The organism is Microbacterium profundi, assembly GCF_000763375.1.
In the GTDB taxonomy this organism is placed as follows: Bacteria; Actinomycetota; Actinomycetes; order Actinomycetales; family Microbacteriaceae; genus Microbacterium; species Microbacterium profundi.
Genome location: NZ_JPSY01000004.1, coordinates 1 through 57,052, shown reverse-complemented (window position 1 = coordinate 57,052; position 57,052 = coordinate 1). Strand labels below are relative to the sequence as shown.

General features: G+C 65.7%; 53 protein-coding genes, 1 tRNA gene and 4 pseudogenes. 24 read left to right on the top strand and 34 right to left on the bottom strand.

Going from position 1 to position 57,052, the window contains the following annotated elements; all coding sequences use genetic code 11:
* Positions 1–76 precede the first annotated feature (76 nt).
* Genes JF52_RS0115035 through JF52_RS0115000 form a run of 8 tightly spaced genes read left to right on the top strand, consistent with a single transcriptional unit; the run spans position 77 to position 8,098 of the window.
* On the top strand, positions 77–427 hold the full coding sequence (locus JF52_RS0115035; RefSeq protein ID WP_033107593.1) for an NADH-quinone oxidoreductase subunit A: 351 nt from the start codon (positions 77–79) through the stop codon (positions 425–427).
* Between the two features lie 8 nt (positions 428–435).
* A complete protein-coding gene (locus JF52_RS0115030; protein WP_152594916.1) occupies positions 436–1,548 on the top strand; it encodes a hypothetical protein in 1,113 nt (370 codons plus the stop codon).
* Between the two features lies 1 nt (position 1,549).
* Positions 1,550–2,482, top strand: a complete 933-nt coding sequence (locus JF52_RS0115025; protein WP_235272482.1) for a complex I subunit 1 family protein — start codon at positions 1,550–1,552, stop codon at positions 2,480–2,482.
* Positions 2,479–3,063, top strand: coding sequence for an NADH-quinone oxidoreductase subunit J (locus tag JF52_RS0115020; RefSeq protein ID WP_052167098.1), 585 nt, complete (start codon positions 2,479–2,481; stop codon positions 3,061–3,063). Before JF52_RS0115025 ends, JF52_RS0115020 begins: the two co-directional genes overlap by 4 nt.
* A gap of 11 nt (positions 3,064–3,074) precedes the next feature.
* Positions 3,075–3,362 carry an NADH-quinone oxidoreductase subunit NuoK gene (locus JF52_RS0115015; RefSeq protein WP_235272480.1) on the top strand — a complete coding sequence of 96 codons (288 nt, stop codon included), beginning with the start codon at positions 3,075–3,077 and terminating at the stop codon, positions 3,360–3,362.
* The gene (locus tag JF52_RS0115010; protein WP_033107421.1) at positions 3,359–5,200 is read left to right on the top strand and encodes an NADH-quinone oxidoreductase subunit 5 family protein; all 1,842 of its coding nucleotides are present in this window, start codon (positions 3,359–3,361) and stop codon (positions 5,198–5,200) included. Before JF52_RS0115015 ends, JF52_RS0115010 begins: the two co-directional genes overlap by 4 nt.
* A 4-nt stretch (positions 5,201–5,204) precedes the next feature.
* Positions 5,205–6,692: a complex I subunit 4 family protein gene (locus JF52_RS0115005; protein WP_033107420.1), complete on the top strand. Its 1,488-nt coding sequence runs from the start codon at positions 5,205–5,207 to the stop codon at positions 6,690–6,692.
* 11 nt (positions 6,693–6,703) lie between these two features.
* Positions 6,704–8,098, top strand: a complete 1,395-nt coding sequence (locus JF52_RS0115000; RefSeq protein WP_033107419.1) for an NADH-quinone oxidoreductase subunit N — start codon at positions 6,704–6,706, stop codon at positions 8,096–8,098.
* 535 nt (positions 8,099–8,633) lie between these two features.
* Here JF52_RS0115000 and JF52_RS0114995 read toward each other — a convergent pair.
* Together JF52_RS0114995 and JF52_RS0114990 are read right to left on the bottom strand one after the other, a co-directional pair.
* Positions 8,634–9,857: an IS256 family transposase gene (locus JF52_RS0114995; protein WP_033107418.1), complete on the bottom strand. Its 1,224-nt coding sequence runs from the start codon at positions 9,855–9,857 to the stop codon at positions 8,634–8,636.
* A gap of 249 nt (positions 9,858–10,106) precedes the next feature.
* On the bottom strand, positions 10,107–10,397 hold the full coding sequence (locus JF52_RS0114990) for a sulfate permease (RefSeq protein WP_327036970.1): 291 nt from the start codon (positions 10,395–10,397) through the stop codon (positions 10,107–10,109).
* A 306-nt stretch (positions 10,398–10,703) separates the two neighbouring features.
* Between JF52_RS0114990 and JF52_RS0114985 the strand changes: the two genes are divergently transcribed.
* Together JF52_RS0114985 and JF52_RS0114980 are read left to right on the top strand one after the other, a co-directional pair.
* Complete coding sequence (locus JF52_RS0114985; RefSeq protein WP_235272478.1) at positions 10,704–11,948, top strand: integrase catalytic domain-containing protein; 1,245 nt, start codon at positions 10,704–10,706, stop codon at positions 11,946–11,948.
* Between the two features lie 130 nt (positions 11,949–12,078).
* Entirely contained in the window at positions 12,079–13,083 is a 1,005-nt protein-coding gene (locus JF52_RS0114980; protein WP_052167097.1) for a DNA-processing protein DprA, read from the top strand.
* Positions 13,084–13,148: 65 nt separating this feature from the next.
* Here JF52_RS0114980 and mobF read toward each other — a convergent pair whose 3' ends face one another.
* Positions 13,149–16,706: a MobF family relaxase gene (gene mobF, locus JF52_RS0114975; protein WP_084595898.1), complete on the bottom strand. Its 3,558-nt coding sequence runs from the start codon at positions 16,704–16,706 to the stop codon at positions 13,149–13,151.
* Positions 16,707–16,896: 190 nt separating this feature from the next.
* On the opposite strand from mobF, the gene JF52_RS0114970 reads away from it, so the two are divergent.
* Both JF52_RS0114970 and JF52_RS0114960 read left to right on the top strand, forming a co-directional pair.
* On the top strand, positions 16,897–17,769 hold the full coding sequence (locus JF52_RS0114970; protein WP_033107416.1) for a DEAD/DEAH box helicase family protein: 873 nt from the start codon (positions 16,897–16,899) through the stop codon (positions 17,767–17,769).
* Positions 17,770–17,830: 61 nt separating this feature from the next.
* Positions 17,831–19,281, top strand: a protein-coding gene (locus JF52_RS0114960; protein ID WP_407661514.1) for an IS3 family transposase whose coding sequence is annotated in 2 segments (ribosomal slippage) — positions 17,831–18,236 and positions 18,236–19,281 — 1,452 coding nt in all. Because the reading frame shifts where the segments join, the coding sequence is not laid out codon by codon here.
* Between the two features lie 12 nt (positions 19,282–19,293).
* Here JF52_RS0114960 and JF52_RS0114955 read toward each other — a convergent pair.
* Genes JF52_RS0114955 through istA form a run of 4 tightly spaced genes read right to left on the bottom strand, consistent with a single transcriptional unit; the run spans position 19,294 to position 21,992 of the window.
* Positions 19,294–19,632: an IS3 family transposase gene (locus JF52_RS0114955; RefSeq protein WP_052167096.1), complete on the bottom strand. Its 339-nt coding sequence runs from the start codon at positions 19,630–19,632 to the stop codon at positions 19,294–19,296.
* The gene (locus JF52_RS0114950; RefSeq protein WP_033107415.1) at positions 19,629–19,940 is read right to left on the bottom strand and encodes a transposase; all 312 of its coding nucleotides are present in this window, start codon (positions 19,938–19,940) and stop codon (positions 19,629–19,631) included. The genes JF52_RS0114955 and JF52_RS0114950 overlap by 4 nt, the downstream gene beginning before the upstream one ends.
* A 49-nt stretch (positions 19,941–19,989) precedes the next feature.
* Complete coding sequence (gene istB / locus JF52_RS0114945; protein ID WP_033107414.1) at positions 19,990–20,781, bottom strand: IS21-like element helper ATPase IstB; 792 nt, start codon at positions 20,779–20,781, stop codon at positions 19,990–19,992.
* Positions 20,781–21,992 (bottom strand): IS21 family transposase, encoded by a 1,212-nt coding sequence (gene istA / locus JF52_RS0114940; RefSeq protein ID WP_033107586.1) that lies wholly within the window; start codon positions 21,990–21,992, stop codon positions 20,781–20,783. Before istA ends, istB begins: the two co-directional genes overlap by 1 nt.
* Positions 21,993–22,703: 711 nt before the next feature.
* Here istA and JF52_RS0114935 point away from each other — a divergent pair.
* Positions 22,704–23,915 (top strand): annotated as a pseudogene (locus JF52_RS0114935) (ISAzo13 family transposase); the annotation flags it as partial.
* A gap of 32 nt (positions 23,916–23,947) precedes the next feature.
* Here JF52_RS0114935 and JF52_RS0114930 read toward each other — a convergent pair.
* The 4 genes and pseudogenes from JF52_RS0114930 to JF52_RS17885 all read right to left on the bottom strand — a co-directional run.
* On the bottom strand, positions 23,948–25,246 hold the full coding sequence (locus JF52_RS0114930; RefSeq protein WP_033107584.1) for an APC family permease: 1,299 nt from the start codon (positions 25,244–25,246) through the stop codon (positions 23,948–23,950).
* 271 nt (positions 25,247–25,517) lie between these two features.
* Positions 25,518–25,841 (bottom strand): multicopper oxidase domain-containing protein, encoded by a 324-nt coding sequence (locus tag JF52_RS17890; protein WP_235272471.1) that lies wholly within the window; start codon positions 25,839–25,841, stop codon positions 25,518–25,520.
* Positions 25,842–26,271: 430 nt separating this feature from the next.
* Positions 26,272–27,495 carry an IS256 family transposase gene (locus JF52_RS0114920; protein WP_033107413.1) on the bottom strand — a complete coding sequence of 408 codons (1,224 nt, stop codon included), beginning with the start codon at positions 27,493–27,495 and terminating at the stop codon, positions 26,272–26,274.
* Between the two features lie 567 nt (positions 27,496–28,062).
* Positions 28,063–28,217 (bottom strand): annotated as a pseudogene (locus JF52_RS17885) (ATP-binding protein); the annotation flags it as partial.
* Here JF52_RS17885 and JF52_RS17680 point away from each other — a divergent pair.
* The 7 genes from JF52_RS17680 to JF52_RS0114885 all read left to right on the top strand — a co-directional run bounded on the left by JF52_RS17680 (position 28,189) and on the right by JF52_RS0114885 (position 33,355).
* Positions 28,189–28,341, top strand: coding sequence for a hypothetical protein (locus tag JF52_RS17680; protein WP_200881037.1), 153 nt, complete (start codon positions 28,189–28,191; stop codon positions 28,339–28,341). The pseudogene JF52_RS17885 and the gene JF52_RS17680 sit on opposite strands and share 29 nt — an antisense overlap.
* 148 nt (positions 28,342–28,489) lie before the next feature.
* Positions 28,490–29,020 carry a hypothetical protein gene (locus JF52_RS17360; protein WP_033107411.1) on the top strand — a complete coding sequence of 177 codons (531 nt, stop codon included), beginning with the start codon at positions 28,490–28,492 and terminating at the stop codon, positions 29,018–29,020.
* A gap of 53 nt (positions 29,021–29,073) precedes the next feature.
* Positions 29,074–30,798: a type IV secretory system conjugative DNA transfer family protein gene (locus tag JF52_RS0114905; protein ID WP_200881036.1), complete on the top strand. Its 1,725-nt coding sequence runs from the start codon at positions 29,074–29,076 to the stop codon at positions 30,796–30,798.
* A gap of 82 nt (positions 30,799–30,880) precedes the next feature.
* A complete protein-coding gene (locus JF52_RS0114900; protein ID WP_033107409.1) occupies positions 30,881–31,345 on the top strand; it encodes a single-stranded DNA-binding protein in 465 nt (154 codons plus the stop codon).
* 15 nt (positions 31,346–31,360) lie between these two features.
* Positions 31,361–31,924 (top strand): hypothetical protein, encoded by a 564-nt coding sequence (locus JF52_RS0114895; RefSeq protein ID WP_033107408.1) that lies wholly within the window; start codon positions 31,361–31,363, stop codon positions 31,922–31,924.
* Complete coding sequence (locus JF52_RS0114890) at positions 31,921–32,139, top strand: helix-turn-helix transcriptional regulator (RefSeq protein WP_033107407.1); 219 nt, start codon at positions 31,921–31,923, stop codon at positions 32,137–32,139. Before JF52_RS0114895 ends, JF52_RS0114890 begins: the two co-directional genes overlap by 4 nt.
* A gap of 61 nt (positions 32,140–32,200) precedes the next feature.
* Entirely contained in the window at positions 32,201–33,355 is a 1,155-nt protein-coding gene (locus tag JF52_RS0114885) for a tyrosine-type recombinase/integrase (RefSeq protein WP_235272470.1), read from the top strand.
* A gap of 196 nt (positions 33,356–33,551) precedes the next feature.
* Here JF52_RS0114885 and JF52_RS0114880 read toward each other — a convergent pair.
* Positions 33,552–33,625 (bottom strand) — tRNA-Pro (locus JF52_RS0114880).
* Between the two features lie 199 nt (positions 33,626–33,824).
* On the opposite strand from JF52_RS0114880, the gene JF52_RS17520 reads away from it, so the two are divergent.
* On the top strand, positions 33,825–34,406 hold the full coding sequence (locus tag JF52_RS17520) for a GNAT family N-acetyltransferase (RefSeq protein WP_160175078.1): 582 nt from the start codon (positions 33,825–33,827) through the stop codon (positions 34,404–34,406).
* Positions 34,407–34,478: 72 nt separating this feature from the next.
* Here JF52_RS17520 and JF52_RS17880 read toward each other — a convergent pair.
* Positions 34,479–34,883 (bottom strand): annotated as a pseudogene (locus JF52_RS17880) (FUSC family protein); the annotation flags it as partial.
* 626 nt (positions 34,884–35,509) lie between these two features.
* The gene (locus JF52_RS0114870; protein ID WP_033107404.1) at positions 35,510–36,532 is read right to left on the bottom strand and encodes a linear amide C-N hydrolase; all 1,023 of its coding nucleotides are present in this window, start codon (positions 36,530–36,532) and stop codon (positions 35,510–35,512) included.
* Positions 36,533–36,902: 370 nt separating this feature from the next.
* On the opposite strand from JF52_RS0114870, the gene JF52_RS0114865 reads away from it, so the two are divergent.
* Both JF52_RS0114865 and JF52_RS0114860 read left to right on the top strand, forming a co-directional pair.
* Positions 36,903–37,574 carry a lysoplasmalogenase family protein gene (locus JF52_RS0114865; RefSeq protein ID WP_033107403.1) on the top strand — a complete coding sequence of 224 codons (672 nt, stop codon included), beginning with the start codon at positions 36,903–36,905 and terminating at the stop codon, positions 37,572–37,574.
* Positions 37,575–37,585: 11 nt separating this feature from the next.
* The gene (locus tag JF52_RS0114860; RefSeq protein ID WP_033107583.1) at positions 37,586–37,945 is read left to right on the top strand and encodes an RNA-binding S4 domain-containing protein; all 360 of its coding nucleotides are present in this window, start codon (positions 37,586–37,588) and stop codon (positions 37,943–37,945) included.
* 14 nt (positions 37,946–37,959) lie between these two features.
* On the opposite strand, the pseudogene JF52_RS0114855 reads toward JF52_RS0114860, so the two are convergent.
* Positions 37,960–38,445: pseudogene (locus tag JF52_RS0114855) on the bottom strand (NUDIX domain-containing protein); the annotation flags it as partial.
* Between the two features lie 80 nt (positions 38,446–38,525).
* Between JF52_RS0114855 and JF52_RS0114850 the strand changes: the two are divergent.
* The gene (locus JF52_RS0114850; protein WP_033107401.1) at positions 38,526–39,083 is read left to right on the top strand and encodes a phosphorylase family protein; all 558 of its coding nucleotides are present in this window, start codon (positions 38,526–38,528) and stop codon (positions 39,081–39,083) included.
* Here the strand turns inward: JF52_RS0114850 and JF52_RS0114845 are convergent.
* From JF52_RS0114845 to JF52_RS17875, 19 genes are all read right to left on the bottom strand, one after another.
* Positions 39,080–40,150: a Glu/Leu/Phe/Val dehydrogenase family protein gene (locus tag JF52_RS0114845; RefSeq protein ID WP_033107400.1), complete on the bottom strand. Its 1,071-nt coding sequence runs from the start codon at positions 40,148–40,150 to the stop codon at positions 39,080–39,082. The two genes, JF52_RS0114850 and JF52_RS0114845, sit on opposite strands and share 4 nt — an antisense overlap.
* A 100-nt stretch (positions 40,151–40,250) precedes the next feature.
* The gene (locus tag JF52_RS0114840) at positions 40,251–40,751 is read right to left on the bottom strand and encodes an SRPBCC family protein (RefSeq protein ID WP_033107399.1); all 501 of its coding nucleotides are present in this window, start codon (positions 40,749–40,751) and stop codon (positions 40,251–40,253) included.
* Positions 40,748–41,122: an ArsR/SmtB family transcription factor gene (locus tag JF52_RS0114835; RefSeq protein ID WP_033107398.1), complete on the bottom strand. Its 375-nt coding sequence runs from the start codon at positions 41,120–41,122 to the stop codon at positions 40,748–40,750. The genes JF52_RS0114840 and JF52_RS0114835 overlap by 4 nt, the downstream gene beginning before the upstream one ends.
* Before the next feature lie 53 nt (positions 41,123–41,175).
* Positions 41,176–42,699 carry a ribosome biogenesis GTPase Der gene (der, locus tag JF52_RS0114830; RefSeq protein WP_033107397.1) on the bottom strand — a complete coding sequence of 508 codons (1,524 nt, stop codon included), beginning with the start codon at positions 42,697–42,699 and terminating at the stop codon, positions 41,176–41,178.
* The gene (gene cmk, locus JF52_RS0114825) at positions 42,689–43,423 is read right to left on the bottom strand and encodes a (d)CMP kinase (protein ID WP_084595893.1); all 735 of its coding nucleotides are present in this window, start codon (positions 43,421–43,423) and stop codon (positions 42,689–42,691) included. Before cmk ends, der begins: the two co-directional genes overlap by 11 nt.
* Complete coding sequence (locus JF52_RS0114820) at positions 43,416–44,540, bottom strand: prephenate dehydrogenase (RefSeq protein ID WP_052167093.1); 1,125 nt, start codon at positions 44,538–44,540, stop codon at positions 43,416–43,418. The genes cmk and JF52_RS0114820 overlap by 8 nt, the downstream gene beginning before the upstream one ends.
* Complete coding sequence (locus JF52_RS0114815; protein WP_052167092.1) at positions 44,537–45,373, bottom strand: pseudouridine synthase; 837 nt, start codon at positions 45,371–45,373, stop codon at positions 44,537–44,539. The genes JF52_RS0114820 and JF52_RS0114815 overlap by 4 nt, the downstream gene beginning before the upstream one ends.
* Complete coding sequence (gene scpB / locus JF52_RS0114810; RefSeq protein WP_033107396.1) at positions 45,370–45,996, bottom strand: SMC-Scp complex subunit ScpB; 627 nt, start codon at positions 45,994–45,996, stop codon at positions 45,370–45,372. The genes JF52_RS0114815 and scpB overlap by 4 nt, the downstream gene beginning before the upstream one ends.
* Positions 45,986–46,912, bottom strand: coding sequence for a segregation and condensation protein A (locus JF52_RS0114805; protein ID WP_033107395.1), 927 nt, complete (start codon positions 46,910–46,912; stop codon positions 45,986–45,988). The genes scpB and JF52_RS0114805 overlap by 11 nt, the downstream gene beginning before the upstream one ends.
* On the bottom strand, positions 46,896–47,729 hold the full coding sequence (locus JF52_RS0114800; protein ID WP_052167131.1) for a ParA family protein: 834 nt from the start codon (positions 47,727–47,729) through the stop codon (positions 46,896–46,898). Before JF52_RS0114800 ends, JF52_RS0114805 begins: the two co-directional genes overlap by 17 nt.
* A gap of 152 nt (positions 47,730–47,881) precedes the next feature.
* Positions 47,882–48,784: a site-specific tyrosine recombinase XerD gene (gene xerD, locus JF52_RS0114795; RefSeq protein ID WP_033107394.1), complete on the bottom strand. Its 903-nt coding sequence runs from the start codon at positions 48,782–48,784 to the stop codon at positions 47,882–47,884.
* Positions 48,785–48,786: 2 nt separating this feature from the next.
* The gene (locus JF52_RS0114790) at positions 48,787–49,389 is read right to left on the bottom strand and encodes an NUDIX domain-containing protein (protein WP_033107393.1); all 603 of its coding nucleotides are present in this window, start codon (positions 49,387–49,389) and stop codon (positions 48,787–48,789) included.
* Positions 49,382–51,079 carry a CTP synthase gene (locus tag JF52_RS0114785; protein ID WP_033107392.1) on the bottom strand — a complete coding sequence of 566 codons (1,698 nt, stop codon included), beginning with the start codon at positions 51,077–51,079 and terminating at the stop codon, positions 49,382–49,384. Before JF52_RS0114785 ends, JF52_RS0114790 begins: the two co-directional genes overlap by 8 nt.
* Before the next feature lie 26 nt (positions 51,080–51,105).
* A complete protein-coding gene (gene recN / locus JF52_RS0114780; protein WP_033107578.1) occupies positions 51,106–52,788 on the bottom strand; it encodes a DNA repair protein RecN in 1,683 nt (560 codons plus the stop codon).
* Positions 52,785–53,708 (bottom strand): NAD kinase, encoded by a 924-nt coding sequence (locus tag JF52_RS0114775; protein WP_033107391.1) that lies wholly within the window; start codon positions 53,706–53,708, stop codon positions 52,785–52,787. Before JF52_RS0114775 ends, recN begins: the two co-directional genes overlap by 4 nt.
* Positions 53,705–54,502: a TlyA family RNA methyltransferase gene (locus JF52_RS0114770; protein ID WP_033107390.1), complete on the bottom strand. Its 798-nt coding sequence runs from the start codon at positions 54,500–54,502 to the stop codon at positions 53,705–53,707. The genes JF52_RS0114775 and JF52_RS0114770 overlap by 4 nt, the downstream gene beginning before the upstream one ends.
* Positions 54,499–54,705: a hypothetical protein gene (locus JF52_RS0114765; protein ID WP_033107389.1), complete on the bottom strand. Its 207-nt coding sequence runs from the start codon at positions 54,703–54,705 to the stop codon at positions 54,499–54,501. Before JF52_RS0114765 ends, JF52_RS0114770 begins: the two co-directional genes overlap by 4 nt.
* Positions 54,706–54,762: 57 nt before the next feature.
* Complete coding sequence (locus JF52_RS0114760) at positions 54,763–55,809, bottom strand: HAD-IIA family hydrolase (protein ID WP_033107388.1); 1,047 nt, start codon at positions 55,807–55,809, stop codon at positions 54,763–54,765.
* The gene (locus JF52_RS17875; protein ID WP_235272468.1) at positions 55,810–56,961 is read right to left on the bottom strand and encodes a hypothetical protein; all 1,152 of its coding nucleotides are present in this window, start codon (positions 56,959–56,961) and stop codon (positions 55,810–55,812) included.
* Positions 56,962–57,052 lie beyond the last annotated feature (91 nt).

Genomic DNA, 57,052 nt, shown 5'->3' with positions numbered 1-57,052 from the left:
GGCGATTCCTTTGACTACAGCCTAGGCTCGGGTATAGCCGAACTATCGTCGCCGATCTGGAAGTGAGATGCGTAGCATGTCCCCCTACATCAGCGTTTTCATTGTGATCGGCCTCGGTCTGGCCGCGGTGGGATTGCTGTACGTGGTGGGTCGGTTCGTGGCGGTTTCCCGGGATGTAGTGGAGGTCCTCCCGTTCCAGTCCGGCTGGGAACCACGCGAACATGCGCTGTCCCGGTATCACGCACGCTGGTACCCGATTGCGCTGGTGTTCCTCGCCTTTGATGTCGAGATGCTGTTCATGTATCCGTGGGCGGTCATCGTGGCCGAACGCGGTGCCGAAGCCATCATCGAGATGTTCGTGTTTCTCGCGCTATTGGTCGCGGGCGTTGTCTGGGCGTGGCGTGAAGGGGCCTTCCGATGGGTCTGACCGGGTGGGTGGCCAATGCCGCGGTGAAGCGCGTTCACGTCATGATCGTCGAGGCCCCCGGCTCGGGTCTTTTGCGGATGAGGGTTGAGGCTGCGGTCACGGCTCGCGGCTGGGCACTGGCGTGTGCGCCCGCAGACAGTGACGCGCTGCTGGTCTGCGGACGACCGGAGGCGGCGCTGAGCGGCCTGATTGATTCGGTGTGGCAGCAGGTTCCCGCCCCTCGTGCGCGCGCCATTGTGACCAATGTTGCAGACCTGTCGTCGACGTTGGATGCCGTTGTTGAGGACCTCCGCGACACCACAACCCAGCGCATGCGGTCTCGAAGTGAGCAGGCGAGCAAGCCGCCCGTCGTCGCCGAGATGTCAATGGACCACTCCGGACACGACATGGACATGCCCCACGACACGGGCCACTCCGGACACGAAATGGGCCAGTCCGGACACGACATGGACCACTCGGGTCACGGAATGGATATGTCTGGCCCCGGCGGTATCCCGCTTGCCGAAGGATCGGAGGACCGTGATGGCTTGGAGATGGATGCCACCCACCTCACCCTGGGTCCGATTCTGTCGGATTGGCCCGCGGCGCTCGTTGTGCACTGCACGTTGCATGGTGATCTGGTCACCGATGTGGAGATCGAGTGGGGTGAGGCCGACGAATTGCCTGCGGGATCTGTTCGGGAAGATGCCGCCCGCCTGTGCGATGCAGCATCGCGAGTTCTCGCCGTCGTCGGCTGGGATCCGATGGCCGCACGGGCACGGCGCGTCCGCAACGACCTCCTCGACGATGCACCGCTCGAGAAGATTCGCTCCGGATTGACCCGTCTTACCCGCCGCGCAGAGCGGTCACGGACGCTGGCGTGGAGTGCGAAGGGTATCGCGGCGGACGAATCCATCGATCCGCGTGGCACACTCGTTGGTTGGCTGCGCACCTGCTCCGCGTTGCTTGACCCTGAAGCGGCTCCCCCAAGCCGTCCGGTGCTCGGGTCCGCCGCGGACAGTGCGACCAGCGAGGTGATCCGTAGCGCAGTCGTGGGTCAAGAACTCTCGACCGTTCGCCTGATCGTGGCATCCCTCGGGCTGGAACATGCGATCTCACGGGAGCGGGTGCCGCGTGGGTGAGGTGGCCACGGTCTTTGTCGCCGTGTTGCTGGTGGGCGGCGGTCTCGTCGTGGTCGCCTGGGCTGCGGCGGCCGCGAACGCGATGCTTGATGCTCGATCTGGCGGTGCACCGGTCTTAACCGCCGCCGCCGCGCCCCTTCGGGAGGTGAGCCGCCTGCTTCGCCAGCAACGCCGCACTCTTGCGGGGGCAGATTCGTTGCTGTGGCGTATCGCCGGCGCGGGCCTGGTCATCGCGGCCATGCTAAAGATGCTGGTGATCCCTTTCGGATCCTTCGTTCTGGCCGACCTGCCCGTGGGTCTGGTGTGGTTCAATGCGGTCGACGTGTTGTTGTGGGCGCTGTGGTGGTTGCTCGGGTGGGGAGCCAACAGTTCCTGGTCGCTCGTCGGCGGATACCGTTTCCTCGCACTCGCTCTCTCGTACGAGCTTCCGCTGATGTTCGCGCTGACCGCGCCGGCCATCGCGGCTGGGAGCCTTCGCATGCTCGATGTGCAGGACGCGCAGGGCAACCTGTGGTTTGTCGTCTGGATGCCGGTGGCATTCCTGATTTTCGTTGCATCCGTGGTGGCGTTTTCGTCGTGGGGTCCTTTCCATACCGCGATGAGCGGCGATATCGCCTCTGGCGTGCTTGTCGAGCTGAGCGGCGTCGACCGGCTGCTCGTTCTCGTGGGCCGGTACGCCGTCCTCGTCGCCGGTGCCGCGTTCGCGGTGCCGCTGTTCCTCGGTGGCGGAAACGGTCCGTGGCTGCCACCGTCGATGTGGGTGCTCATCAAGACCCTGGTCGTGCTGGCGGGGATGTTGACGGTGCGACGACTCTTCCCGATGATTCGCCCTGACCGTCTCGCGGGGCTCGCGTGGGTCATCGTTTTGCCGTTGACGATCGTTCAGGTCGCCGTCGTCGCCGTGATCGTGGGCGTCAACGGGGGTGCACTGTGATCGCGGCTCTGCTGTTCTGGTTGTTCGCTGTCGTTGCTGTCGCAAGCGGCATCGCCGTCTTCGTAGTCAACTCGATGGCGCGGGCTACCTACGCCCTTGCGATGTCGTTCGTGTGTGTCGGCGCGATCCTCGTTGTCCTGAACTTGGACTACATCGGGGTCATCACCATCCTCATGATGTTGATGGAGATGGCGATCATGGCCGTTTTCATGGTCATGTTCATGGGGATGAACCCGGCGTTGATGCCCATGGATATGACCCACAGCAAACGCCGTTCGATGATCATCGCCGCCACCGTCTTCGTGCTCCTGGCCGTGGCAGCGTTTGTCATCCCCTGGCCCGCACGTGCCGGCGAACCTGCCGCGGACCTCGTCAGGTCTCTGGGCGACGCGATCATGGGCTCGAAAATGCTAGTGATGCTCGTCATCAGCCCCGTTTTGTTCGCGACGATTGTCGCGGCACTGGTGCTGGCCAATCCGCACGGCCGTTCCGACCCACCTGGTGAGGATCGTGACGGCGAAGAAGGCGACGGTACGCCGATGCCGCCTGACTCGTCGATGGCAGGGGAGCACCACCAATGACCCTCTCGCTCGTGCTCGTCGTGGCGGCGGCGCTTTTTGCTGTCGGGCTCTATGGCGCCCTCTCGCAGCAGGTTGTCGTCATGGTGATGATGGGCATCGAACTGATGATCAACGGTGTACTCCTCGCGGCCGGCGCGCTGTGGTGGTTCCTCGCGCCCACGCCCGATGGCCAGACCCTAATGATCGTCATCCTCGCGGCGATGACGGTGGAGATGGCGATGGGATTCGCGGCGGCCACGATCGTGCACCGCTCCCGCGGGTCCGACATGATCGATTCGGCAACGGACCTGAACGGATGAGCCTCCTACTGATCACACTGATCGCGTTACCCGCGGTTGCCGGCACCGCCCTCCTTCTCGGCGGCCGCCGCTTCGACAGAATGGCACCGGTCACATCGATAACGGTCGCCGCTGTGACAATGGCGGCCGCGATCACTGCGGCCATTACCCGGCCGAGGTGGGAGGCGGCCTTTATCGGGCCGAGCGGTGCCACCCTGGTTGTCGATGGGCTTTCCGCCGTCCTGCTGCCGATGATCACCGCCGTCGCGCTCCTCGTCTTGGTCTTCGCTGCTGCTGAGCGGACACAGACCGAGGCCCGCTTCCATGGCCTGATGCTGGTGTTCATCGCTGCCGTGCTCATCACGGTGACCTCGACGTCGCTAGTGTCGTTGCTGGCCGCGTGGGAGATTATGGGCGCCACCTCGTACGCTCTCATCGGCTTCCACTGGCAGAACGCCCGCACCATTCCCGCGGGTTTCGTCGCATTCACCGTGACGCGGACGGCCGACCTCGGACTGTATCTGGCTGCGGGTGTGGCCATCGTCGCGGGCGTGGGCTGGCAACTCGACGATCTGAGTAGCGCCTCGGCGCCCTGGCTGTCGCTCATCGCCGCGGGCGTCCTGATCGCCGGCCTGGGAAAGGCCGCGCAACTCCCCTTCAGCTTCTGGTTGTCCCGCGCCATGGAAGGGCCCAGCCCCGTGAGCGCCTTGCTGCACTCCGCCGCGATGGTCGCCATGGGCGGATATCTGCTCCTTCGCCTGAGTCCACTCTTGCTCGCGTCCGGCTGGGCGGGATGGGCGGCCGCATGGATCGGTGCGGCCACGACCATCGTTTTGGGTGTGATCGCCATCGGCCAGTCCGACCTCAAACAGCTCCTCGCCGCCTCCACCGCCGCGCAACTGGGATTTGTGACTCTCGCCGCCGGCATCGGGGCGACAGCGGGGGGAACTGCGCAGCTGATCGCACACGCGGCCACCAAAGCGCTGCTGTTCCTCATCGCGGGCGCGTGGCTGGCAGCAACGGGCACCAAACAGTTGCACGCGTTGCGTGGCGTCGGCCGGCGGTGGCCTCTCGTCGGAGTGACGTTCATGATCGGAGCACTCTCGCTCGCCGGCATCCCCCCGCTCTCGCTCTGGCTGACCAAAGACTCTGTCCTCGCGGCCGCGCTCGAAGCGAGCCCCGCTCTGTACGCGGCTGGCCTGGTGGGGGCGGTACTGGCGGCGGCGTACTCGGCGAAAATCATCGGAGTGGCGTGGGCGGCTCCTGTTCAGGACGCGGCGCGTGAGGCGGGGTGGGATGCCGAGCAGCCGGGAACGCGGCACATTCCTGCCGGCGCGACCGGCCCGCTCGTTGTCCTGGCAGTCGGGGCGGCTGTTCTGGGAATCCTCGCTGCTCCCGGCGTGGATGCTCCGTTCCGCGAAACCCTCGGCGCAGCAGGGCAGCCTCAGAGCAGCGTCGCTGAGCTGGCGGCATCAGCGCTCCTTGCCCTCATCGTCGTACTTGTCGTGCTGCGGTATCGGCTTCCGCCTGTTCCTGGGGCAGCGACCTGGTTTGGTCTGGAGCGTGCCGCGGTCACCATCGTCGGCCGCCCGCTGGACGCATTCGCTGCGGTTCTGGCTCGTTTCGATGTCCGCCTCGACGCGGCGATCGATGCCGTGCCGCGTGCCCTCGATCGGGCGGGTGCCGCCACGCGGTCTCTCGACGGCGAGGTCGACGGTGCGGTGGGTCGCGTCGTGACGTTCACCCGCGCGGCGGGAAGGCTTGCCCAACGTTCCCAATCTGGTCGTATCGCCGACTACTACGCCGCTGGCGCCGTCATCACCGTCGCCCTCGTCGTGCTCTTGATTGTTGTGAGGTAGCCCCGTGCTCAGCATTGTCATCTTCTTGCCGGTCGCGGCCGGCATCCTTCTCGCGGTGTTCAAAAAGATCACGCCGGCCGCAGCACGCTGGGTGTGGCTGACCACGACCCTCGTCGATCTGGCCCTGATCGCCGGCATCACGGTGGCCGGGCCAACGAGCGGCGATGGCCTCGTCGCGGAGGAGCAGCTGGCATGGATGCCGGGCGTCGGCACGAGCTATCACATCGGCGTCGACGGATTCTCACTCCCGCTGCTCCTGCTGACCGGGGTGATTTTCGTCGCGAGCGCCGTGTGGTCCCTCCGGACTGAGGATCGACCGCGCGCGCAGGCCGCGCTGTTTTTGTTCCTGCAGACCACGTGCCTCGGGCTCTTCGCCGCCCAAGACCTCATCTTGTTCTTCCTCTGGTTCGATCTGTCGATCGTGGGGATGTACTTCGTCATCGCCGGATGGGGTCACGGCAACGCCCGCCGATCCGCACTTAAGTTCTTCCTGTACACGTTCCTGGGATCGCTGGCCCTGCTGCTGGGATTCATCGGGCTCTACCTGAACTCCTCCCCTCACACGTTCGACATGATCGAGCTGTCCCAGGCGGGAGCTTTCACGGGCAACGCGGTGACCGGTGGCCTCATTCTCACCGCGATCGTGGTCGGCTTGGCGATCAAGACCCCGACGTTCCCGTTCCACTCCTGGCTACCCCCTGCCCACACCGATGCCCCGAGCATCGGGTCCGTCGTGCTCGCCGCCGTGATGTTGAAGATGGGCACGTACGGTTTCGTGCGCATCGCGATGCCGATGCTTTCGGATGCCTGGAGGGCCGGCGCGTGGGTGATCGTCGCGGTGGGAATCGTGTCGGTGCTCTACGGCGCGCTCGTCGCACTGGCGCAGACGGACGTGAAACGGATGATCGCGTTCACCTCGATCAACCACATGGGCTACGTGATCCTCGCCGTCGGTGCCGCCGGAATCGTGTCCCAGGACAGCGAACAGGCGCAGCACCTTGCAATCACCGGCGCCGTGATCCAGATGGTGTCGCACGGTCTAATCACCGGCGCACTGTTTCTGCTCGCGGGAGTGTTCTGGGATCGCACCGGCAGCTACGATCTCCGCCGCTACGGAGGACTCGCCTCGCCCGCCCCGCGGTTCGCGGGCTTCTTCGCCATCGCCGCGTTCGCCTCCCTCGGCCTTCCCGGCTTCAGCGGATTCATCGCAGAGTTCCAGATCTTCACGGGCAGCATCGGCACGACGCTGTGGGCAGCACTGGCACTACCGGGCATTCTGATCGTGGCCGTGCTGTTCTTGCGCGCCTTCCAACGAGTCTTCACCGGCCCCACCACCGGCCTATCGCCCGGATTCGATGACCTCCGGCCCCGTGAGATCGTCCCACTCGTTGTGCTTCTGGGGCTGTCCGTGATCATCGGCATCTTCCCCGGCCCACTGATCGAACTCATCGCCCCCGCGGCCGACCAGCTGATAGGCGTGCTCGGCCCGTGACATCGATGTCTATGAACTATTCCGCGCTGATCCCCGAAGCGGTGCTCCTCGCCGCCGCGGTGATCGCTCTGCTCGGCGGCAGCTTCCTGCCACGCCGAGGTCAGGTCATCATCCGTTGGTTCACCCTCGGGGCGCTCGTCGTCAGTGCGGGCATCGCCGCGGGAGCTGCCGGTCAGACGGGGGGTGCGATCTTCGAGGGAACCTACGCCATCGACACCCCGACAACGCTCGTGCGCGTACTCGCTCCCCTGTGCACGGTGGTCGTGGTCCTGATTGGACGGCGCGACTTCCGCGGCTCCCCCAGGGAAAGCGAAACGTACACGCTCCTCCTCCTGGCCACCCTCGGCACCGTCGTGATGGGCGGAGCGACAGACCTGCTCGTCCTCATCGCGGCGTTCCTTCTCACGAGCATCCCGCTGTACGCGCTCATCGGGATCAGACGTACTGCCCACGCCGCCGAAGCGACTCTGAAGACGTATCTGATGGGGGCGCTGTTCGGTGTCCTTCTGCTCGCGGGAGTGGCACTTTTGACCAGCCTCGCAGGCACGAGTAGCTACGCGACCATGAACACCGCCCTCGCGGCAGCCCCGACCGCTGCGGTCGTCTTGGGTGTCGTTGCGACCATCATTGGACTCCTCTTCAAGGCAGGAGGGGTGCCGGGGCATTTCTGGGTGCCCGACGCCACCGAAGCCGCAGGCACGGCTGTCGGCGCGTTCTTAACAACAGTCCCCAAAATCGGCGCCCTCGTTGCCATCGCCCGTGTGGTGACCGTGATGCCGTCGAGCATCGACGTTCCCCTCCTCATCGGAGTGCTCGCGGCACTGAGCATGACCGTGGGAAATCTTGCCGCGCTGGCACAGCGCAACGTGCGCCGCCTGATGGGCTGGTCCACCGTGAGTCAGGTCGGATATCTGCTCATGCCGATCGCGGTCATCGGCGCGGCCCCCACTGCTCCTGCGAGTCTGCTCGCATACTTGGTGCTGTACAGCATCTCGAACCTGACAGTCTTCGCCGCCTTCACTGCGCTTCCCGGACGCGAGCATATCGACGACTTCGCCGGTGCCGCACGCCGGCATCCATGGCTGACCGCAACGCTGGCTATCGGCGCGCTCAGCCTGGTGGGAACCCCGCCCACCGCTGTCTTCTTCGGCAAACTCGCCGTGTTCACGTCGACGTGGGATGGCGGACTCGTCTGGCTCGTCGTCGTCGCAGCGATCAATACGGTGGTCAGTCTCTTCTACTACCTTCGCCTTTTCACCGGCCCCTTCCGCGCCGCGCCAGAGGGCAGGTCAGGACCGGCCTTCCCGGCGGCCCCCACGAGCGTACAGGCGACCGCGCTGGTACTCGCGGCAGCCGTACTCTTGTCAGGTTTCGTCGCCGTGGCGATCGCTCCAAGCCTGATCTGACCATGCGCAGCAAGACGAGAGGGCCTGAACGTGTCGGATCTGGGGTTTACATCCACAACCTGCCGGGGATTGCGAGCATCGGTCGTGCCGTGAGGCCAGCCGCTTCAATGCTGCTAGTCGGAACTGCTAGGACTCGACTGCCGTATCAGGCATCGAGGACCACGCTGGGAGCGGTTCTGGTCCCCTTTTGGCCCCCTTATCCACAGGGAGGGCTTCGCACGGCGTTCCGTTATCCACAGCCTCACTTTGCCGAAAGCACGAGGGGGACCAGGAGGGGACCAAAAAATCCGGCTTCCGGAAACAACAAATTCCTGATAAAAATTCCTTCTAATCAGGGATTTTCTGTGGGGCTGCCAGGATTTGAACCTGCGACCCCTTGACCCCCAGGCGTCCCAACCTCTCGATCTGACGACAGTCCCGCGTAGTTCTGCGGCTCAGGTCATGCAGAGCACGTCACGAGATGCACGGTTTCCATGCGGGTGACGTCCCGCTGCGTGGTGGAGTTTCTCGACACCGTGCGGGCCAGCTGGTTTGATTATGCCGCGTTGAGTTCCGGGGTCGCCACCTCCTCGTCGGTGGTGGTGAGGAGTTTCATGGAGTGCTCGGAGAAGTAGCGGCGGTCGGCGCCGTCCCATTCATCGTGCTGCTCGATCAGGACGTGGCCCGCCAGGCGCAGGAGCGCGGCGGGGTTCGGGAGCGTGCCGACGACGTCGGTGCGGCGTTTGATCTCTTTGTTGACGCGTTCCAAAGGGTTCGTGGACCAGATCTGTCGCCAGTGCTGCTGCGGGAACCCGCAGAACGCGAGGATGTCATTCTTCGCGTCTTCGAGCATGTCCGCGATCTTTGGGTGTGACCGTGTCAGCATGCGCACGACCTCGTGGAACTGCGCGAAGACGTGCTCGGTGTCCGACTGCGCGAAGATCGTGCGGATGATGGACGCGACCATCGGTCCTGATGTTTTCGGAACATTCGAGAGCACGTTGCGCATGAAGTGCACTCGACAACGCTGCCATGCGGAGCCAGCGAAGACGGTCTCGATCGCGGAGATCAGACCAGTGTGAGCGTCGCTGATGACGAGCTTCACCCCGCCGAGACCGCGGGTCTTCAACGAGCGCAGGAAGCTGGTCCAGAACGGCTGCGATTCGGTCTCTCCGACCTCGAAGCCCAGGACCTCGCGCCGCCCGTCCGCGGCGACACCGATCGCGACGACAACGGCCTGGGACTCGACCCGCCGGCCGACGCGGGCTTTGCAGTGAGTCGCGTCGAGGAACACATACGGGTACGCGGTGTCGGCCAGTGGCCGGTCACGGAATGCCGCAACGTCCTCGTCAAGGTTCGCGCAGACTCGTGACATCTCGGACTTCGAGATGCCGGTGTCCGCGCCGAGCGCCTTCACAAGGTCATCGACCTTCCTCGTTGAGACGCCGTGAACATAGGCCTCCATCACGACCGCGAACAGGGCCTGATCGACGCGGCGGCGTCGTTCCAACAACGACGGGAAGAATGCCCCCTGTCGAAGCTTCGGGATCCGCAGATCCAGTTCCCCCGCGGTCGTAGTCAGAGTTCGCGGGCGAGTGCCGTTGCGTTGCGTTGTTCGTTCCGGAGTTCGTTCGAACGGTCCGGCGCCGATGAACGCGGCCGCTTCCGCATCGATCAGCTCCTGATAGAGCGTTTCGGTCGCGACCCGGATCCGGTCGGTGACATCGGTGAGTTTCAGTTCCCCGAGGAGCTCGAGGAGGACAGACTGGTCAAGAGCCATCGTGCTTTGTGTCCTTACGTTGAGATTCCTAGACAGTTCTCACTGACCATCGCACGATGGCTCACCCACGTCTACGACGCAGGCGACCTCATCGGAATCTCCACCACTCCACGGGACGTCACCCTCGTAGAAGCGCCAGCAATACGCTAGGAAGCCCCGAGATCCCCTAACGGCCGCTGTTCTGCGCCATCAGCAACCACCGGATGCATGTGTCGGTGGTTGCCATCCTCTTGGTGCGCCCGTCGCCCTTCACGCCCATTGTGCACTGGTTGTGCGTGGCTGACGTCGCCTGCTCCGGCGCTCCGCATTCCTTGCCCTAAGAAGGATCACGGCTGAGACCGGCCCGATCACGATGAACTTGAGCGCGTTCCAGATGCAGACAAGGGCAACGACGTAGAGCCAGCGGGACGCTCCCCCGTCGATCAGAGCTGTGCAGATGCTCGCGGCGAAGAGATACGGGACGGCGAGAAGCATCGCAGGCACGCCCCACTTGAGCCCGCGGCGGGTGCGAATCACGTCGAGCAGGATGTTCGTGGGCATGTACCTGCGCATGAAGTTGCGGAGGTGGATGCTGATAACCCAGATGATTCGAAGCAAAACAACGGTCCTCTCGTGGCTCGGCAACGTTGAACCTTGGAGGACTGCCCTGGGCCGTCATGCCATCGCGCGGGCGATGGCGAACATTGAGTGTGTCGCCTGTTGCCAAGGGTACGCCGAACCAACGACATAGGAAAGGGCGCGACGAGACTCACTTAAAGTGCCCGCGAAGCGCGAGTCGTGCCTCACGTGAGAATGCCCGCGAAATTCGTGGGGGCGTGATGATGGGGCATGGGATGTGAGTTGAGTGTGGCCACTCGGGTCGAGATCACGCAGAAGTATGCTCGCGCGTATGCGCGGGCGTCGAAGAGGGTTCGCGGTGGGTTGCTTGACGAGGTCGTCGCGGTGACGGGCTGGTCGCGCGATAATGCCAGGCGTCGTCTGTCCGCAGCGGCGAAGCCGGGCCCGCGGTCGGTGAGGAAGTCGCGGGCGCCGAGGCCGCGGAAGTTCTCGTATGACGCGACGAAGACGCTGCAGCGGGTGTGGGCGTTCAGCGGCGGGCAGTGCGGGAAGTATCTCGCGGCCGTGATGGAGATTCTCCTGGCCGCGCTGGAGCGCCATGGCGAGCTCGTATTCGGGAGGAGCCGCTACTCGGCCGAGGTTCGGGAGGAACTGCTGGGAATGTCGGCGGCGACGATCGACCGCTACCTCGCGCCGGCGAAGGCGAAAGACTCGTTGCGGGGCATTTCGACGACGAAACCGTCGCCGCTGCTGCGGAACTCGATCACCGTCCGCAAGGCCGGTGATGAGGTCGAAGATACGCCGGGGTTCTTCGAGGGCGACACGGTCGCGCACTGCGGGCCGACACTGAAAGGCGAGTTCTGCCGGACACTGAACCTGACAGATATGCGCACGGGGCGGACGTTCACGCGCTCGACGCGCAATAACGCCCACGTCCACATCCTCGCCGCGCTCACTCTCGCCGTCGAGACGATCCCGTTCGAGGTCACCGGGCTGGACTTCGACAACGGTGGCGAGTTCATCAACTACGACGTGATCGATTGGGCTGCGAACCGCAAGATCTTCTTCACCCGGTCCAGGCCCTACAAGAAGAATGACCAGGCTACGATCGAGTCCAAGAACAACCACCTCGTCCGCCGCTACGGCTTCTACTGGCGCTACGAGAACGCTGACGCACTCATGGTCTTGAACCGGCTCTGGCCCGTCGTGAACGACCGGTTGAACTACTTCACCCCGACGAAGAAGCCCATCGACTGGAAGACCGACAAGATCGGCCGCCGCTGCCGCATCTATGACAAGCCGAGAACACCGTTCCAGCGGCTCCTCGATGCCGGTGTCCTCTCGCCCGTCCAGGAACGCGAGTTGCTCGAGTATCGCGACAAGCTCAACCCGGCCGAGCTCGCCCGCCGCATCCAGTCCCTTCAGGACCGGCTCGTCGCGATCGCCAAGCGCGCAACCCTGGACCTCGAAGCCACCCTCGCGAAACCACTCCCCGATACCGCACGCGGCGTCACACTCCGCAAAGCGAGCTGAACTGACCCTCGGATTTCGCGGGCATTCTCAACTGAGGCACGGAGAAGATCTCGCGGGCATATTGACATGAGGCACTTCGGGGCGGATCTGTGCACCTTCACGGTGATGACTGCTGTGAAGGAGCCCTACGATGACTTCCCTCTCTTCCCTCGGACACGACGAGCGGAGCGCGCGAACCGTTCTCTCGCTCGTGGCTGCACCGAATGATCCGTCGACCGGTCGTCTCCTTGGCCGAGTCGGTGCCGTAGAACTGCTCCGCCTCGCTGATGCTGACGGCGCGGTGCCCGGCCTCGACCAAATCGCAGCAGCAGTATGGCGCGAACGCTTACACACTGTGAGCAACGCCGATGCCTTGGTCACACAGATGGCGACCTTCGAGCGACAAGGCCTCCGGGTCCTGATTCCGGGTGAGAAGGATTGGCCAGTCGCCCTCAACGATCTCGGAGCACGCACACCATATGCACTTTGGACGCGTGGCGAGACTGCGCTGCTGGCCAAGCCTCTCGCCGACCGCATCACGCTGACCGGTGCGCGCGCCTCCACCGCGTATGGGGACCACATGGCGATTGAACTCGCCAGTGACCTCGCGCTCAGTGGCTGTGTCGTTGTCGCTGGCGGTGCCTACGGTATCGAAGCAGTCGCACACCGGTCGGCATTGGCGACCGGTGGAAGAACGATTGCAGTCCTCGCGGGTGGGGTCGATCGCGCATACCCTGCTGGACACGCGGATCTGTTTGCGCGTATTGAGCAACGAGGTCTCCTCGTTTCTGAGGTTGCACCGGGTGTTGCACCAACGCGGCAGCGCTTTCTCGATCGTGGCCGGATTATGGCCGCGCTCTCCTCGACGACGGTGATCGTTGAGGCGGGGGCGCGGTCAGGATCGCTGCGTGTCGCCGACGAAGCGGTGGAGCTTGGGCGCTCAGTCGGTGCGGTTCCGGGGCCCGTGACGAGTGCCGCCAGCTATGGCTCCAACATCCTTATTCAAGACAGACGCGCCCGTTTGCTCACAGGTTCCGGAGACGTTCTTCGACTCGCTGACGACGACAAGAGCAACGACCGCAACGCGGAGCTATCACGAGCATTTCGCATCGCTGCAGCGTGTGATCGTCGCTCACCCGATTCACGCGGCCTGTAATCGCCCATCTTCCTCAGCGCGGCTTCTTGGCGGTACGAGCGTGTACCGGCGCGACTGGGCAGCGGTCAGAGCACCCGCCCCTCCGAAGTCCGCTCAGACGGCTCACGATGGGACTGCACAACCTTGGCCGCGGCGCTCAAACGGCGGATCTCGGTGAGTGCTGCTTCGGCCCTTGCGTGATCGATTCGCTGCGCCGTGGCTTCGGGTCGGAGCCCAAGCGGGCTCGGCGTCGTGACGGCGTATCGGTCGCGATACGCGGCGATCGTCCGCGCCGCCAACTGCCACCTCTCACGCCCCGATGCAGTAGCGGGAGCTTCACCGAGTGACGCGATCCATCGCGCATCATCTGCGATGGCTTTGCCGAGCACTGCGTCGGCTCGCTGCGTGATGAGGTCACGACGTTCATCGAGCGCCTGACGCATGTCATCAGCGACCGACCCCATCGCTTCGGGCACGAGCCCGGCAATGAGCCTGGCCACTTTCCGTGAACGCCCCGATCCAGCGGGCTGAGCAGTCGCCGCTATCAGTCGGTGACGGATGACCGCAGCGATGTCGTCCGCATCCCCAAAGCCGCGTGCACGGACAAGACGCGGGAGCACGCTGGCCAGGTCATGATGGTTGGCTTCAGCTCGGCGCAGCTCTGCGGTCAAAGGGCCGAACGCATCCGAGCCAATGACCTCATCCATTTCTTCGGTAGTGAGGCCGGATGCCCGAACCAGGGCGGCCCACCGATCGCGTTGCGCTGCCGCAGCGATCGTCTCGTACTCGGCGGCGAGCTGTGCAATCGTTCCCCAGACCTCTTGTTCGACGGCAATCGTTTCATGCGCGGAGAGTTCCGCGCCGACGTGCTGGAGCACGCCGCCGAGAACACTGCGGCCGGTGACTTCATCGTTCTGTCCCGGATGCGGGCCATCGTGGGAAGTGTCGGGCGTATCGACGGCAACGTAAACGATATTGGCGTCACGGCCCCGCGTCATCGCCACGTAGAGAGTCTCCCTGGTCATGGTCGAGTCGACGAGCACGTGGGCAGTATCGGTGGTGAGGCCTTGCGCGCGGAAGGATGTCACGGCGTAGCCGAGTTCTACGTGCTCAGCTACATAGTCGGCTGGCAGAAGAACGCTGGTCCCCCAGGAACTTCCAGCCCGTCGAACAAGCATCGATCCATCGCGTCGAACATCGACGACGTTCCAGCGATCCCCGTTGCGCACCCAGCCTCGACCTGCCAGCAGGCGGCGATCATTGCGGCGCGTGATGACGATGTCACCGCACGCCGCATAGTTTCCATCGTGCAGCTCCGATTCACGGATCCCGTGAACGGTTCCGTCGAGAATGAGATCGGTCCGTGCGCGGTTATTGAGCGTGGTCACGGATTCGTTGGAGTCTGAGACGAGAACCGTTGCGAGCCCCGCGACGAGATCGGTGCGCCATGCGGCGTAGGCAGCATCGATCATGCTTTCGGTGTCCCCGGCAACGCTTCGATCGTGCGCTTCGTAGGTGTCGATAACTTCGGTGTGACCGTGTCGAAGATCGAGAGACGCACGCTTTTCCCAGTCGTGCGTGAAGCGGTGAACGTCGACGAGCTCGGGAACCTCATCGCGGTCGTGGGTGAGCAGTCCGAATGCACCGCCCGCGTCGACCGCCTGGAGCTGTGCGTAGTCGCCGACCAGGAGCATCTTTGCCCCAGCCTGAGCAGCGAGCTGGGCGATCCGGTCCAGCGACAGCGTCCCCGCGAGTGACGCCTCATCAACGATGACGAGCTGACCTGGCTGAATGCCGACGTCTGCCTGGAGATGGCTCTGCCACCATTTTGCCGTGTTCTCGGTTGCGATACCGAGATCCTCGGCGAGCACATGTGCCGCACTCGAAGAGGGGGCCAGCCCGACGACGGATCCTTGACCGTGTTCCTTTTCCCATGCCCGGCGTAGTGCGTTCATGGCGGTCGTTTTCCCGGCGCCAGCCGGACCGACGAGCAGATCAACGACACGACCCGAGACAGCGATCTTCGTCAGCGCAGACGCTTGGTCTTCCCCGAGCACCAACCCCTCACGGTCAGGCTTCCGCGTGATCCGCTCGACAGTCTCCAACGAGACAGTCGGGCCCGTCGTTGTGTGCGCGAGTTGAAGCAGGCGCTCCTCGGCGTCGAGCAGCTCACCAGACGAGAACACCGTGGAGTTCTTCGGCCGAAATACCGACGTCTCGTCGCTCCTGCGAAAGACGGCAGGGCTGGATGCCAGTTCGGGCGGTGTGAGTCGAATCGACACAGCCTCAGCAGCATCCACAACCATGCCGATGATCGCTTCACGATCGCGTGTGCTCGCGAAACGGTACCGCATCGTTTGCCGGGCAGCTTCGGCCGTGAGATTCCACCGGCGCCACGTCGAACGCTTCTCCCCGACTACGGTCACAACGCTCTGTCCCAGCCCACGAACGACGTCAAGCGGCACATCATCAGCGCGTAAGAGCAACGGCGCGTTATTCGCGGTGACCTCACGTGCCCAGACAGTTGCATCGACACCAAGGATCTTGCCCGCCCGCTGCCTCCACTGAGCGGCGAGGTCGGCGAGGGAGTGGATCTCTTTCTCCGGGCGTGTAGCGAGTGTCGCCTGGGCACGCAGCTTGATAATCGTCGTGCTGGAGGGTTGCCTGCCGTGCTTCTCCACGTACGTAGCGATGAGACGATCCTTCTCCTCGTCGATGTGCCGCGACCGCGACGAGAACTCGGACACAAGTTGTTCAGGGACCTTCGCGATCGCCCATGCCGCATTGCGGTCCCGTCCGCGCTCACGCGTTTCCCACTCAACTCCGAAGAGCCGCGTGAGGTGATCGGCGAACACGGCTTCGTGGAACTCGGAGAGCGCCACCGTTGCAGCGTGCAGGGGCCGCCCGTCCAAGCTTCGCCACTTGTTGTCGAGCACGGTCTGCACCTTGTTGCCGATCACGACGTGCGTGTGCAGATGGGGGTCGCCCGAGCGTGAGTCGTAGTGGTCATAGGCTGTTGCGATCAACCCACGCACCTCGACCTGTGCAACGGCACCATCCCCAGGGGTTGCACCGGCGCGAGTGGCTGCAACCTCGCGCTCCATGAACGCAACCACCTCTGCAACCGCCGCATGGTGTGCGTTGACGACGAGAGATTGTGTTCCTGCGTCAGCGACTGCCCATAGCACGGAGGCGGACTTCGGGACAGAGAAGGTGAAGTCGTATCCGGCCACTGCTCGTCGAGTGCCACGCTCGGATTCCTCCTCTTCGATCGCCGCGACTGCTCGGGCCCGAGCGGTCGGTCCCAGCCCCGGATCGAGCGCACTGACTCGCTCACCAACCCACTCAGCCGCCGATTTGTAAGCCGGGTACGCGCGCCCAAGCGGCTCGCCCGTGACAGGATCACGACCCATGCCAATCAACAGCTGGAGCTGGGCCTCGGTGACCTCATCACCTTCGTGGATCTGCCCGCTTCCAAGGGCGGTGAGGCCACTGCCCATCCATCGCCCCGGCGGGGTGCCGTCTGCGTTGTAGTACCTCGTCAACGGGGTCGAAAGGTCCCGATCGCCGTCACCAGCAGCCACCGTTCGCAGCAGATACTTGTAGCCGTCGCCCGCCGACATCACCCGCATCGACACCGTCACCGCAGCCCACCTTCCCTCCATCAAGGAGGAGGTAAACAAGCAGGATCGGCTACTTCAGAGATCACACGCGAGTGGTCGCGACCTCGATCTGCAAGACGCGTGGTCACTTTCGGAGCAGTCAGCAATGAGCCCTACGCTCAAGTGCTGAAGCCCACGGCCAGCGTCGGAGCCACCGATAAACTCTCAAGTAATGGATGAGAGTGGGGATGCCCTTCTGGCTGCGGAGCAGAAGGCGCGGGTAGTCATTGACCGCCAGCTCAGCGCTGCCGGGTGGGCTGTACAGGACCGCAAACATCTAAATCTCTTCGCTCCGCAACGAGGCATCGCTGTCCGCGAAGTCATCATGAATCCCGGGCACGGGCGCGTCGATTACCTCCTTTACGTGGACAAAGAAGTCGTAGGCGTGATCGAGGCCAAGCCGATGGGCACACCTCTCTCCGGTGTGGAATGGCAGTCGACGATGTATGCCACTGGCTTACCTGACGACGTGCGCAAGAAGGCACTCGACCCGGAGGGTCGCCTGCCTTTCGTCTTCGAAGCTTCGGGTTCCGAAACGCACTTCACTGATGGCTTCGACCCAGCACCACGTTCACGCCGTATCTTCAATTTTCCCAAGCCAGAGATGCTGGCCGCGACTATCCGTGCGGCTCACGATGAACCGACGGTGCCGCCGACCTGGCGAGGCATGGTCCGAGAACTTCCAGCACTCGACGAGTCGGGTCTCCGACCTGCCCAGATCGACGCGGTGAAGGGCCTCGAGCACAGCCTCTCCGAACAGCGCTATGGGCGCTCGCTGATCCAAATGGCGACCGGCGCAGGTAAGACGTTCACCGCGGTCACCGAGGCCTATCGGCTATTGAAACGGGGCGGCTTCAAACGTGTGTTGTTCCTCGTCGACCGTAATAATCTCGCCGACCAGACGATGGATGAGTTCAGCAATTACCGCACGCCCGACGATAACAAGCGATGTCGCGGTCGCCCTTGTCGAACTGCCGCTCCACCAGATCGGGGACAGGGAACGGATCCTCACCCTGCACGGTCGTCCCCTACGTGTCAGGGTTGAGTGAGTCCACCGGTTTATAGCAAGTCCGCCTCGTGGGGCGAGTTGAAGGATCACCAATCTGATGAGTTTGAGTTCCCCGGTCGCGGTCGTCGCGGCCGATGATGGAGTCGTGAGCGCACCCTCGATCCCGGACGGGCCGACGCGTCGGCGTTCGTTCTCGCCGGGCCAGAAGTTGCAGTACCTGTCCGAGTACGAGGTCGCGTGCGAGACGGGTGAGGGCGCGGGATACCTGCGCCGACATGGCCTGTACTCGTCGCTGATCTCGGAGTGGCGCAAGCAGCGCGACGCGGGTCTGCTGGAGGGCAAGAACCCCGGCGAAGCGGTCGGTCGTCCCAGCGCCGCGCAGGCCGAGAACGCCCGGTTGAAGGCGCAACTGCGGAAGGCCGAGGTGGAGTTGTCGATGACGCGGACGGCGTTGGAGATCATGGGAAAAGCGCACGCGCTCCTGCGGCGCCACGTCGAACGCGCGGACACCGACCCGCGGCGCGGGAAGCGCTCATGAACACCTACGTCGAACTGGCCGCCGCGGACGTGCCGACCCGGCAGGCGGCAGCCCTGACCGGCGTGGCGCGTGCGACCGCGACCCGCGCCGCCTCCCGCGCACGCCGACCGGACCCCGAGCCGCCGTCGGCTCGTCCTGCCCCAGCGAACAAGCTCTCGAGCGTCGAGCGGTCGCTGGTGCTGTCCACGCTCAACAGTGACGAGTTCGTCGACAAGCCGCCGTTGCAGATCTATCCCATCCTGCTCGAGCGCGGCGAATACGTGGGCTCGGTCTCGACCATGTATCGGGTGCTGCGCGAGCACACGCAGGTACGGGAGCGGCGCCGGCTCGCGACCCATCCGCCGCGGAAGGTGCCGGAGCTGATCGCGACCGCCGTCGGGCAGGTCTATACCTGGGACATCACGAAACTCGCCGGCCCTGTCAAAGGCACGTACTACGACGCGTACGTGATGATCGACATCTTCTCCCGCTACATCGTCGGCGCCATCGTGCACGCCTGCGAGGACGGCCTACTCGCCAAGGAGATGATGACCGACGCGTTCGGGATCCACGGCACCCCCGAGGTCGTGCACTCCGACGGCGGCCCCTCGATGACGTCGAAGACCGTCCGCACCCTGCTCGCCGATCTCGGCGTGACCGCGTCCCGCTCCCGACCGCACGTGTCCAATGACAACCCCTACTCCGAAGCGCTGTTCAAGACGATGAAGTACCTGCCCGTCTTCCCCGACCGGTTCGTCTCCCTCGCCCACGCACGGCAGTTCCTGGACGAATTCGTGCACGCCTACAACCACCACCACCGGCACACCGGCATCGGCATGCACACGCCCGCCGACGTGCACTACGGGCACGCCGACGCCATCGACCGCGACCGAGACGCCACACTCGAGGCCGCCCGCCGCGCCCACCCCGAACGGTTCACGACGCGACAGACGCGACCGAAGATCCTCGACCGAGACCCGGCCGCGTGGATCAACCAGCCACCAACCGACGAGATCCAACTCGCCGCCTAACACCCACCGGCCTCACTCGCCTTGACAAATTCCGGTCGATGGATGCCAGGTAGCGGGGCTGATCCCCGTGATCCTGTCTGCCTGTGTGAGTTTCGCAACCGTCTTGCGCGAGACCAGCACCCCGGCATCCTGCAGATCTGCATGGATCCTGGGCGCCCCGTAGGTCCCGTCGGAGGCGGCGTGGAACGCGCGGATCTGCACCGTCAGGTCCGCGGCCCGCTGCTGCCGGGGCGACGGGCCGGCAACTATCCGTGCCCGCCACTCGTAGTACCGGCGCCGGTCCACCCCGAGCAGTGCACACATCCGTGTCACCGTCATCGTCGTCTGATTGGCCTTCTCCGCCTCGATCACCGCGAACCGCTCCTCGGGGTCTGCTTCGCTGCGAAGAAGGCCGCCGCTTTTCCCAGGAATTCGCTATCCATCCGAAGATCCTGATTCTCACGACGTAGCCGTTCCAGCTCGGCGCGCTCGTTCAGATCCAGCAACGTGTCGGCCTCACCGCCAGCGCGCGCTCGTTCGGCGTGCACCCACCGGCCCAACAGTTGCTCACCGACTCCGATCTCCCGCGCTACCGCCGCGACGGTCCGACCCGTGTCGATCACCAGACGTACAGCCTCACGGCGATACTCCGGTGTGTATGTTGTCGACGTCGCTCGAATTTGAGGCCGATGTGACGGTGGGAAACGAGGCCACCGGTTTGTCGTTTGCTTAGTCTGCCCGATCCTGCGTTTTGATGCTGGGGAGACTGTCGATGCCTCTGCCTCTGAGCCGGTAGCTGGCGCCCTTTAGGGTGAGGACGTCGGCGTGGTGGACGATGCGGTCGATCATCGCGGCGGCCACGGCTTGGTCTCCGAACACGCCGCCCCAGCCGGAGAATGGCAAGTTGCTGGTCAGGATCAGCGAGGCGTGCTCGTAGCGGGATGAGACGAGTTGGAAGAACAGGTTGGCTGCGTCTTGCTCGAACGGGAGGTAGCCGACCTCGTCGACGATGATCAGCCCGTAGCGGCGGAGCCGTGCGAGCTCTTGCGGGAGTCGGCCTTGCTTGTGCGCGTCGGTGAGGCGAGTGACCCATTCTGTCGCGGTCGCGAACAGCACCCGGTGCCCGTGGCGGGCGGCGATGATCCCGAGCGCGATCGCCATGTGTGTCTTGCCCGTGCCGGGAGGGCCGAGCAGGACGACGTTGCGGGCCTCGGTGAGGAATCCTCCCGATGTCAGGGCTGCGACTTGTTGACGGATCGCGGGCTGCGCGTCCCAGTCGAAGTCCTCGATGGTCTTGCGCCCGGGGAACCCTGCGGCGCGGATGCGGAGTTCTGCGCCGGACGCGTTGCGGGCGCTCACTTCTCGTTCGAGGACGGCGGCGAGGTAGTCCTCGAATGACCAGCCCGCGTCCCTGGCCTGGTCCGCGAGGCGGGCGGCGGCCTCGGTGATCCGCGGTGCTTTCAGGGCCCCGGCGAGGTAGGTGATCTGCTTGACCGCTTCCGGTGTCTTCCCGCCGGCCATCAGCTCATCTCCCCGTCGATGATCCCGAAGGCCCGGTCGTAGTCGGTAAGGTCTCGGGTCAGGTCATCTCCTGTCGCTGCCCGTCTGGGCTGCTGGAACTGTTTGCGCAACACGGCCGCGGTCTGGAGGTGGGTCGGGTCACTGATCGTCATCCCGCGCGCCCAAACCCTGGCATGATCGGCGACGATCCTGCCGCCCGAGCGGACCCGGACGCGCTCCAGATCCGCGCTCACGTCAACGATCCGTCCGATCTGCCGCGGGTCGACGGAGTAGTCGTTGGAGTCCAGGCGGATGTAATAGTCCCGGCCGAGGCGAACACTGTTGCGCCATCCCAGATGCAGCGGGACTGGCGGCAACGGCAACATCGCCGCCCGATCAGCTTCCAGCCGGCTCACCGGTGATGCCTTCGTCGTTCGCACCACTCTGCTGTTGGCCCGGTCCAGCCAGTCACTGAACTGGGTGTTGAAGTCCGCCGCAGAGGTGAACACCCGCCCGGGCATGAATGAGGTCTCGAACCATCCGTTGCGCCGCTCGACGATGCCCTTGGATTCCGGATCTCGTGGCGGGAGCAGCACGAGCTTCGTGGCAAGGGTTCCCATGAACGTCGCCACCCCACCCGCGAACCGTTTGCCGCGGCCGATTCCGACCTCGTTGTCCCAGAGCAACCGCCGCGGGACCCGCTCGAGCTGTTGGATCAGCTCCCACGACCCCAGCAACAGATCCTCGGTCGTCCTCGTAGGGATCATCCGCCCGAGCATGAACCTCGAGTGCGCGGCCGTGATCACCAACACCGGCAACAGCTTCGCGGTCCCGTCCTCCAGCGGGATCCGGAACGGCGGGAACCACAGATCGCACTGCGCCGCGTCTCCTGGCGCCCACTCGAGCCGATCCACAGGATCAATACGGCGATATTGCGGTCGCAACTGTCTGACGTTGTCCCGGAACCAGGTGATCGACCCGTCCCACCCGACACGCTCAGCGATCACCGTCGCGGGCATATCGGGATGCTCCTCCAGCATCACCCGCACGCGCCGCTCGAACGGCGTGAACGCCGTCGGCACCGACCGCCGTTCATACTTCGGCGGCCGATCCGACACCACCGCCCGGTCCACCGTCGCCCGCCCAATGCCCAAATCCTGAGCAACCTGACGCCGCGGAACCCCGTCCGCGACAAGCCGCCTGATCAATGCCCAATCTTCCACTGAGATCACCCAACCAATCTGCCTGGGTGGCCTCATTTTCGACCGTCGCTACGGCCTCATTTTCGAGCGTCGCCGACATATGTCTTCCTCCTGCTCGTGTCCATCAAGGACATCATCCCCGACGGCGCGCAAACATGCGGATCCCGCCTGGTCAGTGTCCGGAATTCGGGGTTAACCTCAGGATTCTGCTTTGAGTTATTGGGACGGTTTTTTTGGTTCGACCCCACTGTGGGCTGAACCAAAAACCTTTACGCCGCCGAAACCACGGGGCCACTTCCCTCGCCCAGAATGCGTTTTCCTCCACATCCGTTCCGATTTTCCTCTTTTCAACAAAGATGTCCGCGGTACGGCTTGTCGGCGGCACGGCTGATTGCGGCAGCGCGTCAAGGCCGGCAGAACAGCGGTGCGTTGCCACCTTCGTGCGCTCGTTCGCGCGATGCGGATGGAGCTCTCGTTCAACGGCCTTGGATGGCACTTCGGCGCGGTCTCTCTCGTCGAAGACGGATAAAAGTCGAAGTCGATCTCTGGGGTATCCTCGACGGGCTTCAGATACTCGCCCTTCCCTGCCCCCATGAGGTGTGGATCAGCCTGCCGAGTTCGACTCTGTCCGATGCGTCCTCGGGGTGGGGTAGCCCGCACACCAGGTGCCTGGCAAGTACTCTCTTAGGACACGCTAATAAATAAACACGTCTGATCGTGATTGGTGGCTGATAATGGTGTATGGCCGTTTCCGGGGATGTCGTCAGGGAGCTGGCTGCGGAGTTCGAGGCGGTGCTGCCGCATCTGGATGAGCGGTCGGCGCGGCTGGTGCTCGCCGCTCGGGCTCGTTCGCTGGGGCATGGAGGGATCGTGGCAGTGGCCCGGGCGTCGGGCTCGTCCCGGTCCCGGGTGCAGCAGGGCGTCGCCGAGTTGGAATCGGGGCAGCCGCCGCTGGACCGGGTGCGCCGTCCGGGCGGGGGCCGGAAGAAGATCACCGAAACCGACCCCGGCCTGGTCCCGGCGCTACTGAAACTGGTGGAACCGACCCGTCGGGGAGACCCGGAATCGGCGTTGTGCTGGACGACGCTGTCCACGGAGCATCTTGCGGGTGAGCTGACCGCCGCCGGGCACCCGGTCAGCTCGGTGCGGGTCGGGTCGCTGCTGAAAGAAAACGGGTTCAGCCTGCAGGCCAACTCCAAGCAGGTGGAAGGCAACCAGAACCCGGACCGGGACGGCCAGTTCTCCTACCTCAACGACCAGGTCATCGAGCACGTGGTCGCCGGGGATCCGGTGATCAGCGTCGACGCCAAAAAGAAGGAACTCGTCGGCAACTACAAGAATCGCGGGGCGGAGTGGCGGCCTGCCGGGCAGCCGGAGCAGGTCAAGGTACACGACTTCATCGACCCGGACCTGGGGAAGGCGAACCCGTACGGGATTTACGACGTCGCCGCGAACACCGGATGGGTCAGCGTGGGCACCGACCATGACACCGCCGCGTTCGCGGTCAACACCGTCCGCTCCTGGTGGGACACCACCGGGAAGGCGTCCTACCCGGGGGCGTCACGGTTGCTGATCACCGCCGACGGCGGCGGCTCCAACGGGTACCGCACGAGGTTGTGGAAGACCGAACTCGCCGCTCTCGCCGCCGACACCGGGCTGGCCATCACGGTGTGCCACCTGCCGCCCGGCACGAGCAAGTGGAACAAAATCGAGCACGGCCTGTTCTCCTATATCTCGATGAACTGGCGAGGCAGACCGTTGACCAGTCACGAGGTCATCGTGAACACCATCGCCGCCACCACGACGCGGACGGGCTTACGTGTCCACGCTGAACTCGACCAGAACGAGTACCCGCTCGGCGTGAAGATCCCTGACCAGCAGATGAAGGCCCTCGAGGCCGACGGGATCCTCGCCCGCCACGACTGGCACCCAGAATGGAACTACACGCTCAACTCGACACGCCCAAGTTAATATTCAGCGAGCCCTTACTTCATCGAGCCCTCAGCTGGGTTCCGATTTCGGACGACGATGATCTGTGCGGCAAAGATTGCTGCAGCGACGGCCGCTGCGATGACAACGGTGAGTGGGTCACTTTCGACTTTGAGGATCGTAAAGGGGATCAGGATCGCCAAGTCGAGAAGAATCGTGAATACAGGTGGCCATACTTTCGCGTGAATCTTGGTGCGGAGATGACGGATCACACCCCACTGCACAGCGATATCCATCGCAAGGTAGAGGAAAGCCCCCATGGACGCGATCTGACTCAAATCCAGGAACGCCGTCGCAAGAATCGCCAGCCCTGCGGTGATGATGAGCGGCTGCTGTGGGACCCGCTCGGGTAGCGACGGCGCTTGACGCATTTCTTGCAGCATCCCGTAGAGACGCGAGACCGAATAAAGGCTGGCCAGCAGCCCCGACAGGGTTGCGACGACGGCAATCGCAACCGTGATCCAGATCCCCCACTGGCCAAAGATCGGTTCGGCGGCAGCAGCCAGGGCGTAGTCGCGGGCCTTTACCGCGCCCGTTGCGCCGATGCTGGATGCAACCGAAACGGTGATCAAAAGGTAGAGGACCGTGCAGATCGCGAGGGAGATGACGATCGATCGTGCAATGTTCTTCTTGGCATCCCGAATGTCATCGCCCTGATTAGTGATGGTCGTGAACCCTTTATAGGCCAGCACACACAGTGTCGCGCCCGCCAGAAGCCCCACGAGATTCGGGGCGTCACCCGAACTGTGAGCGAACAGGCCATCGCCGCCGACGCTCGTTCCGATCAGACCGGCAATGGCAAGCACCGCGATGCCGACAATTTTTAGGATCGCGGTAGTGGTTGCAGACCCTTCAACGAACCTATTTCCGACCAGATTCACGGTAGCTGCAGCCACAATCGCAAGGACACCAAGGATGGGAACGAGAATCGTTGAGTCTTGGAGGCCAAAGGGGCGTAACAGGTAGGTGCCGAATGTGCGAGCGAGGAGGCTCTCAGCGACGACCATGGACACGTACATGAACAGAGTGAACGAGCCAGCGGTCACCCCCGAACCGTACGCGTCCTTCAACAGCATCGCGATCCCACCCGCGGACGGATTCACGCTGGAGTAACGGGTGTAGGAGTAGCTGCTCACGCCGGCTACGACCGCTCCCAGCAGGAAGGCGAGCGGAAACCAGTCCCCCGCGAAGCCAGCCACCTGACCGACAAGCGCAAAGATTCCCGCGCCGATCATCACCCCCGTGCCCAGAGAGATGGACCCGGTCAGTGAAATCTTGCCATCCTTCTCAGACATCTGAATTCCTCTCCTCTGGCCCGGCCGCAGAGCATGGCTCAATTGGATCAAACTCATCCCTGCTCCTCCTCCCCCTACGTTAACCCCCTCGACCCGGTCGCAGCCGACCGCAACGTCGCCCATTGCCCCGGTTTTGCTGGCGGCCGCCTGCTCAAACGCCAGGTCGAGAGCTTGGCCTCTCACGGTGAGGTTTAGCCTTCCAACCGAGATCCGTTGCCCGCCGCCTCGTCTGGTCATCGAGCGCAGAACCAGCCAGCATTGAAGAGATCTGCTAACGCACCTCAATGACGCCCATCATGCCCCTGTCCTCGTGGTCAAGGATATGACAGTGGTAGACGGTGCGTCCGACGAAGTCGTCAAAGGCAATCCGCACCCGCACCTGGCCACGCGCCGGGACGTTCACCACATCCTGCCAGGCCGGTCTGGCGAGGGCGCGACCAGCGGACTCCACGACCTGCATCCGCCACACGTGCAGATGCATCGGGGGAACCATCGGACTGGTGTTTGTCAGAGTCCATTCCTCGACGCTGCCGGCTTCCACCGTGACATCCACCCGGTCAGGGTCGAACTCTCGACCATTGATGGTGAAGCTCATCATCGATCCGCTTCCACCTATCATTGCGCCCATTCCCATGGCAAACGTCAGTTCTCGCCGGGCCGTGACGGCACTGCCGCGCAGGTCACGGGGCGCCCGCTGGGCCGGGACTTCAAATGCCGCTAACGGGCTCGCCAGCGACAGTCAAGGTGGCAAGCGAGGCGCGATCGGCCGGGGGGCCGGAGCGCGGCCGGTCGCGAGCGCCCATCATCCCCCCTGGGCCACCCCGATCGTAGGGCAGCGTCTCGAGCTCCGCCGTGCGCTCGACCATCGTGACCAAAAGGTCCGCCCGGTTGCCAGGCGCGAGAATGATCGCCTCCACGGTTTCGGGCGCTCCGAATCGGCCTGAGTCGACGCAGAGCAGCTGCATCGGTGACGTCCCGCTGAGTGGTGGAGTTTCTCGACACCGTGCGGGATCAGCTGTTGTTGATTATGCCGCGTTGAGTTCTGGGATCGCCACCTCCTCGCTGGCCGCGGTGAGGAGTTTCATGGAGTGCTCGCTGAAGTAGCGGCGGTCGGCGCCGTCCCATTCGTCGTGCTGCTCGATCAGGACGTGGCCTGCGAGACGCAGGAGCGCTGAGGGGTTGGGGAAGGTGCCGACGACGTCGGTGCGTCGTTTGATCTCCTTGTTCACCCGCTCCAGGGGGTTCGTGGACCAGATCTGTCGCCAGTGCTGTTGCGGGAACCCGCAGAACGCGAGGATGTCGTTCTTCGCATCCTCGAGCATGTCTGCGATCTTCGGATGCGAGCGGGTGAGCATCCTGACGACTTCGTGGAACTGCGCGAACACGTGCTCGGTGTCGGGTTGCGCGAAGATCGTGCGGATGATCGATGCGACCATCGGTCCTGATGCTTTCGGGACGTTCGAGAGCACATTGCGCATGAAATGGACCCTGCATCGTTGCCAGGCAGAGCCGGCGAAGACGGTCTCGATCGCGGAGATCAGCCCGGTGTGCGCGTCGCTGATCACCAGCTTCACCCCGCCGATCCCGCGGGCCTTCAGGCTGCGCAGGAAGCTCGTCCAGAACGGCTGCGATTCGGTCTCTCCGACCTCGAAGCCCAGCACTTCCCGGCGCCCGTCGGCGGCAACGCCGATCGCGACGACGACAGCTTGAGAGACGACTCGGCGGCCGACCCTTGCTTTGCAGTAGGTCGCATCGAGGAACACATACGGGTAGGTCGTGTCGGCGAGGGGCCGGTCACGGAACGCGGCAACGTCCTCGTCCAAGTTCGCGCAGATCCGTGATACCTCCGATTTGCTGATGCCGGTGTCCGCGCCGAGCGCTTTCACGAGGTCATCGACCTTGCGGGTGCTCACGCCGTGAACGTATGCCTCCATCACGACCGCGAACAACGCCTGATCGACGCGGCGGCGCCGCTCCAGCAGCGACGGGAAGAACGACCCCTGCCGCAGCTTCGGCAGCCGCAGCTCGAGATCCCCGGCCGTGGTCGTCAGGGTGCGCGGGCGGGTGCCATTGCGTTGCGTGACACGGTCCGGGGAACGTTCGAACGGGGCGGCGCCGATGAACGCGGCCGCTTCCGCATCAATCAGCTCCTGATAGAGCGTTTCCGTCGCGACACGGATCCGGTCGGTGACATCGGTGAGTTTCAGTTCCCCGAGGAGCTCGAGGAGGGCAGACTGGTCAAGAGCCATCGTGCGTTGTGTCTTTCTGTGAGTAGCTTTAGTCGGTTCTCACTGACCATCGCACGATGGCTCACCACGTCAACGACGTGACACTCCGAGCCGAGAACTACACCACCCCATGGGACGTCACCACACCGGAAGGATTAGCCGCGCTACTACGGCTCGCCGGACTGCGGTAAAGGCATTCGAAGTCGACCCAGGCCGTTCTACCACCACGCACCAGATCCCCACACGGACGCAACCGACACGCGACTCGGCGGACAACGAAATCTGAGGACGCAGGATCAATCCCAACCATCCGTGCAGAGAATCGCGAACTTCGACAGCACGATCACGGGCCCACGTTTCTGGATATTCATCGCGGCGGCCTGTGTGGGCGTTTCGGCTTCGCGGGAGCGCCCGCAAACGGGACGCCCACCGGGACTCCTGCCCCGGAACGACACACCGGTGCCGACGCGTGCGGTTCCGGCAGGCGGACATTCCCGTAAGACCCGCCCGAGAAAATGCCTGGTCAAGGGACGCTAAACGCTACAGCGGATCCGGTGATGAACTGCTCGCCGGGTCCGCCCTGTTTGCTTACTTACCCGTGCCTCGCGCGTGGGTGTTCTTCGTGTGGGCGAGGCGGTAGGAGTCGCTGCCGGTTTCGATGATGTTGCCGCCGAAGGTGAGTCGGTCCACGATCGCAGCGCAAAGCGCGGATCAGTGAGAGTCTTCGTCCAGCCGGAGAACGACGAGGCAGCCTTCGAGTCGAATCCCAACGGGTTCCTCACGAAGCTGGTCGGACTAGCTCGACTCGTCACCGATCCACGGGCGGTGCTCGACTCCCTTGACGCACAGCAATGGCGCACGGTCTAGCCTGGGCTCCCCCGGCGAACTGTCAAAGCTAATACGAGAATCCTCGGTCCGGAAGTTGTAGACCCGGCCGTCGACGGTCACCCCCAGCCCGTACCCGGAGTGCGTCGGATATTGAGCAATGGCGCGGGTACCCGCGCACCTCTGTGGCATGAGCAATAGCCCTGCAGAAACGCCGCCCGGATCGCCCATCGCCATCCCGCTCGCAGTCATCACGGTCAGCGAGCGCGGCACCATGAACGTCAGCTGCAACGGACACGACTTCCCGCCTCCAAAGCCGGACGCGCCTTGGAGCCGCGCAGGGTTTGGTGATCTTCTCGACGCAATCTCCGACCACCGCACGCACACCGTCCGAGTCGAAGTGCACGAGGTCGATGGCTCCGTGTTCACCGACATCTTGCATGCGGCGCGGCGAGAACAAGCCATCGCCGACGTTCAGTCGCTCAGCACGACGCGGCGAGCGCGGCACCGCCCCACGCCTCAGCTCATCGAGGTCACCGGGTCCGGTTTTATCCCCGGCGAAGATGTCACGGTCGCGATGTCACTCTCCAGTGCTGAAGGATCCGCTGGCGGGAGCGCCCGTGCGGTCATCGATGTGAGCCAACTCGTCGACCACCGATCGGAGATCTTGCTCATCGGACGTGTCTCCGGCGTCATCGTCACCGAACGTTTGCCATCGTGAGCGCCCCAGGCGGCCAGGGCCGGGCTCTCGGCGATGACTTGACTAACTTCCTGATGATCGCTCTGATCGCAGTCTTCGGGGTTGCCGTCGTCTTGCGAGCTGCTGGTTCCATTGCGGCGTTCTTCTCTGGAGGTGCGCAACCTCAAGCCGGAATTGCAGGCGGAGTCGCCCTGCTCTTCAACCCGACGAACCCGTCCGAGGTGCTGCAGGCACCTGGCCTGAATACAGTCCTCTACTGGTCGATTGCAGTACTACTACTCCTGATGCTCGGCGGTGCTATCGGGTGGACTTGGGTCCGTTGGCGTGGGCACTCGCACAACGTCGATGCCGATCCACGGCGCCTTGCGGGAACTGCCAGCAGTCACGAGGTGGTGACCAGTGCATCCACGAAGGCGCTCCTGCGCCGGGCTGCGACGCTTCGGCCTTCGCTGGATCAGCCGAAACCCGAGGAAGTGGGCTACCTGCTCGGGCGCTCGCACGGCAAGCAGGTGTGGGCCAGCGTCGAAGACTCGATCCTCCTCATCGGTCCGCCACGTTCGGGCAAGGGCCTGCACATTGTGATCCCGGCCATCCTCGATGCGCCAGGTGCAGTCGTAACGACGTCCACTCGGCCCGACAACCTGACGGCAACGATGCGGGCACGCGAGCGGATCGGTCCCGTCGCTGTATTCGATCCACAGCATCTTGCTGAAGGCGTCCGCGCTGGGCTGCGGTGGTCGCCTATTCGGGGCTGCGAGGACCCGTTGACCGCGATGATCCGCGCGACCGGCCTTGCCGCAGCCACCGAGCTATCCGCTGGCGGCGTCGAGGGCGGAGGGTTCTGGGAGGGAAAGACTCGCATCGCTCTGCAGGCGCTCCTACACGCGGCCGCGCTCGATCATCGAAGCCCGGCTCAGCTGTTCCGGTGGACTCTCGACCCGTCGGCAGCCGCCGAGGCTGTCGCCATCCTGACGGGCTCACCGCTGGCAGCCACGGGGTGGGCAGATTCGCTGGAGGCAACGCTCGACGCCGACCCGCGCACGCGCGACAGTATCTGGCAGGGCGTTTCGCTCGCATTGTCGGCGCTGGCCGACCCTAGAGTGCTGGATGCTGTCAGCCCGGGAGAAGGCGAGCAGTTCGATCCCGAGAGTTTCATTCGTGATCGTGGCACGCTTTATCTTTTGGCGACGGGCGTTGGGGCCGGAAACAGTGCAGCGCTCGTCGCAGCTCTCGTTGAAGACCTTGTCGAGACCGCCCACCGAATGGCTGCTCGATCACCCGGCGCACGGCTCGACCCGCCACTACTGTTTGCGCTCGACGAGATCGGAAACCTTGCGCCGCTACCCTCGCTGCCCACACTCATGGCAGAAGGAGGCGGCACCGGCATCACAACGATGCCCGTGCTCCAATCCCTTGCCCAGGCGCGGGACAAGTGGTCAGAGAACAAGTCGGCAGCGATCTGGGACGCCAGCATCGCGAAGATCATCCTTGGTGGCGCCTCGAACTCACGAGACCTCCAAGACCTCTCCACGCTGATCGGCGAACGCGACGAATTCACCGACTCAGTCACGCTCGGTGACCATGGCTCGCGCTCGAACCAGCGTTCCATCCGTCGCGTACCGATCTTGCCGCCCGACCGCATTCGCACGTTGCCGTTTGGCACCGGGGTCATCTTGCTCCGGTCGGCGCCCCCCATCATCACTGACCTCCACCCTTGGCCCGAGCGCTCCGACGGTCAACAGCTCAAAGCAGATCGTGCGGCGGTTGAGTCGCTGTTGGAACGCCCTGCCACGCCATGATCCGCGCTGGGGCGCAGCGCGCACCTGCCTGTTGCAGCAGCCATCGCATCCGATGGCCGCCCCAACAGATCAAGGAGTTGTCATGTCCATCGACACCCAGCAAGCCATCACAGGATTCATCGCGACCGAGCCCCGTCTGACCTACACCGAGGACGGCACCGCGCGGTTCTACGCTCGGATCGGCATAGAGCATTCGCAGCAGACCCCAGACGGAAGCTTCACGCAGCTCGACCCGTCCTTCCACGACATGAGTGCCTTCCGGCGCGCAGCCGAAGAAGGAGTCACTCGATTCCACAAGGGCGACAAGTTCATCGCCACCGGGCGCGTGCGCGAGTACAGCTACGAGAAGGACGGCCAGAGCGTCGCAGCCGAGGAGTTCATCGTCTCCCGCTTCGGTCACGACGTTGCACGCACCCAGTACGAGGTCGATCGCGGACCCCATCGCGACAGCAACATGCGCGAGTCGACCGGTCGTGATGCTGCCCCTTTTGAATCCCCCGCCCGAGCACGAGCGCAGTCAGATGTCGCTCCTGCGGTCAGCATCTGAGCAGGAGCGGGCATCATGAGTGACTTCGTTCCCACCGCTGAAGCACACGAAGGGCGCGACGAGGATGACTACGACGAATCGCTCGTGGCTGAACCACCGCATCCGATCAACTGGAATCTCCTCACCGCGAACGACGCGGAGGTTGAGTGGCTGGAGCTGAATCGCTGGGTCGACTGGCTCCGCCGCACTTACGGGCTCCCGGCCGCAGTGATCCCGCCCTATTGGCACCGTCATCCCGAACTCGTGTGGGAGCTGTCAGCGCTGCATCTGCACTGGCTGTGCGCCTATGACCCCAACCAAAATGGATCCGCACCGCTGGGGTGGCATCGCGACTTTGCGGATGCTCGCCTTCGCCTCCGCGACTGGGTCGCTACTTCCGGGACTCGACTCGATCGTGATCGCCCCACACGGCAAGCCACCTGGCCCGGCGAAGAGCCGCCTACCCCCTCCGAAGAGTCAATGATCACCGACCGTGAAGCCGACTTTGTCGAGTTCGTGGTTGATGACGTTCAGCGTCGTCAAGCAGCTGAGGACGAGTTCTACCGTTCGCTCGGCGATCCTCCGCAGGAGGAGTCATGAGCAACGCGGCAGAAGCGACCGCGCCCGTCTCACCATTGCTGGATAGTCGAGAGGTCGCCTCGTACCTGAAGGTCTCCGAATCGACATTGTCTCGATGGCGCTCCGCGGAGACCGGGCCACCATTCATCAAGCTCGGCGGTATCGCCCGGTACCGGCTCGAAGCCATCGACGAATGGCTGCAGAAATTGGAGCCGCACCATGGCGCGCCCAGTTGAGCCGATGCCAGAGTCCTCACCCCGACCGGTGCCACCGATCGGGGTGAGGATCTCCACCGACATGGAACGACGCTCCTACGGGATTCGAGCGCGGGCACGCTGGACCGATCCGCTCTCCAAGCAGCGCGTGATCCGTACCGAGATCGTGAAGGACGAGGCAACCGCACGGGCATTTTTCGAAACGCTCCGTAATTCTTCGGTCAAGGGAATGGACGTCTCCATGACGCTCCTGGAGTTCTTCACCTCGATCGAGGATCGATGGGCACGCGGCCTCGATATGACCTCTACCGGAGACAACTACCGGTATGGTCTTCGGCTACGAGTGCTCCCGGCGCTTGGCCATCTGCCCGTCACTCAGATCACCGCGGGAATGATCGACCGCACGATCGACGACTGGGAGAAGCAGTATGGCGCATCGACGATCAAGAACACCATCGCGCCACTCGTGCGGGTGCTCGACGAAGCCGTTCGCGATGGTCTGATCACAATCAATCCCGCCAAGCACCGGGCGAAGCGGAGTCTCCACCGAAACGCCTTCCGAAACCAACCCGCCGAAGATGCTGCCCCGCGCGCGCACGCGATCCCTGACCTGCAGAAGCTGAACCAGCTCGCCTCCGCCTGCGGCGCCGTCCACCAGTCCTATTCAGACTTCGTGATGCTCGCCGCTCTGCTGGCAGCACGTTCTTCAGAAGTCTCCGGACTTCAAGTCGGAGACGTGGACTTCACAAAGAACCTCGTCATCATCCGAAGGCAGGTCTTTCCCGGCAGGGGTGGCCTCATCACCAAGCCAACCAAAAGCCGCAAAGAGCGTCGCGTGCCGATTCTCGACCCACTCCGGCCGGTCCTGAAACGACTCTGCGCGTTCAAGCAATCGGACGCACCACTCCTCGTCGGTCCGCGGGGCGGTTTCCTCACGACGGCCACCGTTCGCGATGCGACCAGCTGGGACCAGGTCGTTGCTGACCGCGGCCTGCCGAATCTCACCCGACACGGCCTCCGACACACCGGTGCCACCTGGCTCGCCGACGCCGGGGTCCCCCTCCATGTCCTCCAAGAGATCCTCGGACATGCCTCAATCGAGACAACACGCGGCTACCTCCACCCCGATGACCGCCACCTCGCATCCGCCGCAGAACAAGCCAACGCCTTCCTCAGCAGAGACGCCCGCCCGAACACTTCAGGACGGCCGCGGCAAGGCACCGGACGCGGACTGTGAGCGGCTCAGTCGTGGGTTTCCGCCGTTCTGGTCCCCTTTTGGTCCCCTTATCTACAGACAGGGCATCGCGACGGATTCTGTCATCCACAGGTCGACCACGCCTACCTGTCCAGGGGGACCAGAGGGGGACCAAAGAAAACGACGTTCAGAAACAACAAATCCCTGATGAAAATTGCTTCTCATCAGGGATTTTCTGTCGGGCTGACAGGATTTGAACCTGCGACCCCTTGACCCCCAGTCAAGTGCGCTACCAAGCTGCGCCACAGCCCGTGGCATCATTTTTCAGTTGTTCGGGCCGACCGAAGAGTGGTAAACCACTTAACCCCCAGTCAAGTGCGCTACCAAGCTGCGCCACAGCCCGTTGTTCTCCGCTCGCGCGGAGGCAACTCCACTATCTTAGCCGGACGGCACGGGCTTCGCGAACCAGCATCCTTGCCCGTGTCGGACCGCGGGGCGTAGCCTGCCCCACATGCCGAAGATCACCACCGCTCTCGCACGCCCAGAGATCTGGGAAGACATCCAGCACACGCTGAGCGGCGGAGGTGACGGCCGCAGCTGCCAGTGCGTCTGGCCGGTGCTGACGAACAAGGAATGGGAGACCACGGATCTGGACCAGCGCACGGCGATGTTCCAGCAGGAAGTGGCGTCGTCGCGCCCGCCGGGACTCGTCGCGTACGTCGATGGTGACGCCGCAGGATGGATCCGCGTCGGGCCTCGCACGCTCCAGCGCCGGCTCGGTCGCACCCGCAACATCGTCGCCACGACACGCGAACCGCTCGATGACGATGACGTGTGGGCCGTCAGCTGCTTCGTCGTGCGCAGAGAGTATCGGGGACTCGGGCTGAACGCGAAGCTCCTCGATGCCGCAGTCACGTATGCTCGGGAGTCCGGGGCCCGCGCGATCGAGGGGTACCCGATCGACACCGCCCGAGCGAACGTGCGCGTGAACGACCTGTTCCATGGCGCGCTGTCGACGTTTCTGTCTGCCGGGTTCGAGAAGATCGACGGCCCGAAACCGGAGCGCCCGCTCGTCAGCCTGACGATCGCGTGAGACGAGACCGCACGCTCTCAGCGCCGAACGCTGCGCGACCACGGCGTCGACAGCGAGGCTGCAGACGATCGCGACCGCGGTGGCGAAGAGCACCGCCTCCAGACGCAGGATGCCGAGCATGAGCGATGAGTGCTCCGACGACGTCGTCAGCAGCACGGCCGGCGTGAGGAAGAGGACGAACAGCGCGTAGTTCCCGGCATTCACGTAGGCGACGCAGAGCACCACGCACACCACGGCGGCGACGGTGGGGATCGGTGATGGCAGCATCGACAGCAGCACGGCGATGAGCGCTCCCACCACTGATCCGACGATGCGCAGGTATCCCCTGGTCACGCGCTGGTCCGCACCGACCGAGACGACGATGCAGAACGAGAGCAGCACCCAACCGACGTACGGGAAGTCGGTCAGCCGCGCAACGACGACGATCAGCAGCGCGCCGGCCGATGTCGCCACGGCGTACGACACCCGCTGTCGCATCGTCATCGACGTGCGCGACTTGTCCGACCGTGACTTCGCGATCGCAGAGAACGTGAGGATGACGCCGGCTCCGATCGCAGAACCGAGCAGGACGTGCCAGACCTCAGCCCCCGACTGATTGAGCGACGCGAAGGCGAGGAGGTTCACGGGAGAGCGCGTGAGCAGCGCCGCCTCCCCCAGGCCCACGAACGCCTGCAGCAGGCAGACGACGACGAGCGCGACGAGCGTGACCCACAGCCCCGCCCCGCCGATCACGAACCCCAGCAACGCCACGCTCAGCGACCACGCGACGGACAGGATCCGCGTGCGCCAGCTCGCCGCGCGCACCACGGACAGCAGGAAGAGGATCGTCAGGTACCCGGACAGCGCCGTGTTCGGTCCGATGAGCAACTGACTCGCGCCGAGCACCGCTGCGGCGACGGCGACGAGCAGGCCGGCGAAGAGCACGTCACGCCAGGAGAGTCCGACGCTCGGTCGGCCGGCATCCTGCAGCATCGCCCCTCCCCCACGACGACCGAGTCCCGTGTCCCGTTCACTCGGAACAGGGCACGGGACTCGAATTCGACCGGTTACTTCTTCTTGCCGACCATGTTCTGCACGGCGGCCGTGATCGCGGCGAAGTCCTCCTACTTGTTGGCGATGAACTCCAGCGCCTTCAGGCCGGTGTCCAGCGCACCCGTCGCAAGCTCCCCGACGTCGGAGAAGTGGTGGCTGACGTTGCCGGCAAGACCACCCTCGAGGGCCAGGCGGCTGACGAGGTCGAGGCGCAGCACCTTCGAGCCCTCTTCGAAGCTCATGTCGTCGAGGTCGACCCACACGATGCTCGGACGGGTCGTGGACTCGAAGACGTAACGACGGTTGGTGAGGTCGAGGACGACCTGCCAGATCGTCTGCGATGCGTCGGGCTTACCCGGCTCCGGCGTGCGGAACGGCTGAGCGGCGTTGCGGATGATGCTGAACATCGCCGCAATGCCCTCGAGCTGGGTCTTGGGCTGCACCTGGTGCTCGACGTAGTACGAGGCGCGCGCGAAACGGTCGCTGGCGAGCGTCGAACCGGGGAGCGGCTTGTCGCCGCCGAGACCGTCGATCTCCTTGACGAGCTCGAGCTGCTTGTCGAAGGTCGGAGAGTTCGTCATGACCTTGTACGAGCGGTCGTGGTAGACCTTCAGCTCGCCGCCGACGTACTCGATGATCGCCGAGTCGCCGGTGGCGTCGTCGAGCGCGAGGTGCAGGGTCGGGACGAGGTGCCCGGTGGGGTCGAAGAGCTGGCGGATGGCGACCTGGGTGGAGTTCGTCCACTCGACGGCCTCAGCCACGGTGGCGAAGTTGTCCAGGTAATACTGCAGCCAGACGGCCTGGCTCAGAGTGGTGGCGTCGTCCGAAGGCTTGCCGTAGTCGGACTCGGCGAGCCACAGGATGTGCCCGGCGAAGCCCTTCTCGTTCATGCCGTCGGTGGCGATCAGGTCGAAGGCGGTCGCGACGATGCTGCCGTACTTCGACTTCCAGGTGAGCTTGCCGTCGACGCCGTCGGTGCGCTCGATTCCGCGAGGGTACTTCCAGAGGTTGGACAGGAGATCCATGTGGAAGTCCATGTTGCGGCCGACAAGGACCGACCCGTTGGCGTCAGGCCAGACAACTCTGGTGCACATCTGCGCACATCCTTTCGTAAGGGATCTGTCGCGTGGAGCGCGCGTTGCGGGCGACAGTCAGGTTCATGATGACGCGCCTCCGGATGCCGGTCAAAACATCTGTGGCATATGATCCCCCGCAGTAGCGGCTGGCGAAGGTTCGGCCGGGCTCGGAGACTCGTCGCCCTGATGCCCGGGTGAAAGGTCAGCGGCTCGAGCGGCACCCCGCGTCGCAAGCAATGGCATGGAAGAAGCGGGACGACGACATGTGTCCGCCTGTCGTCGCCGACCGCAGGATGAACGGGCGGGTGATGCGGGCGGGTGAAATTGCCGACGACCCCCGGCGTGTCGGGTTTCCGGCGGTCGTGCGGCTCCGCCCTAGCATGGGGGGATGCCGCGCCGATCCCCGCGTCGGACGCTCCTCCCCTGGGCGTTCCTCCCGTACATCGTGATGTCGATCATCCACGTCATCGCCCGAGCCGTCGAGAGCGACGCCGCGGGGCCGACCAAGCTCTGGCTGATGCCGCTGCTCGCGCTCCCGGTCCTCGTCTCGCTCCGTGCGCGCCCGGTCCTGGCGATCGCTCTCCTCCTCATCGCTCTCGTGTTCTCGTGGCTCGGGGACGGCGCCGGAGCCTTCTTCCCTGCCGGACCCGAGCTGCCGCTGATGCTGCTCTTCTTCGGGCTGGCGCACGTGGCGTACATCGTCCTGTTCACCCGGGTGCTCGGCTCCGGTCGGCTGCCCCGATGGACCGCGGTCTTCGCCGTCTGGTGGATCGCCATGATCGCCGTACTCGGTCCGCACACCGGTGGCCTGCTTCCCGCGGTCGGAGCGTACGGTCTCATCCTCGGAGCAACAGCGGCTCTCGCCGCGCGCTGCGGACCCGTCGTCGCCACCGGCGGGGTGTTCTTCCTCGTCAGTGACACCATCCTGGCGTTCCGGCTCTTCCTTCCCGACGCGGCGCCGGGTTGGACCAGTCCGCTCGTCATGCTCACCTACACGCTCGGCCAGGGACTCCTCGTCGGCGGCGCCCTCCTCGTGCTGCGAAGGCGAGCGCGCGGATGAACGAGAAGACGATGCTCGCCCCCGTGCGCGTGGACAGCTGGCTCTGGGCGATCCGCGTCTATAAGACCCGCTCGGCCGCGACGACGGCATGCCGCGCGGGGCATGTGCGCGTGAACGGCGACAAGGCGAAGGCTGCGCAGACCGTCCGGCCGGAGGACGAAGTGCGGGTCCGCATCAGTGGCTTCGATCGGATCCTCGTCGTGCGGCAGACGCTCACCAAGCGTGTGGGTGCGCCGATCGCCGCCACCGCATACGAGGAACGCACGCCGCCGAGAGAACCGATGGCCGCTCTCGCCGTGCGAGATCGTGGCGCAGGACGCCCGACCAAGCGCGAACGTCGTGACATCGACCGGCTGCGCGGTCGCGACTGACCTCAGCCGATCCGTGCACGCAGCGCCGGCCACGCATCCGCGAAGCCAGGATGCAGCGGACGAGCCTCGACCTCATCGAACGGGACCCATTCCAGCGCCACGCTCTCGGGGTCGCTGATCACCGGCTCGAACGGCACGACCACGTCGGCCACCACTGTCGTATAGGACCAGATCTTCAGATCCAGCACGCTCGTGAAGCGCACCTCGACCGCGCCGGCCGGGATGCCTGCTTCTTCAGCGGCTTCCCGAAGAGCGCCGTCGACCGGGCTCTCACCCTCGTGGAGCGCGCCACCGGGCAGGCCCCAGGTGCCGCCGAAGTGACTCCAGCTCACCCGGTGCTGCAGGAGCACGCCACGTGAGGCATCCACGGCGAGAAGCCCAGCCGCGCCGAACCGGCCCCAGTACCGTTCCCCCGTGTCGGCCACGACCCATGCGTCACCGGGGTCGCGCGGACCTGACGGGCGTCGAGGTTCGCCGGGTTCCGGGGGCAGGATGGTCACATCTCCAGCATTTCACAGCATCCGCGCACGGGTCCCACCGCGCGACCCGGATCGTCATACGGCTCTGGAAGAATGAACGGGTGAAGCTTCTCGTCGCCGCCCTCGAATCCGAACTCATCGCCTTCCCCGAGGAGCTCTCCGGCTTCCGCCGCCTCGTCACGGGACCGGGGAAGCTCAAGGCGACATACGCGTTGACACGCGCGCTCGACGCAGACGTCTACGACGAGATTCTCGTCGTCGGGACGGCAGGGGCCCTCGACGAAACCGTCGGATCGGGCGTGCACGAGGTGCACTGGGCGTTCCAGCACGATGTCATCAACGAGGACGGCGTCCGGGGCGAGCACGTGTCGATGCCGCAGCGGATCGCACTCGGCGACGGCGACATCTCCATCGCCACCGGTGACAGCTTCATCGACGACGCCGACGCCGTCCAGCTGATCCATTCACTCGGCGGGCGCCTCGTCGACATGGAGTCCTACGCCTACGCGTGGGTGGCCGCGCAGTTCGACGTGCCGATCCGCATCTGGAAGGCAGTATCGGACAACGCGCAGGACGGCGCGAACACGACATGGGAGGAAGCCGTCACCGCGTGCAGCCACCAGCTGCGCGATCGTGTCCGCGCCGTCTACGGCGTCTAGCCCGCGAGTGCCGGCGCTCCGGCGCTGAGGCGTTCGGCGGCGAGTTCTTCGGCGGCCGCGAGCGGCGTGATCCCGCGCTCCTCGGCATCGTCGAGGATGCGTCGGACGGTGTCGCCGATCTGAGCGACGCGCCCCATGATCTCCTGGCGGGACCCCAGCTGCTTGGCCTCGTGGTCAAGATAGATGACGCCACCGGCGTTGACGACGAAGTCCGGTGCGTACAGGATGCCGCGGCGCGACAGACGCTCTGCGCCCTCCCGATCGGCCAGCGGGTTGTTCGCCGGACCGCACACGGCCCGCGTGTCCAGCGCGTCGATGACCTCGTCCGTGAGGAGCCCACCGATGCCCGCGGGGACGAAGACGTCCGACGGCAGCAGGTGCTCGGTACCGGGCGCCGCCCAGACCGCGCCGAGCTCGGTGGCGAGGTATCGGCGCTCCGGGTTCACGTCCGTGACGGTGAGCTGGGCGCCCTCTGCAGCGAGTCGTACGGCGAGCCGGCCACCGACCTGCCCGAGACCGGAGATGGTCACCCGGCGCCCGGCGACGTCGGGGCTGCCGGTGGTGCGCTCGAGCACCGCGCGCAACGACTCGTAGACCCCGAGGCTCGTCGGGCCCGCAGGCTCACCTGACCCTCCGGACGCGTCGGGAAGCCCGACGACGTGTGCGGTGCGTTCACCCACGACTGCCATGTCGTTCATGGTCGACCCGACGTCCTCCGCCGTGCGGTAGAGCCCGTCGAACGACTCCACGGCGTCGCCGAGGTCCAGGAACGCGGCGCGGCGACGGTCGGCGTCGAGCACCGTGCCCTCTTCCAGGCCGATGACGGATTTCCCTCCGCCGGCGTCGAGCCCCGCGGTGGCGTTCTTCAACGTCATCGCCGCCGACAGGCGCAGCGCGTCACCCAGCGCGTCGCTCCAGTGCGGGTAGGTCCACAGCCGGGCGCCGCCGAGGGCGGAACCGAGAACGGAGGAGTGCAGGGCGACCGCGATGAACAGTCCGCTTCGCCGCCCCGTGATCACCTCCACCCGTTCGTGGGAGAACTCGGGAAGGGGCAGGGTGTGCGACATTGCATCCTCTTTCGGCAGGCCTTGTGGGCAGCAGTGTGGATGCCGTCAGGTTTGCGGCATCCACGTCCATTGGACCACCGACCAGGCCGGGAGGCAACCGTCAGTCCGCGGAGAGCGCCAGTGCGGCGTACTCGCCGCTCATCGGCGCGTATAGCGCCTCGAACTCGGCGAGCGACGGCACTCTTCCCCCGTCGACGACAGCGACGAGGCTGTCCAGATACCACTCCCAGCCGGGGCCGGTGTCGGGAAGCATCTCGGCGGCGACCTCGTGCTGGGTCAGCGCCAGGACCGTTCGACCGTCACGCGCGGTGAGCTCGGCCGTCAGGTGCCAACTGCCGTCGTCATCGGTGATGCTGACGGAGAGGACGTGCGGTGGCTCGCAGCGACGGATCGTCCATGGCGCGGCCGGCATCGTCTCCGGTTCGGCGTTCATCGTCACGGAGATCGATCCCGACGCCGGGTCTCCGCTCCAGGTGCCGAACCACCGGCTCAGCCGCTCGGAATCGACGATGCTCGCCCACACATCGTCGATCGAGGTCGTGAACTCGCGGACGAGCCGCACGGTGCGTCGCTCCTCATCGAATCGTCCTGTGATGGTCATGCGCTTTCCTCCTCGAGATCCGGAGACTTCGGTGCGGGCGTGCCACGTCTGCGATCCCGGGCAGCACGATGCGCCTCGGTGTCGAGGGCGTCGAGGTGCTGCGCGGAGATCGGCGGTCGGCGAGCTGCGAGAGCGTGAAGCAACTGGTGCACGGCGTCCAACGGCTCGACGTCGATCACGTAGTGCCGTTCACGCCCGCGGACCTCCGCGTGCACGAGGCCCACCTCGTCGAGGATGCGCAGGTGCTTGCTGATCGCCGGACGGGAGACGTCATGCTCTGCGGCGAGGTCGACGACGCGCGCCGGACCATTCGAGAGCCGCCGGAGCAGCTCCCGTCGGATCGGGTCAGCGATCGCTCCGAACACGTCCATGGACAGAAAGGTAACCTACTGGTTACCTTTCTGTCCACCCTGCCGAATCGAGATCACCGCTGCCGCTTCTCCCGCACGCGCATGTTGATGACGATCGGCGTGCCATCGAATTCGTACAGCTCGCGCAGGCGGCGCTGGATGAATCGGCGGTAGCCGGGGTCCAGGAAGCCGGTCGTGAACAGCACGAACGTCGGCGGACGCGTCGACGCCTGCGTTCCGAACAGGATGCGCGGCTGCTTGCCGCCACGCAGCGGGTGCGGGTGCTCTGCGACGAGCTCGGAGATGAAGGCGTTGAACTTGCCGGTCGGGATGCGACGATCCCAGTTCTCCAGCGCCGTCTCGAGAGCGGGAACCAGCTTGTCGAAGTGGCGGCCGGTCTTCGCGGAGATGTTCACGCGCGGCGCCCACGAGACGTGGGCGAGGTCCTGCTCGATCTCGCGCTCGAGGTAGCGGCGGCGGTCGGCGTTCTCGAGGTCGATGTCGTTCAGGCGATCCCACTTGTTGAACGCCAGCACGAGCGCCCGACCGGACTCGAGCACGAGGTCGATGATGCGCACGTCCTGCTCGCTGATCGTCTCCGAGACATCGAGCACGACCACGGCGACCTCTGCGCGCTCCAGTGCTGCAGAAGTGCGCAGCGAGGCGTAGAAGTCCGCACCCTGCGACAGGTGCACGCGCCGGCGGATGCCGGCGGTGTCGACCAGACGCCACAGCTTGCCGCCGAGTTCGACGACCGTGTCGACCGGGTCGCGGGTGGTTCCGGCCAGCTCGTTCACGACCACGCGCTCTTCGCCTGCCGCCTTGTTCAGCAGCGACGACTTTCCGACGTTCGGGCGACCGAGGATCGCGACCCGGCGGGGACCGCCGATCTCGTACTTCGCCACCGATGAGATGGATGGCAGCTTCTCGAGCACGGCATCCAGCAGGTCGGCCACACCGCGGCCGTGCACGGCCGAGGTCGGGTACGGCTGGCCGAGACCGAGGCTCCACAGGGAGGCGATCTCCGGCTCCTGACGAGCGTCGTCGATCTTGTTCGCCACGAGGAACACCGTCTTGCCGCTCTTGCGCAGCAGCTTCACGACGTGCTCGTCGGTCGACGTCGCACCGACCATCGCATCGACGACGAACAGCACCAGATCGGACAGGTCGATCGCGACCTCCGCCTGTGCCGCCACCGAACGGTCGATGCCCTTGGCGTCCGGCTCCCACCCGCCGGTGTCGACCAGCGAGAATCGACGATCGTTCCATTCGCCCTTGTACGTCACGCGGTCGCGCGTGACGCCGGGGGTGTCCTCCACGACGGCCTCGCGGCGGCCGAGGATGCGGTTCACGAGCGCGGACTTGCCCACGTTCGGACGCCCGACGATCGCGATCACCGGCAGGGCGGGCAGGAACTCGATCCCGCCCTCGCCCTGGGTGATGCCGGCCAGCAGCGCGGCATCGTCCTCATCCAGGTCGTAGTCGGCGAGCCCTGCGCGCAGAGCCTCAGCACGCTGTTCGGCGAGCTGCTCGTCGAGTTCGTCCATCTTCTCGGCGAGGCGGTCGGGACCGCCCTCGTATTCTTCTTCAGCGGCCATGTTCCGCTCCTTGCTTTCGTTCGATCACCGCGAGTACGGCATCGATGGTCTGTGGGAAATCGAGGTGCGTCGAATCGACGACCTCCACGCCTTCCGCGGCGTTGAGGAAATCGACGACGGCGCTGTCCGAGGCATCGCGCTTGTGCAGCGCCTCTGCCACGACTGCGGCGTTCTCACCGGCGAGTTCGCCGGCGCGTCTGGCTGCCCGCACCTCGGGGGCGGCAGTGAGGAGGATGCGCACCGGGGCGTCGGGGGCGACCACCGTGGTGATGTCGCGCCCTTCGACGACGACAGCGGGATACGCAGCCGACGCGACCAGTGAGCGGAAGAAGATGTTGACCTGCTCGCGCACGGCGGGCACGCGAGCGACACCGCTGACGGCCTCGGACACGCGCGGCTCCCGGATCGTCACGGTGATGTCGTTGTCACCGACCACGACGGTGCGATCATCGGGGTCGAGACCCAGACGAAGATCGAAATCGGATGCCGCGGCGAGCACCGCGTCCGCGTCATTCGTGTCTGCCCCGCGGTCGAGGACGTGCCAGGCCAGCGCGCGATACGCGGCACCGGTGTCGAGGTAGCCGTAGCCGCGCGAACGGGCCACTTCCTTCGACACGCTCGACTTGCCCGACCCCGCCGGCCCGTCGATCGCGATGAATTTGGCTGCTCCGGCCAACCCTTCGACAGGCTCAGGGAGCGATGCGGTGGTCGAAGGGTCACTCATTGGTCGCTCCTGCAATCCGCCATCCGCGCTCCTGCAGTCCGTCGATCGCGCCGCGCAGCGCGGCAGGGGCCACGCTGATCTCCGCGAGTCCGAACTGTGCGCCCGGCGAATGCTCCAGGCGCAGGTCTTCCACGTTCACTCCGAGCTCGCCGAGTTCGCCGAACAGGCGGCCGAGCTGACCGGCCGTGTCGTCGACCATGACGACGAGCTGCTCGAATCTGCGGTTCTGCCCGTGCTTTCCCGGCAGACGCTCCACGCCGTCGTTGCCCTGGCGGATCGCCTCGGCGACCACTCGTCTGGCACCCGGCTCAGCAGGGGCGCGCAGCGCATCCGACACCTCACGCAGGTCGTCGGCGAGTGCATCGAGGATCGCCACGACCGGCTGCGCGTTGGCTCCGAGGATCTGCACCCACAGTTCGGGGGCGGATGCCGCGATGCGCGTCGTGTCGCGCACGCCCTGCCCCGCGAGCCGAAGCGCGCCCTCATCCGCCGTCGCGAATCGTCCGGCGAGCAGGCTGGCCACGACCTGCGGCACGTGCGAGGTGAGCGCGACAGAGCTGTCGTGCTCCTCAGGTGTCATCTCCAGCGGCATCGCACCCACATCGAGTGCGAGTGCTTCCACCAGTGCGAGGTCGGCCGGGCGGGTCTGCTCGTCACGGCAGACGACCCAGGGCCGCCCGATGAACAGGTCGGCACGCGCCGAGATCGCTCCGCCGCGCTCTCGTCCGGCGAGCGGGTGAGAACCGATGTACCGGGTGACGTCGATGCCGCGTTCCTTCAGCGCACGGAACGGCTCGAGCTTGACGCTCGCGACATCGGTGACGACGGCATCCGGAAAGCGATCCAGCTCGGCCGCGACGACGTCAGCGGTCACGTCGGGCGGCACGGACACCACGATCAGTGCCGGCGCGTCATCGCCCTGCGCAGCGCGTCCGGCGCCGTAGTCGATCGCGAGGCGCAGCTGGGCCGGCGATGTGTCGGACAGCACGACGTCGATGCCCTTGGCGCGCAGGGCGAGTCCGATGCTCGCGCCGAGAAGGCCAGCGCCGACGATGCGGACCGTCCCCAAGAGCCGCGGCGCGATGCCGCTGCCATTGGTTCTGGCCGTGTCGCTCACTCGGTCTCCTGGGCGTCTCCCGGCGTAGCGTCCGCAGGGGAATCGTGGCGCGCGAGAGTCAACAGCGCACCACGTTCGATTTTACTCAGTTCTCGGGTCTTCCCCGCAGGGAGCGTTCCCAGGTGGAGCGGGCCGAACTGCCGGCGCACGAGTTCAGTCACCGGGTGACCCACCGCGGCCATCATCCGGCGCACGATCCGGTTGCGCCCGGAGTGCAGGGTGAGCTCGACGAGGCTGGCCGGTTTTCCGGTCGCTGAGCCTGTCGAAGCGTCGAGCAGGCGCGCCTTGTCGGCCTTGATGAAGCCGTCGTCGAGGTCGAAGCCCGTGGTGAGCTTCTGGATCGTCTGCGCGGTGACGACGCCTTCGACCTTGGCGATGTAGACCTTGGTGACGCCGAACGACGGATGCGCGAGTACGTGCGCGAGTTCGCCGTCGTTGGTGAGGATGAGCAGGCCGCTGGTCTCGGCATCCAACCGGCCGACGTTGTACAGGCGCTCTTCCCAGTCCTCCGTGAACCGGCGCAGATCAGGGCGACCGTTCTCGTCCTTCATGGTGCTGACCACGCCGGTCGGCTTGTTCAGCATGACGTAGCGCTTGGAGACGTCGAGCTGGATCGCCGTTCCGTCAACGTCGACCAGGTCGGTCTCGGGGTCGATACGGCGGCCGAGCTCCTCCACGACCACGCCGTTGACGCGGATGCGCCCCTCGACGATGTACTGCTCGACCACGCGGCGGGATGCGACGCCGGCCGCGGCGAGCACCTTCTGCAGTCGAACGCCTTCGGGCGGGGTGGCTGACCCTTCGACGGGTTCAGGGATCGGAATACTGTTCATCTGATGGTTCCTTCGTCGAAGCCGTCTGCACCGTCGTCGAGCAGCGGGGAGATCGGGGGCAGCTCGTCGAGCGAGTTGATGCCGAGGTTCTGCAGCAGCGCGTCTGTCGTGCCGTAGTTGATCGCGCCGGTCTCGGAGTCGGCGAACAGTTCGGTGACGAGTCCGCGTGCGAGCAGGGTACGCACGACGGAGTCGACGTTCACGGCCCTGATCGATGCCACCTGGCTGCGGGTGACCGGCTGCTTGTAGGCGATCACCGCGAGCGTCTCGAGCGCCGCCTGTGAAAGCCGTGCCGGCGCCTGCCCGCCGACGAAGTCCGCGACGAGGGCGTCGTGATCGTCGCGCACGTACAGCCGCCAGCCTCCGCCGACCTCACGCAGCTCGAATCCACGGCGCGGGCCGTGGCCGTTGCCGTCGTAATCGTCGACCAGCGTTTCGATCGCCTGCCGTACGGCGGGAACGGGCGCTCCGACAGCCGTGGCGAGGGCGACCAGGCCGAGCGGCTCGTCGATGATCAGCAGGATGGCTTCGAGCTTCTCGGTCAGCGGTGTCGTCTCGCGCGTTTCGACAGGCTCAGGGAACGAGCTGTCGGTCACTGAGCCCGTCGAAGTGTCATCGGTCATAGTCGGCTCCCAGGCTTGCGAGTGTCTCGTCCGACCAGGAGTCGGCTGCCCAGCGCAGCGTCAGCTCTCCGAGCGGTTCCAGTTGTTCGAAGGACAGCGCTGCATGGCGGTAGAGCTCGAGCACTGAGATGAACCGTGCGACCACGATGCCGGGCTCAGTCGAGCCGGCGATCAGCTCACGGAAGGTCAAGGATTCGGCGCTGCGCAGCAGCGTCACCACGATCGCCGCCTGCTCCCGGATGCTGACCAGCGGCGCATGCAGATGGTCGAGGCCCACATTGGGGATCTCCTTGGGCGCGAACGCGAGCAGCGCGATGGCCGCGAAGTCGTCCACGCTCAGGGTCCACACCAGCTCCGGCGTCCGCGCTCGATGCTTCTCGTCCAGGCGCACGGCCCGCACATGGCGTCGGTCCTCGCGCTGCAGGCAGCGGGCGAACCAGGTGGAGACCTCCTTGAACGCGCGGTACTGCAGAAGACGCGCGAACAGCAGATCCCGTGCTTCGAGCAGCGCGACGGCCTCGGCGTCGACGAGCTCGCCCTGCGGCAGGAGACCCGCCACCTTCATGTCGAGCAGGGTCGCTGCGACCACGAGGAACTCGGATGCCTGATCGAGCTCCTGAGCGTCGCCGTCGATCTCCTTCAGATACGCGATGAACTCGTTCGTGACCGCGCTGAGCGACACCTCGGTGATGTCCATCTCGTGCTTCGAGATGAGGTTCAACAGAAGGTCGAACGGGCCGTCGAAGTTCGTCAGCGAGACGCGGAACCCTTCGACAGGCTCAGGGACCGCTTCGACAGGCTCAGGGACCGCTTCGACAGGCTCAGGGACCGGCTCGACAGGCTCAGGGACCGCTTCTGATTCGCTCGCTGAGCTTGTCGAAGCGTCGGGCGATCCTTCGCTAAGCGACGGCGCCACGGGCGACCAGCTCCCGCGCCAGTCGCAGGTACGCCTGTGCGGCGGCATGCTCCGGCGCGAACTCGGTGATGGGAACCCCTGACACCGATGCGTCGGGGAACTTCACGGTGCGTCCGATCACGGTCTCCAGCACGTCATCGCCGAACGTCTCCACGACCCGCTCCAGCACCTCTCTCGAGTGCAGGGTGCGCGAGTCGTACATCGTCGCGAGGAGCCCGTCGAGGGTGATCCCGGGGTTCAACCGGTCACGCACCTTCTCGATCGTCTCGATGAGCAGCGCCACTCCGCGGAGCGCGAAGAACTCGCACTCCAGTGGAATGAGCACGCCGTGGCTTGCAGTGAGGGCGTTCACGGTGAGCAGCCCGAGCGAGGGCTGGCAGTCGATCAGGATGACGTCGTACTCCCCCGCGACCTGTCGCAGCACACGCGCCAGGATCGTCTCACGGGCGACCTCGTTGACCAGGTGGACCTCGGCGGCCGACAGATCGATGTTCGCCGGCAGGACGTCGAGCCCCTCCACACCGCTGGGCACGATCACCTCATGCACGTCGCGCTTCGTGTCCAGCAGCAGATCGTAGATCGTCGGCACGTCGTGCGTCTGGATGCCGAGACCGGCCGAGAGCGCACCCTGAGGGTCGAAGTCGACCGCGAGAACCTTGCGGCCGTATTCGGCGAGAGCTGCGGCGAGATTGATCGACGTGGTCGTCTTGCCGACGCCGCCCTTCTGGTTGCACAGTGCGATGATGCGCGCGGGGCCATGGGCATCGAGCGGAGTGGGCGTCGGGAAGCCGTGATACGGACGCCCGGTGGGTCCCATCGGAGTGTCGCCGACGTTCGACGTCTTTCCCTTGGACTTCGCCACTTTCTGAGCCACCGATTCTCCTGCTTCCCTCATGCTTGCTCGATTCTAGCGATTCACGTATGGGTACGCCGGGTGCGGCCTCGGCGATCCCGCGGAATCGTGCGCCCTCAGCGCGCGCGGGGATGCGAGGTGGCGTAGATGTCGCGGAGCGTGTCGACCGACACGTGGGTGTAGATCTGCGTGGTGGCGACGGATGCATGCCCGAGCAGCTCCTGCACCACGCGCACGTCGGCGCCGCCCTGCAGCAGATGTGTGGCGAACGAATGACGCAGCGTGTGCGGAGACACCTCCGAGCTGACGTGCGAGGCCTCTGCGGCCGCGCGGATCACCAGCCACGCGCTCTGGCGTGACAGCGGTGCACCGCGAGCGCCGAGGAACAGCCGCGCCGATGCCTTGCCCTTCGCTGCGAGTGCGGGCCGCACGCGGGTGAGGTACGCGTCCACGGCATCGCGCGCGAAGGAGCCGATCGGCACGATGCGCTCCTTGGATCCCTTGCCGCGCAGGCGCAGCACGTCTCCGTGCGCGAGGTCGTCGACGTCCAGACCGACCGCCTCCGAGACTCGAGCGCCGGTCGCGTAGAGCAGCTCGAGCAGTGCGCGGTCGCGGATGCCGATGGGCTCCTCCGCAGAGGGAGCCGTCAGCAGCCGCTCGACCTGATCGATCGTGAGCGCCTTCGGCAGTCGCTGCGGCATCTTCGGCGGGCGCAGCCTGCCGGTCGGATCCTCCGGTTCGATGCCCTCGCGCACCAGGAAACGATGCAGCCCGCGCACGGATGACTGCAGCCTTGCGAGGCTCGTCGCCGCCGGAGGCGGAATGATGCTCGAACGGTCGGTGATGAACCGGCTCACGATCGCGCCGGTCACCGCAGCGGTGTCATCGATGCCTGCCTCGGTCAGCCAGTCGAGGTACACATCGAGATCACGACGGTATGCCCCGACCGTGTGCTCGGAAAGGCCGCGCTCGATCGTGACGTGCCTGAGGTACGCGTCGATCGCGCGATCCAGGCGCATGATCAGTCCCGCAGTCTCCGCTCGGCCGCGAGCACGCCGAGTGAGAGGATGCCGTTGCGAAGGCGACCTTCGAGCACGGCGTCGACCGCATCCGAGAGCGGCACCCACTCCAACCGGATATCGGCCTCCTCGTCTTCACGTGCGTAGACAGCGGGTGCAGCGGCGACGCCGGTGGCGAGGTAGATGCGGATCAACTCGCTGTTGCCGCCTGGGGTCGTCCAGGTCGAGACGAGCAGCTCCCAGTCGCGCGCGACGAGGTCGGCCTCCTCGGCCAGCTCGCGCTGCGCGGCGACCATCGGGTCCTCCCCCTCGATGTCGAGGAGTCCGGCCGGCAGCTCCCAGTCGCGGTGGCGGATCGGATGCCGGTACTGCTGGATCAGCAGCACCCGGCCGTCGTCGTCGAGGGCGAGCACCGCAACCGCTCCGGTGTGATCGACGTACTCGCGGATGATCTCTCGGTCGCCGTACGCGACGAGGTCGGAACGCACGTCCCACACCCAGCCCTTGTAGACGACGTCGCTGCTCACGACCTCCGGCTCGAACGGCTCGTCACGCAGCTCTTGCACTTCGACGGGCTCAGTGAGCGAGCGGGACCGATCAGTCATCGGCCGAGACATCGAACAGCTCGCTGGAGCGGTGCCGCTCGATCGCAGCGCCGATCAGCCCACGAAACAGCGGATGCGGGGCGGTCGGGCGCGAGCGCAGCTCGGGGTGGGCCTGCGTCGCGATGTAGTACGGGTGCACGTCGCGGGGCAGCTCCACGTACTCGACGAGGTCGAGATCGGGGTTGAGGCCCGAGAACACGAGTCCGGCGGCCGACAGGCGGTCGCGGTAGGCGTTGTTGACCTCATAGCGGTGACGGTGGCGCTCTGACGCCTGCGCCGTGCCGTACAGCTCACGGGCCAGCGTCCCCTCGCCGAGCTCCGCCTCGTACAGGCCGAGGCGCATGGTGCCGCCGAGGTCGCCGCCGTCGAGGATCTCGACCTGCTCGGCCATCGTCGCGATGACGGGCTCGGATGTCTCAGGGTCGAACTCGCTCGAGGAGGCCCCGGCGATGCCGGCGATGTTGCGGCCGTACTCGATGACCATGCACTGCAGGCCCAGGCACAGGCCGAGTGTGGGGATGCCCTGTTCGCGGGCGAACTTCAGCGCGCCGAGCTTGCCCTCGATGCCACGGATGCCGAACCCACCGGGCACGCAGATGCCGTCGACGTCGGACAGCGCCTTGGCCGCGCCCTCCGGCGTCTCACAGGAGTCCGAGGGGATCCAGCGGATCTTCACGTGGGTCTCCTGTGCGAAGCCACCGGCGCGCAGCGCCTCTGTGACGGAGAGATACGCGTCCGGAAGGTCGATGTACTTGCCGACCAGGCCGATCGTGACCTCGTGCTTCGGGTTGTGGACGGCGTCGAGCACCTTCTGCCAACGAGTCCAGTCGACCTCGGGCGCTGCTTTCTCGTCCAGGCCGAGCCGACGCACGATGTAGGAGTCGAGGCCCTGGTCGTTCAGCGTCGACGGGATGTCGTAGATGCTGGGCAGGTCGACGGTGTTGATGACGCCCTCGACGTCGACGTCGCACATCAGGGCGATCTTGTTGCGGTTGCTCTCGCTGACGGGACGGTCGCTGCGCAGCACCAGTGCGTCCGGCTGGATGCCGACCTGACGGAGAGCTGCGACGGAGTGCTGCGTCGGCTTGGTCTTCTGCTCCCCCGAGGCGCCCATGAACGGCACGAGTGACACGTGCACGAAGAACACGCTGTCGCGACCGAGTTCGTGGCGCAGCTGACGCGCCGACTCCAGGAAGGGCTGCGACTCGATGTCGCCGACCGTACCGCCGACCTCGGTGATGATGACATCCGGCTTCGGGGTCTCTCCCGCCTGCAGACGCATGCGACGCTTGATCTCGTCGGTGATGTGCGGGATGACCTGCACAGTGTCGCCGAGGTACTCGCCGCGGCGCTCGCGCGCGATCACCTGCGAGTAGATCTGGCCAGTGGTGACGTTGGCGGCCTGCGACAGGTTGATGTCGAGGAAACGCTCGTAGTGGCCGATGTCGAGGTCGGTCTCCGCGCCGTCATCGGTGACGAACACCTCGCCGTGCTGGAACGGGTTCATGGTGCCAGGGTCGACGTTCAGATAAGGGTCGAGCTTCTGCATCACGACGCGCAATCCGCGTGCGGTGAGCAGGTTTCCCAGGCTGGCGGCTGTGAGCCCCTTACCCAAAGACGAAACGACACCACCGGTCACAAAGATGTGCTTGGTCGTGTCGTTCTTGGGCCCCGCGTCAGAAGAGTTCATCACGGGCTTCGATCCTAACAGTTCGCTCAGACCGCAAGGCTGAGAAGTTCTCGGGCATGGGTGATCGCGGCATCCGAATCGGTGAGCCCAGACAGCAGCCGCGCCATCTCCGCCTCCCGGTCCTCCCCCTCCAGACGCCGCACGCTGGACGCGGTGACCGCGCCGTCATTGGCTTTCACGACGGAGAGATGGTTGGAGGCGAAGGCCGCCACCTGCGCGAGGTGGGTCACCGCGATGACTTGCGACGTCTCTGCAAGCCGGGCGAGTCGCCGTCCCACTTCGATGGCTGCGGCGCCGCCGATTCCGGCATCCACTTCATCGAAGACGAACGTCGGAACCGGGTCGGTTCCGGCGATCACGACCTCGATCGCGAGCATCACGCGCGAGAGTTCACCACCCGACGCGCTCTTCGCGACCGAGCGCGGTTCGGCGCCCGGGTGCGGTGCGAGCAGGATCGCGATGTCGTCACGGCCATGCGTGCTCTCGCCGCCATCACGGACTGCGACTTCGAGGCGGGCGTCCGGCATGGCCAGTGCGTGCAGTTCGTCGGTCACGGCGGCGCCGAGGCGCCCTGCAGCCTCGGTGCGCGCGGAGGTCAGCGCCGCTGCGGCGTCGTCGAGCGCTGCCCGTGCGACGTCGCGCTCGGCCTGCAGGCGTTCCAGTCGATCACCGTCGTCATCGAGCTCGGCGAGCCGCGCAGAACCCGTCTGCCACAGCTCGAGCGCCTCGTCCAGAGAGCCGTGCGAGCGGATAAGCGTGGTCAGGGCCGCGCGTCGCTCCTCGACCGCAGCGAGCTCGTGAGGCCCTGTCTCGTCGAGGTCGGCGAGGTATGCCGAGAGCTGCCCTGCGAGATCCGCGATGCGGTAGCCGACGTCGGCGATCCCTTCGGAGATCTCAGCGAGCGCCGGATCCGCCGCGCGCTCGAGGTTGCGTCGTGCTTCGGCGACGAGTGCTGACGCGTCGGTATCGCCCTCCTCGCTGGAGAGCGCGTTGTGAGCGAGGGATGCCGCGAGCCTGAGATCCTCGGCATTCGCGAGCCGTTCGGCCCGCTCAGCGAGCGCGAGGTCCTCCCCCGGTTCCGGCGCGGTCGCCTCGATCAGTGTCAGCGCTTCGCGCAGTCGCTGCGCTTCCTCGGCTCGGCGATCACGGTTCTCGGCGATCTCGGTGATCTCGGCATCCAGCTCGCGCCAGCGCGTGAACGAGGCCGTGTAGGTCTCGAGAGCACCTGCGATCGGCGCGCCGCCGAAACGGTCCAGCGCGTCGCGCTGGGCAGCCGTCGAACGGAGCCGCAGCTGCTCGGACTGCCCGTGCACGACCACCAGTTCGTCGGCGAGGGCGGAGAGCACGCCCGCCGGCGCCGCTCGTCCGCCGACGCTGGCGCGGCTACGCCCCTCGGCGCTCAGCGTGCGAGACACGTACAACTCGCCCCTGCCGTCGTCGAGAGGCTCCAGGTCGCCGCCGGCATCCGACACGATCTCCGCCACCACGCCGTGGTCCGGCACGACCCACACGCCGGCGACGGAGGCCTGCGCCGACCCCGCGCGCACAGCGCCGGAATCCGCCCGCTGTCCGAGCAGCAGACCCAGCCCCGTGACGACCATGGTCTTGCCTGCGCCGGTTTCACCGGTGATCGCGGTGAACCCTGGGCCGAGTGGCAGCACGGCGTCGGCGATGACGCCGAGTCCCTGCATCCGCATCTCCTCGATCACGCCGGCGATCCCCCGTCCTGCCCCCGCCATCCTGCGACGGGCAGCTGGAACTTGCGCACCAGTCGCTCGGTGAACGCCGTCGGGTGCAGTCGGGCGAGGCGCACCGGGCGCGACGAACGACGAGCGACCACACGCGCGCCGGGAGGAAGATCATGTGAACGCCGGCCGTCGCACCAGAGGATGCCGGTGCCAGAGGTGCGCTCGAGCATCTCGATCGCGACCGACGCGTCAGGGCTGACGACGAGCGGGCGGGCGAACAGTGCGTGTGCAGACAGCGGGATCACGGCGATGGCCTCGACGCTCGGCCAGATCACCGGTCCGCCTGCGGAGAAGTTGTACGCGGTGGAGCCGGTCGGCGTGGAGATGACCATGCCGTCGCAGCCGTAGCTGGACAGCGGGCGACCGTCGATCTCGACGACGACCTCGATCATGCGCTCGCGGCTCGCCTTCTCGACGGTGGCCTCGTTCAGCGCCCATGTCTCGAAGACGACCTTGCCGGCAGCATCCTTGACACGCACGGCGAGGGCAAGGCGCTCCTCGACCGCGTAGTCGCGCGCGATGACGCGCTCCACGGCATCGTCCATGGCGTCTCGTTCGATCTCGGCGAGGAAGCCGACATGGCCCATGTTTATGCCGAGCACCGGCGCGCTGTTCGTGCCGCGCACGAGTTCGGCAGCACGAAGAATCGTGCCGTCGCCGCCGAGGACGATCGCGAGTTCCAGGTCATCCACTGCGACGTCGTCGCCCAGTGCGTCGACGTCGCTGAAGTCCCCGTCGACGGCGGACAGCTCGGCGCGATCGTCCGGTGAGAGCACCGGCCTCGCCCCCGCGTTGCGAAGAAGTTCGATGACGCGACGGGCGGCTGCGACGGTGTCGTCTCGGCCCGCATGAGCGACGACCAGAATATTGCGCTCGTTCATCGTCCTCCCGCCAGTTCGTCGATACGCTCTCTCCATTGTGTCGGATTGCTCCCACGGCCGGGCGCCATGTGGACCAGGAATTCCGCGTTCCCGTGCGTGCCGAGGATCGGCGATGCGATGATCCCGAGCATGCCGAATCCGGCATCCCACCCGTTCCAGACGACGCGGGCGACGGCATCCGCTCGAGTGGCGGGATCGGTGACCAAACCGCCGCGCACGGCGGTGCGGCCGACCTCGAACTGCGGCTTGACGAGCAGGACGATATCGGAATCGGATGCCGCGACAGCTGCGACTGCGGGCATGACGAGCTCGAGCGAGATGAACGACAGGTCTCCGACGATGAGCTCCGGGACGTCCGGCTCCCCTGTTGCCTCGGAGAGGCTCTCACCCGTCATGTGCCGCACGTTGAATCCCTCGACGTGGACGACGGCGGGATCCTCTGCGATGGATGCTGCGAGCTGATCGTGCCCGACGTCGACGGCGAGCACCTTGCGCGCTCCGCGCTCGAGGAGCACCTGGGTGAACCCGCCGGTGGACGCTCCCATATCGAGTGCGAGACGTCCGTTGACGACGACCTCGAACGCATCGAGGGCGGCGATGAGCTTCTGCGCTCCTCGACTCACGTAGTGATCGCTCTCGGCGAGCGTGATCACGGCCTCGTCGCCCACTGAGGTCGAGGCCTTGATGATCGGGCGACCGTCGACGCTCACGACGCCCGCGGCGATGAGGGTGGCGGCGTGCGAGCGTGAACGTGCGAGTCCTCGAGCGGCGAGGGCAGCGTCGAGGCGCGTCACCGGTCTCCAGACGAGTTCTTGCCGGTGCTATTCACCGTGTTCTTCTCACCGGCATCGAACCTGGTGCCGCTCTCGAGCCGGCGGAACAGCTCGTCGTGCAGAGTCGAGTACGCATCGGCCCGGTCGGCCAGCGGCTGGCCCTCGATCAGGCGCAGGCGGCTCCACAGACCGTCGGTCGGCGTCGCAGTCGTCTCATCGCTCACGGTTCCACTCTACGGCGCGGCTCCGACGTGCTCGGTGAGGCACGGCGAACGGTCCGCTCATGGACGATGGAACGGATCCTCATACAGCTTCTCGGGGACGCGGAGGACGAAGACGGGCGTGCCGGAATCCCAGATCGCGGTCGCGCCGGCCCGCACGAGATCGATCTGCCGCGAACCCTCGGAGAGGATCTCGACGTCTCCCCCGACGACGCGCACCGATGCACCGTTCACGATGACGGCACCGTCCTTGCGCTCCGTCTGCGGATACGGCTCGTGCAGTTCACGCAGGTCGCTGAGGATGTACGTGGGCCTGGAGCCCTCAGGTGCTGCGAGCACGTGCTTGGGCCGGTCGATTCCGGTGAGCACCAGCACGGAGTCGATGCCGACGCGCGCAGCGCCCATGATGTCGGTGTCGAGGCGGTCGCCGATGAACAGCGTCTTGGTCGCGCCGAAGCGCGCGATCGCCTCTTCGAAGATCGGAACCTCCGGCTTGCCAGCCACGGTGGCGAGCCGCCCGACAGCGGTGTGCACGGCGGAGACGAGCGTGCCGTTGCCCGGCGCGACACCGCGCGCTTGAGGGATCGTCCAGTCGCTGTTGGTGGCGATCCAGGGGATGCCGCCTTCTTCCTCTGGCACCTTCAGCGCGAAGGCCGCCTCTGCCAGGTCGGTCCACGCGACCTCGGGGGCAAAGCCCTGCACGACAGCGTCCGGGCCGTCTTCGGCGCTGCGGGTGACCGTGTACCCGGCCTTCTCCGCCTCGACGACGAGCCCCTCCCCGCCCACGATGAGCAGCGTCGCAGGGGCGGGCAGGATGGACGCGAGCAGGCGCATGGCCGCTTGGGGACTGGTGACGACCTCGTTCGCCTCGACGGTCAGACCGAGTGAGGTGAGGTGCTCGGCGACGGATGCATCGGTGCGGGATGCGTTGTTCGTGATGTAGCCGACCCGTCGGGTCTTCGCGACCTCGTTGAGGCTTTCCACGGCATGCGGCAGCGCGCCGGGTCCGGCGTATACGACACCGTCGAGATCAGCGAGAACGACGTCGACGCCATCGAGCGGAGTCGGGCGCGACGCAGCAGGATGAGACCGTGAGAAGAGTCCCACTCAGGACTCCTCGCTCTCGATCAGGCCGTCCTCCACGAAGATCTCGTCTTCGTCGTCGCCTCCCATACCCAGCGCATCGGCGGCGACATCGGCGCGTTCCGCCCAGAATGCCGCTTCGTCGTCACGACCGAGGTCCTCGAGCACGGCGGCGTGGGCGGCGAACAGCGCAGGACTCCACTCGAAAGCACGATCGGGGTCGAGCTCGGGGATCTGCAGCTCGCCCAGAGCGAGCTCGGTGTCGCCGAGATCGAGACGTGCGCCCGACATCGCGATCGCGAGAGCGACGCGCACGGGCGTGGGGAGCTTCGAACGATCCGCAGCGCGGCCGGTCTCGAGGGCTCGGTCAGGACGCCCGATGCCACGCTCGCTGTCGACCATCAGCGCGATCTGGTCATCCTTGCCCGAGATGCGGCGATACGTGCGCAGCTCGCGCAGTGCCAGGGCGAAATCACCGGTCGCGTACGCGGTGATGCCGAGCGATTCGCGGACGATGGCGATGCGGCCGGCGCGACGGGATGCCGCGAGGGCATGCTGGTGAGCGAGAGCAGGATCCTCGTCGATGAGCTTGGCCGCCATCGCGAGATGCCGTGCGACCTCATCGGCGTTCTCCTTGCTCAGCGTCTTCAACTCGTTGCGCGCCGAGGAATGCAGATCGTTGGGCGTGATGTCCTCGGGGATCGCGGGGTCATCGTGGCGCGGACGGTCATCGTTCTGGCGGTCCGGCCGGTCACGACCGGTGCCAGCACGCTGCGGGAATCCGCGGCCGCCGGAGCTGCGGTCATCCCGACGAGGTGCACCGTCGCGGCCCTGGTAGCCGCCTTCGCGCTTCTGGTGGCCGCCTTCGCGGCGATCACCCTCACGACGAGGGGCTGCACCGTCGCGCTTGACGTACCCGCCCTCACGACGGGGGGCTGCGCCGTCACGACGGGGCGCGCCGGCGCCGTCACGACGGGCTGCGCCGTCCCGTCGGGGTGCACCGGAGCTGTCCCGTCGGGGTGCGCTGTCCCGTCGGGGTGCGCTGTCACGGCGCGGAGCGCCGGAACCTCCTGAGGAAGCCGAGCGATCAGTGCGCGGAGGCCGGCCCTGACGATCGTTTCGTCGGGCACTGGAGTCGTCGTCGCGTCGCGGTCGACGCTCATCCTCATTCGGCATGATCTGATTCTCTCCACTTCCTGGTGAACGCAAAATGGCCACCCTGCGTTGGGTGGCCATTTTGTTTCTTCTAAGAGAAGTTCGGCGGTGT

What these genes read in the sequence shown, in the direction of transcription:
- JF52_RS0115035 (WP_033107593.1), top strand. Translation starts at nt 77, where the DNA reads ATGTCCCCCTACATCAGCGTTTTCATTGTGATCGGCCTCGGTCTGGCC.
- JF52_RS0115010 (WP_033107421.1), top strand. Translation starts at nt 3,359, where the DNA reads ATGAGCCTCCTACTGATCACACTGATCGCGTTACCCGCGGTTGCCGGC.
- JF52_RS0115000 (WP_033107419.1), top strand. Translation starts at nt 6,704, where the DNA reads ATGAACTATTCCGCGCTGATCCCCGAAGCGGTGCTCCTCGCCGCCGCG.
- JF52_RS0114995 (WP_033107418.1), bottom strand. Translation starts at nt 9,857, where the DNA reads ATGGCTCTTGACCAGTCTGTCCTCCTCGAGCTCCTCGGGGAACTGAAA.
- JF52_RS0114990 (WP_327036970.1), bottom strand. Translation starts at nt 10,397, where the DNA reads ATGCCCACGAACATCCTGCTCGACGTGATTCGCACCCGCCGCGGGCTC.
- JF52_RS0114980 (WP_052167097.1), top strand. Translation starts at nt 12,079, where the DNA reads ATGACTTCCCTCTCTTCCCTCGGACACGACGAGCGGAGCGCGCGAACC.
- JF52_RS0114970 (WP_033107416.1), top strand. Translation starts at nt 16,897, where the DNA reads ATGGATGAGAGTGGGGATGCCCTTCTGGCTGCGGAGCAGAAGGCGCGG.
- istB (WP_033107414.1), bottom strand. Translation starts at nt 20,781, where the DNA reads ATGGCCGGCGGGAAGACACCGGAAGCGGTCAAGCAGATCACCTACCTC.
- JF52_RS0114930 (WP_033107584.1), bottom strand. Translation starts at nt 25,246, where the DNA reads ATGTCTGAGAAGGATGGCAAGATTTCACTGACCGGGTCCATCTCTCTG.
- JF52_RS17890 (WP_235272471.1), bottom strand. Translation starts at nt 25,841, where the DNA reads ATGAGCTTCACCATCAATGGTCGAGAGTTCGACCCTGACCGGGTGGAT.
- JF52_RS0114920 (WP_033107413.1), bottom strand. Translation starts at nt 27,495, where the DNA reads ATGGCTCTTGACCAGTCTGCCCTCCTCGAGCTCCTCGGGGAACTGAAA.
- JF52_RS17360 (WP_033107411.1), top strand. Translation starts at nt 28,490, where the DNA reads ATGAGCAATAGCCCTGCAGAAACGCCGCCCGGATCGCCCATCGCCATC.
- JF52_RS0114905 (WP_200881036.1), top strand. Translation starts at nt 29,074, where the DNA reads ATGATCGCTCTGATCGCAGTCTTCGGGGTTGCCGTCGTCTTGCGAGCT.
- JF52_RS0114900 (WP_033107409.1), top strand. Translation starts at nt 30,881, where the DNA reads ATGTCCATCGACACCCAGCAAGCCATCACAGGATTCATCGCGACCGAG.
- JF52_RS0114895 (WP_033107408.1), top strand. Translation starts at nt 31,361, where the DNA reads ATGAGTGACTTCGTTCCCACCGCTGAAGCACACGAAGGGCGCGACGAG.
- JF52_RS0114890 (WP_033107407.1), top strand. Translation starts at nt 31,921, where the DNA reads ATGAGCAACGCGGCAGAAGCGACCGCGCCCGTCTCACCATTGCTGGAT.
- JF52_RS0114885 (WP_235272470.1), top strand. Translation starts at nt 32,201, where the DNA reads ATGGAACGACGCTCCTACGGGATTCGAGCGCGGGCACGCTGGACCGAT.
- JF52_RS17520 (WP_160175078.1), top strand. Translation starts at nt 33,825, where the DNA reads ATGCCGAAGATCACCACCGCTCTCGCACGCCCAGAGATCTGGGAAGAC.
- JF52_RS0114870 (WP_033107404.1), bottom strand. Translation starts at nt 36,532, where the DNA reads ATGTGCACCAGAGTTGTCTGGCCTGACGCCAACGGGTCGGTCCTTGTC.
- JF52_RS0114865 (WP_033107403.1), top strand. Translation starts at nt 36,903, where the DNA reads ATGCCGCGCCGATCCCCGCGTCGGACGCTCCTCCCCTGGGCGTTCCTC.
- JF52_RS0114860 (WP_033107583.1), top strand. Translation starts at nt 37,586, where the DNA reads ATGCTCGCCCCCGTGCGCGTGGACAGCTGGCTCTGGGCGATCCGCGTC.
- JF52_RS0114845 (WP_033107400.1), bottom strand. Translation starts at nt 40,150, where the DNA reads ATGTCGCACACCCTGCCCCTTCCCGAGTTCTCCCACGAACGGGTGGAG.
- JF52_RS0114840 (WP_033107399.1), bottom strand. Translation starts at nt 40,751, where the DNA reads ATGACCATCACAGGACGATTCGATGAGGAGCGACGCACCGTGCGGCTC.
- JF52_RS0114835 (WP_033107398.1), bottom strand. Translation starts at nt 41,122, where the DNA reads ATGGACGTGTTCGGAGCGATCGCTGACCCGATCCGACGGGAGCTGCTC.
- der (WP_033107397.1), bottom strand. Translation starts at nt 42,699, where the DNA reads ATGGCCGCTGAAGAAGAATACGAGGGCGGTCCCGACCGCCTCGCCGAG.
- cmk (WP_084595893.1), bottom strand. Translation starts at nt 43,423, where the DNA reads ATGAGTGACCCTTCGACCACCGCATCGCTCCCTGAGCCTGTCGAAGGG.
- JF52_RS0114815 (WP_052167092.1), bottom strand. Translation starts at nt 45,373, where the DNA reads ATGAACAGTATTCCGATCCCTGAACCCGTCGAAGGGTCAGCCACCCCG.
- scpB (WP_033107396.1), bottom strand. Translation starts at nt 45,996, where the DNA reads ATGACCGATGACACTTCGACGGGCTCAGTGACCGACAGCTCGTTCCCT.
- JF52_RS0114800 (WP_052167131.1), bottom strand. Translation starts at nt 47,729, where the DNA reads ATGGGACCCACCGGGCGTCCGTATCACGGCTTCCCGACGCCCACTCCG.
- xerD (WP_033107394.1), bottom strand. Translation starts at nt 48,784, where the DNA reads ATGCGCCTGGATCGCGCGATCGACGCGTACCTCAGGCACGTCACGATC.
- JF52_RS0114790 (WP_033107393.1), bottom strand. Translation starts at nt 49,389, where the DNA reads ATGACTGATCGGTCCCGCTCGCTCACTGAGCCCGTCGAAGTGCAAGAG.
- JF52_RS0114785 (WP_033107392.1), bottom strand. Translation starts at nt 51,079, where the DNA reads ATGAACTCTTCTGACGCGGGGCCCAAGAACGACACGACCAAGCACATC.
- JF52_RS0114775 (WP_033107391.1), bottom strand. Translation starts at nt 53,708, where the DNA reads ATGAACGAGCGCAATATTCTGGTCGTCGCTCATGCGGGCCGAGACGAC.
- JF52_RS17875 (WP_235272468.1), bottom strand. Translation starts at nt 56,961, where the DNA reads ATGCCGAATGAGGATGAGCGTCGACCGCGACGCGACGACGACTCCAGT.